At 52.6% G+C, this 57,671-nt stretch carries 58 protein-coding genes and 7 tRNA genes (2 of these 65 cut by a window edge); 36 read left to right on the top strand and 29 right to left on the bottom strand.

Translation table 11 applies throughout. The features are described 5' to 3' along the window. The 7 genes in view from J6J34_RS04745 to hemA are tightly spaced (at most 45 nt apart) and all read right to left on the bottom strand, a layout consistent with a single transcriptional unit that may run on beyond the window. A protein-coding gene (locus tag J6J34_RS04745; RefSeq protein WP_301719971.1) for a DUF819 family protein crosses the window boundary here: on the bottom strand, positions 1–1,078 show its 5' portion. The gene continues 173 nt to the left of window position 1, outside the view; 1,078 of the gene's 1,251 nt are visible here — the first part of the coding sequence; the start codon lies at positions 1,076–1,078; the stop codon falls past the left edge of the window. A 45-nt stretch (positions 1,079–1,123) separates the two neighbouring features. Then, positions 1,124–1,942 carry a tetratricopeptide repeat protein gene (locus J6J34_RS04740; RefSeq protein ID WP_301719970.1) on the bottom strand — a complete coding sequence of 273 codons (819 nt, stop codon included), beginning with the start codon at positions 1,940–1,942 and terminating at the stop codon, positions 1,124–1,126. Positions 1,943–1,955: 13 nt separating this feature from the next. Further along, positions 1,956–2,333, bottom strand: coding sequence for a SirB2 family protein (locus J6J34_RS04735; RefSeq protein WP_301719969.1), 378 nt, complete (start codon positions 2,331–2,333; stop codon positions 1,956–1,958). Next, positions 2,330–2,935: a response regulator gene (locus J6J34_RS04730; RefSeq protein WP_418055161.1), complete on the bottom strand. Its 606-nt coding sequence runs from the start codon at positions 2,933–2,935 to the stop codon at positions 2,330–2,332. Before J6J34_RS04730 ends, J6J34_RS04735 begins: the two co-directional genes overlap by 4 nt. Beyond that, positions 2,935–3,828 (bottom strand): peptide chain release factor N(5)-glutamine methyltransferase, encoded by an 894-nt coding sequence (prmC, locus tag J6J34_RS04725; RefSeq protein ID WP_301836563.1) that lies wholly within the window; start codon positions 3,826–3,828, stop codon positions 2,935–2,937. Before prmC ends, J6J34_RS04730 begins: the two co-directional genes overlap by 1 nt. Further along, positions 3,828–4,919 (bottom strand): peptide chain release factor 1, encoded by a 1,092-nt coding sequence (gene prfA, locus J6J34_RS04720; protein WP_301720792.1) that lies wholly within the window; start codon positions 4,917–4,919, stop codon positions 3,828–3,830. The genes prmC and prfA overlap by 1 nt, the downstream gene beginning before the upstream one ends. Positions 4,920–4,934: 15 nt before the next feature. Next, a complete protein-coding gene (gene hemA / locus J6J34_RS04715) occupies positions 4,935–6,200 on the bottom strand; it encodes a glutamyl-tRNA reductase (RefSeq protein ID WP_301773741.1) in 1,266 nt (421 codons plus the stop codon). 95 nt (positions 6,201–6,295) lie between these two features. Here hemA and lolB point away from each other — a divergent pair, with 95 nt between their 5' ends. The 6 genes from lolB (at position 6,296) to ychF (ending at position 11,248) form a co-directional block, all read left to right on the top strand. After that, a complete protein-coding gene (gene lolB / locus J6J34_RS04710) occupies positions 6,296–6,925 on the top strand; it encodes a lipoprotein insertase outer membrane protein LolB (RefSeq protein WP_301898564.1) in 630 nt (209 codons plus the stop codon). Beyond that, complete coding sequence (gene ispE, locus J6J34_RS04705; protein ID WP_301773738.1) at positions 6,913–7,794, top strand: 4-(cytidine 5'-diphospho)-2-C-methyl-D-erythritol kinase; 882 nt, start codon at positions 6,913–6,915, stop codon at positions 7,792–7,794. Before lolB ends, ispE begins: the two co-directional genes overlap by 13 nt. Before the next feature lie 8 nt (positions 7,795–7,802). Then, entirely contained in the window at positions 7,803–8,750 is a 948-nt protein-coding gene (locus J6J34_RS04700) for a ribose-phosphate pyrophosphokinase (RefSeq protein ID WP_301719964.1), read from the top strand. A 126-nt stretch (positions 8,751–8,876) separates the two neighbouring features. Further along, entirely contained in the window at positions 8,877–9,554 is a 678-nt protein-coding gene (locus J6J34_RS04695; protein WP_301719963.1) for a 50S ribosomal protein L25/general stress protein Ctc, read from the top strand. 7 nt (positions 9,555–9,561) lie between these two features. Beyond that, a complete protein-coding gene (pth, locus tag J6J34_RS04690) occupies positions 9,562–10,155 on the top strand; it encodes an aminoacyl-tRNA hydrolase (protein WP_301719962.1) in 594 nt (197 codons plus the stop codon). Between the two features lies 1 nt (position 10,156). Continuing rightward, entirely contained in the window at positions 10,157–11,248 is a 1,092-nt protein-coding gene (ychF, locus tag J6J34_RS04685) for a redox-regulated ATPase YchF (RefSeq protein ID WP_301898563.1), read from the top strand. A gap of 82 nt (positions 11,249–11,330) precedes the next feature. Here ychF and J6J34_RS04680 read toward each other — a convergent pair whose 3' ends face one another. From J6J34_RS04680 to J6J34_RS04665, 4 genes are read right to left on the bottom strand one after another with little or no spacing between them, the layout of a single operon-like run. After that, on the bottom strand, positions 11,331–11,756 hold the full coding sequence (locus J6J34_RS04680; protein WP_301719960.1) for a group I truncated hemoglobin: 426 nt from the start codon (positions 11,754–11,756) through the stop codon (positions 11,331–11,333). A gap of 9 nt (positions 11,757–11,765) precedes the next feature. Beyond that, the gene (locus J6J34_RS04675; protein WP_301719959.1) at positions 11,766–12,635 is read right to left on the bottom strand and encodes a DUF3034 family protein; all 870 of its coding nucleotides are present in this window, start codon (positions 12,633–12,635) and stop codon (positions 11,766–11,768) included. Next, complete coding sequence (locus J6J34_RS04670; RefSeq protein WP_301898562.1) at positions 12,601–14,895, bottom strand: putative bifunctional diguanylate cyclase/phosphodiesterase; 2,295 nt, start codon at positions 14,893–14,895, stop codon at positions 12,601–12,603. The genes J6J34_RS04675 and J6J34_RS04670 overlap by 35 nt, the downstream gene beginning before the upstream one ends. Beyond that, positions 14,885–15,547 (bottom strand): methylamine utilization protein, encoded by a 663-nt coding sequence (locus J6J34_RS04665; protein ID WP_301898561.1) that lies wholly within the window; start codon positions 15,545–15,547, stop codon positions 14,885–14,887. Before J6J34_RS04665 ends, J6J34_RS04670 begins: the two co-directional genes overlap by 11 nt. 89 nt (positions 15,548–15,636) lie before the next feature. Between J6J34_RS04665 and J6J34_RS04660 the strand changes: the two genes are divergently transcribed. The 7 genes from J6J34_RS04660 to J6J34_RS04630 all read left to right on the top strand — a co-directional run bounded on the left by J6J34_RS04660 (position 15,637) and on the right by J6J34_RS04630 (position 18,360). Further along, positions 15,637–17,031, top strand: coding sequence for a class II fumarate hydratase (locus J6J34_RS04660; protein WP_301898560.1), 1,395 nt, complete (start codon positions 15,637–15,639; stop codon positions 17,029–17,031). 11 nt (positions 17,032–17,042) lie between these two features. Continuing rightward, positions 17,043–17,711, top strand: a complete 669-nt coding sequence (locus J6J34_RS04655) for an SDR family oxidoreductase (protein WP_301773729.1) — start codon at positions 17,043–17,045, stop codon at positions 17,709–17,711. Between the two features lie 154 nt (positions 17,712–17,865). Further along, positions 17,866–17,942: transfer RNA gene (locus J6J34_RS04650), tRNA-Met, on the top strand. Positions 17,943–17,961: 19 nt separating this feature from the next. Beyond that, a tRNA-Leu gene (locus tag J6J34_RS04645) sits at positions 17,962–18,046 on the top strand. Positions 18,047–18,084: 38 nt separating this feature from the next. Next, positions 18,085–18,159, top strand: a tRNA-Gln gene (locus tag J6J34_RS04640). 23 nt (positions 18,160–18,182) lie between these two features. Further along, positions 18,183–18,257 (top strand) — tRNA-Gln (locus tag J6J34_RS04635). Positions 18,258–18,273: 16 nt separating this feature from the next. After that, positions 18,274–18,360: transfer RNA gene (locus J6J34_RS04630), tRNA-Leu, on the top strand. Positions 18,361–18,425: 65 nt separating this feature from the next. Here the strand turns inward: J6J34_RS04630 and J6J34_RS04625 are convergent. Next, positions 18,426–19,574: an FAD-dependent monooxygenase gene (locus J6J34_RS04625; RefSeq protein ID WP_301773728.1), complete on the bottom strand. Its 1,149-nt coding sequence runs from the start codon at positions 19,572–19,574 to the stop codon at positions 18,426–18,428. Positions 19,575–19,710: 136 nt separating this feature from the next. Between J6J34_RS04625 and J6J34_RS04620 the strand changes: the two genes are divergently transcribed. From J6J34_RS04620 to J6J34_RS04510, 23 genes are all read left to right on the top strand, one after another. Then, the gene (locus tag J6J34_RS04620) at positions 19,711–20,595 is read left to right on the top strand and encodes a DMT family transporter (protein WP_301719953.1); all 885 of its coding nucleotides are present in this window, start codon (positions 19,711–19,713) and stop codon (positions 20,593–20,595) included. Positions 20,596–20,659: 64 nt separating this feature from the next. Next, a complete protein-coding gene (gene miaB, locus J6J34_RS04615) occupies positions 20,660–22,102 on the top strand; it encodes a tRNA (N6-isopentenyl adenosine(37)-C2)-methylthiotransferase MiaB (RefSeq protein WP_301773725.1) in 1,443 nt (480 codons plus the stop codon). A gap of 14 nt (positions 22,103–22,116) precedes the next feature. Continuing rightward, entirely contained in the window at positions 22,117–23,103 is a 987-nt protein-coding gene (locus J6J34_RS04610; RefSeq protein WP_301719951.1) for a PhoH family protein, read from the top strand. After that, complete coding sequence (gene ybeY, locus J6J34_RS04605) at positions 23,100–23,573, top strand: rRNA maturation RNase YbeY (RefSeq protein ID WP_301719950.1); 474 nt, start codon at positions 23,100–23,102, stop codon at positions 23,571–23,573. The genes J6J34_RS04610 and ybeY overlap by 4 nt, the downstream gene beginning before the upstream one ends. Before the next feature lie 18 nt (positions 23,574–23,591). Continuing rightward, positions 23,592–24,473, top strand: a complete 882-nt coding sequence (corC, locus tag J6J34_RS04600) for a CNNM family magnesium/cobalt transport protein CorC (RefSeq protein ID WP_301719949.1) — start codon at positions 23,592–23,594, stop codon at positions 24,471–24,473. Between the two features lies 1 nt (position 24,474). Further along, complete coding sequence (gene lnt / locus J6J34_RS04595; protein WP_301719948.1) at positions 24,475–26,013, top strand: apolipoprotein N-acyltransferase; 1,539 nt, start codon at positions 24,475–24,477, stop codon at positions 26,011–26,013. A 46-nt stretch (positions 26,014–26,059) separates the two neighbouring features. Beyond that, positions 26,060–26,254 (top strand): hypothetical protein, encoded by a 195-nt coding sequence (locus tag J6J34_RS04590; protein ID WP_301719947.1) that lies wholly within the window; start codon positions 26,060–26,062, stop codon positions 26,252–26,254. Positions 26,255–26,296: 42 nt separating this feature from the next. Continuing rightward, a complete protein-coding gene (gene leuS / locus J6J34_RS04585; RefSeq protein WP_418055280.1) occupies positions 26,297–28,897 on the top strand; it encodes a leucine--tRNA ligase in 2,601 nt (866 codons plus the stop codon). A gap of 28 nt (positions 28,898–28,925) precedes the next feature. Next, positions 28,926–29,399: an LPS-assembly lipoprotein LptE gene (locus J6J34_RS04580; RefSeq protein ID WP_301898559.1), complete on the top strand. Its 474-nt coding sequence runs from the start codon at positions 28,926–28,928 to the stop codon at positions 29,397–29,399. A 4-nt stretch (positions 29,400–29,403) separates the two neighbouring features. After that, positions 29,404–30,429 carry a DNA polymerase III subunit delta gene (gene holA, locus J6J34_RS04575; protein WP_301836586.1) on the top strand — a complete coding sequence of 342 codons (1,026 nt, stop codon included), beginning with the start codon at positions 29,404–29,406 and terminating at the stop codon, positions 30,427–30,429. Continuing rightward, positions 30,417–31,052, top strand: coding sequence for a nicotinate-nucleotide adenylyltransferase (nadD, locus tag J6J34_RS04570; RefSeq protein WP_301719944.1), 636 nt, complete (start codon positions 30,417–30,419; stop codon positions 31,050–31,052). Before holA ends, nadD begins: the two co-directional genes overlap by 13 nt. Positions 31,053–31,125: 73 nt before the next feature. After that, positions 31,126–31,449 (top strand): ribosome silencing factor, encoded by a 324-nt coding sequence (gene rsfS, locus J6J34_RS04565; RefSeq protein ID WP_301719943.1) that lies wholly within the window; start codon positions 31,126–31,128, stop codon positions 31,447–31,449. Then, entirely contained in the window at positions 31,449–31,919 is a 471-nt protein-coding gene (gene rlmH, locus J6J34_RS04560; RefSeq protein ID WP_301773718.1) for a 23S rRNA (pseudouridine(1915)-N(3))-methyltransferase RlmH, read from the top strand. The genes rsfS and rlmH overlap by 1 nt, the downstream gene beginning before the upstream one ends. 2 nt (positions 31,920–31,921) lie before the next feature. After that, positions 31,922–33,802 carry a penicillin-binding protein 2 gene (mrdA, locus tag J6J34_RS04555; RefSeq protein ID WP_301719941.1) on the top strand — a complete coding sequence of 627 codons (1,881 nt, stop codon included), beginning with the start codon at positions 31,922–31,924 and terminating at the stop codon, positions 33,800–33,802. Further along, entirely contained in the window at positions 33,792–34,898 is a 1,107-nt protein-coding gene (gene rodA / locus J6J34_RS04550) for a rod shape-determining protein RodA (protein ID WP_301719940.1), read from the top strand. Before mrdA ends, rodA begins: the two co-directional genes overlap by 11 nt. Positions 34,899–34,949: 51 nt before the next feature. Then, entirely contained in the window at positions 34,950–35,951 is a 1,002-nt protein-coding gene (mltB, locus tag J6J34_RS04545; RefSeq protein WP_301719939.1) for a lytic murein transglycosylase B, read from the top strand. Between the two features lie 8 nt (positions 35,952–35,959). Continuing rightward, positions 35,960–36,757, top strand: a complete 798-nt coding sequence (locus J6J34_RS04540) for a septal ring lytic transglycosylase RlpA family protein (RefSeq protein WP_301719938.1) — start codon at positions 35,960–35,962, stop codon at positions 36,755–36,757. Positions 36,758–36,845: 88 nt separating this feature from the next. Continuing rightward, positions 36,846–38,009, top strand: a complete 1,164-nt coding sequence (locus J6J34_RS04535; RefSeq protein ID WP_301719937.1) for a D-alanyl-D-alanine carboxypeptidase family protein — start codon at positions 36,846–36,848, stop codon at positions 38,007–38,009. Between the two features lie 8 nt (positions 38,010–38,017). Then, positions 38,018–38,863, top strand: coding sequence for a D-amino acid aminotransferase (locus J6J34_RS04530; protein ID WP_301898558.1), 846 nt, complete (start codon positions 38,018–38,020; stop codon positions 38,861–38,863). A 9-nt stretch (positions 38,864–38,872) separates the two neighbouring features. After that, positions 38,873–39,139: a DUF493 family protein YbeD gene (gene ybeD / locus J6J34_RS04525; protein WP_301719935.1), complete on the top strand. Its 267-nt coding sequence runs from the start codon at positions 38,873–38,875 to the stop codon at positions 39,137–39,139. After that, a complete protein-coding gene (gene lipB, locus J6J34_RS04520) occupies positions 39,129–39,794 on the top strand; it encodes a lipoyl(octanoyl) transferase LipB (RefSeq protein WP_301719934.1) in 666 nt (221 codons plus the stop codon). Before ybeD ends, lipB begins: the two co-directional genes overlap by 11 nt. Next, a complete protein-coding gene (gene lipA / locus J6J34_RS04515; RefSeq protein ID WP_301898557.1) occupies positions 39,778–40,743 on the top strand; it encodes a lipoyl synthase in 966 nt (321 codons plus the stop codon). The genes lipB and lipA overlap by 17 nt, the downstream gene beginning before the upstream one ends. A 25-nt stretch (positions 40,744–40,768) precedes the next feature. Further along, entirely contained in the window at positions 40,769–41,167 is a 399-nt protein-coding gene (locus J6J34_RS04510; protein ID WP_301719932.1) for an MAPEG family protein, read from the top strand. On the opposite strand, the gene J6J34_RS04505 is transcribed toward J6J34_RS04510, so the two are convergent. From J6J34_RS04505 to rlmE, 17 genes are all read right to left on the bottom strand, one after another. After that, positions 41,153–42,076 carry a hypothetical protein gene (locus J6J34_RS04505; protein WP_301836617.1) on the bottom strand — a complete coding sequence of 308 codons (924 nt, stop codon included), beginning with the start codon at positions 42,074–42,076 and terminating at the stop codon, positions 41,153–41,155. The two genes, J6J34_RS04510 and J6J34_RS04505, sit on opposite strands and share 15 nt — an antisense overlap. Continuing rightward, positions 42,018–42,923, bottom strand: coding sequence for a lipoprotein NlpI (gene nlpI / locus J6J34_RS04500; protein ID WP_301719930.1), 906 nt, complete (start codon positions 42,921–42,923; stop codon positions 42,018–42,020). The genes J6J34_RS04505 and nlpI overlap by 59 nt, the downstream gene beginning before the upstream one ends. Positions 42,924–43,025: 102 nt before the next feature. Continuing rightward, positions 43,026–45,173 carry a polyribonucleotide nucleotidyltransferase gene (pnp, locus tag J6J34_RS04495; protein ID WP_301836620.1) on the bottom strand — a complete coding sequence of 716 codons (2,148 nt, stop codon included), beginning with the start codon at positions 45,171–45,173 and terminating at the stop codon, positions 43,026–43,028. A 195-nt stretch (positions 45,174–45,368) separates the two neighbouring features. Continuing rightward, positions 45,369–45,638, bottom strand: coding sequence for a 30S ribosomal protein S15 (rpsO, locus tag J6J34_RS04490; protein WP_301719928.1), 270 nt, complete (start codon positions 45,636–45,638; stop codon positions 45,369–45,371). 83 nt (positions 45,639–45,721) lie between these two features. After that, positions 45,722–46,663 carry a tRNA pseudouridine(55) synthase TruB gene (truB, locus tag J6J34_RS04485; RefSeq protein WP_301898556.1) on the bottom strand — a complete coding sequence of 314 codons (942 nt, stop codon included), beginning with the start codon at positions 46,661–46,663 and terminating at the stop codon, positions 45,722–45,724. Beyond that, positions 46,663–47,058 (bottom strand): 30S ribosome-binding factor RbfA, encoded by a 396-nt coding sequence (rbfA, locus tag J6J34_RS04480; RefSeq protein WP_301719926.1) that lies wholly within the window; start codon positions 47,056–47,058, stop codon positions 46,663–46,665. The genes truB and rbfA overlap by 1 nt, the downstream gene beginning before the upstream one ends. A 5-nt stretch (positions 47,059–47,063) precedes the next feature. After that, complete coding sequence (infB, locus tag J6J34_RS04475; protein WP_301719925.1) at positions 47,064–49,730, bottom strand: translation initiation factor IF-2; 2,667 nt, start codon at positions 49,728–49,730, stop codon at positions 47,064–47,066. A gap of 23 nt (positions 49,731–49,753) precedes the next feature. Further along, on the bottom strand, positions 49,754–51,253 hold the full coding sequence (gene nusA / locus J6J34_RS04470) for a transcription termination factor NusA (RefSeq protein WP_301719924.1): 1,500 nt from the start codon (positions 51,251–51,253) through the stop codon (positions 49,754–49,756). Between the two features lie 24 nt (positions 51,254–51,277). Beyond that, positions 51,278–51,736, bottom strand: a complete 459-nt coding sequence (rimP, locus tag J6J34_RS04465) for a ribosome maturation factor RimP (protein WP_301719923.1) — start codon at positions 51,734–51,736, stop codon at positions 51,278–51,280. Between the two features lie 158 nt (positions 51,737–51,894). Continuing rightward, positions 51,895–51,971: transfer RNA gene (locus tag J6J34_RS04460), tRNA-Met, on the bottom strand. A 64-nt stretch (positions 51,972–52,035) separates the two neighbouring features. Next, a tRNA-Leu gene (locus J6J34_RS04455) sits at positions 52,036–52,120 on the bottom strand. Positions 52,121–52,132: 12 nt separating this feature from the next. Then, positions 52,133–52,459: a preprotein translocase subunit SecG gene (secG, locus tag J6J34_RS04450; protein WP_301719922.1), complete on the bottom strand. Its 327-nt coding sequence runs from the start codon at positions 52,457–52,459 to the stop codon at positions 52,133–52,135. 2 nt (positions 52,460–52,461) lie between these two features. Next, entirely contained in the window at positions 52,462–53,238 is a 777-nt protein-coding gene (gene tpiA / locus J6J34_RS04445; RefSeq protein WP_301719921.1) for a triose-phosphate isomerase, read from the bottom strand. A gap of 110 nt (positions 53,239–53,348) precedes the next feature. Then, positions 53,349–54,689: a phosphoglucosamine mutase gene (gene glmM / locus J6J34_RS04440; RefSeq protein ID WP_301719920.1), complete on the bottom strand. Its 1,341-nt coding sequence runs from the start codon at positions 54,687–54,689 to the stop codon at positions 53,349–53,351. Further along, positions 54,686–55,501 (bottom strand): dihydropteroate synthase, encoded by an 816-nt coding sequence (gene folP / locus J6J34_RS04435; RefSeq protein WP_301719919.1) that lies wholly within the window; start codon positions 55,499–55,501, stop codon positions 54,686–54,688. The genes glmM and folP overlap by 4 nt, the downstream gene beginning before the upstream one ends. Positions 55,502–55,547: 46 nt before the next feature. Then, positions 55,548–57,470, bottom strand: a complete 1,923-nt coding sequence (gene ftsH, locus J6J34_RS04430; RefSeq protein ID WP_301719918.1) for an ATP-dependent zinc metalloprotease FtsH — start codon at positions 57,468–57,470, stop codon at positions 55,548–55,550. A gap of 50 nt (positions 57,471–57,520) precedes the next feature. Continuing rightward, a protein-coding gene (gene rlmE / locus J6J34_RS04425; protein WP_301719917.1) for a 23S rRNA (uridine(2552)-2'-O)-methyltransferase RlmE crosses the window boundary here: on the bottom strand, positions 57,521–57,671 show its end. It continues 476 nt past the right edge of the window; 151 of the gene's 627 nt are visible here — the last part of the coding sequence; the start codon falls outside the window, past its right edge; its stop codon occupies positions 57,521–57,523.

Here is a 57,671-nt window from a genome sequence, read left to right as displayed (position 1 = left end):
CCATGTAAAACACCGGGGCTTTCAATAAGCGTGCCACCAACAACATCAGGCCAGCATGAATCAGCATCCAGATCGCACCAATCAGGAAGTACTTAGGAACTTCAACAATGGCGCTGACATCCATGTGCAAGCCTATAGTAGCGACCAGGATATAAACAAAGAGCGAACCAATTTTCGACGCGCCTACCCCTTCAAGTTTGCGTGCTGGAGTGAAGGACAAAGCTACGCCAAGGGTGGTCGCAATCACGATCAGCCAGAAGAATTTTTTATCCAGACTGAAATCAACCAGTGCCGGTACGTTATCAGCAATATAAGGTGCGATGATATCAGCACCTAAGTGACCAATGCCGGCGACACCGAAACCTACGGCCAGAATAAACACGTAATCAGGTAGTTTTGCTTCGCGACGGTGCTCAGCTTCGAAGGTTTCCACGCGCTCTTTGATGGCTTCGATGGCACTGGTATCAGCGCCGATGCGGGTGTCAATGGTTTTACTGTTGGCAGCCATGTAGAGTAAAACCGCCATCCACAGGTTGGCAACGATAATATCAACGGTCACCATCGCCGAGAAAATCTCACCGCCGACTTCGTAAACTTCTTTCATTGCGGCTTGGTTGGCACCACCGCCAATCCAGCTGCCGGCAATGGTCGTCATGCCGCGCCAGACCGCATCAGGACCTGCTCCGCCCAGCATTTCAGGGAATAGGATGGAAACCAGCAGTAAGGCAATCGGGCCACCGATCACGATACCAACGGTACCGGTGAGGAATAATATAATCAGCTTTGGTCCAAGCCGGGCAATGGCTTTCAGGTCCAGGCTTAGGGTTAACAGCACCAAAGTGGCGGGCAGCAGATAGCTCATGACCAGCGGATAGATGCCGGTTTCACTACCATTAACGACACCAAAGGTATTCAGTAGCGAGGGCACGAAATAGCACAATAACAGTGCCGGAACCCATTTATAAAATTTCTGCCAGAACGAGTGACCGCTCTGCTGGGTATAGAAAATTGCCCCCAGGATAACGGCCAGTAGGCCGAAAATCACACCATCATTGGTAATTAAAGGAGTTGCTTCCACGACTACCTCTTATTCTTATTTTAGTGGATGTTAAGACGCACGGGATTAGTGCAAAACCGTTTGCGGCGTGGTCCAGTTTTCTAGTTGTAAGCGCAATAATTGAGCACTGGGATCATCAGGGCATTGTTCGACAAAGTATTGGTAGTCGTCAACCGCCACGTGGTTACAGTCGAGTTCTTCAAGAATGTAGCCGCGATCCCGGATTTCGTAAGGGTCATCGGGTAACACCGCAAGCAGCATATGCACCGTTGTCAGGGCATCAGCAAAACGGCGGTCAGTGATGAACGCATGCTTAAGCTCCGATAAATAGCGAACCACAATGACTTTCTGCTCGGCAGTTTCCAGCATTTCCCAACTGAAGTCCTCTTCATCGTCCTCTTCTTCAACAGCATCTTCAAATCGTTGCTGCACCTGCTGGTCCAGCAACATTTCGCCATTGACAGGGTCAACAAAGTAGCTGCACTGGTCATGATCAAAACGCAGCAGCGGATACCCCGGAAAATCGATGAGCTCGAGCACCAGACCATGATAAGACGCGGCCTCCTGCAGCAGCAGCGCCAGCGTCAAAGGCTCACCAGTACGTAATCTGATAGCCCGATCGAGCAACACACGTTTGCTGCTCAACAGCGGTTCTGGCGCCTTACTAAAGCCCAGTTGTAAATAAAATTGCTTACACAGTTCCCGTAACCGTTCACTGCCCTCTTTATCCGCCAGCTCAGGACTCTCCTTTAAGGCGCTGAGTTGCTGATAAAAAGAACTGACATAGTGATCACTGTCAGTATGGAAGACACGACTCACTTCCCACAGAATTTCTATGGTGGGGAGTAACTCATGGTCGACATGTTCAAGGTACGAAAACTGCATAGAATCCTATTTTTTAACCTATAAGAGCTTGTTTTGAAAAGGCCACGTGAAACAGGAAGCCAATCCAACCCAAAGCGATGATAAAACCACCGTAACGGAAAGTTGGGGTGGTCGCCTTCATGGCCACTAAGCCAAATACGATATAGCCGAACAAGCCTAATGTTTTGTTCGCTAACCAGGCGGTTTGCCATGGCCATTGCTGCCAATGCAGCAACATACCAATGATGGTCAGCAGCAACAGAGTATCGATAACGTGCGGGACAATCTTGACCCACTTCTGCTGCGCGACCCTGGCATCAATACACCGCCAGAAAAAACGCAGCACGAATAATAACACACTTAGCACTACAAAAGTGACGTGCAGATGCTTCAAAGCTTCAAATGGAATCACGGGTTGTCCTCTTCTTGCTGTTGTTGTTGGACCGCTTGCCAAGCTTGCGGATAATTGTGTTTGAGTAGGTCATTCATCTTATCTAAGCGTCGCTGGAGTCGTTGCCGTTGGCGCTCGACCTGCATAATGTCACGATACGAACGCAATGCCGACATGACGCTGGTAAATAATTTTTGTGAGGTCAGTTCAGTCTTGGCTTTGTAGTCATTGATATCATAATTCATGACCACTGCGCGCTCTGGTGCCTGACCGGGCTGGCCAGTGCGCAAAATAATTCGTGTGCTACGGTTATTGCAGTCGTGGCGGATGTAGTTAGCAACCTGTAAACCGGCGTCATCAGTCTCCATGACCACATCCAGCAGAGCGATGGCCAGATCTGGGTGCTGCGCGATTTGTTGCTTGGCCTCGGCCAGTGAGTGAGCACTGATGAACTCCAACCCTGCATCTTCGAAGACCACATCCATAAGCGCCAGCCGTGTCACTGCATGCACTTCTTTTTCATCATCAACGATGAGCAGTTTCCATTTTGTCCTGGAGCTTGGCTTATCTTCTTTCGCAGGTTCCAGCGGTTCGTTGGCGAAAATAAAATCACTCGACATCATCAACTGCCTCCCTTTTCACTTGTGACCTTGCTGGCGTCACACCACTGTCCGAAACTCATCCGTTCCAGATTAGCATAGTCCGTGCCGCTGGCGACAGCTTCATAGCCGGCCGCCTGCAGCAGTTCGCGGCATCCCGCCGCTTGTTGCCAGCCGTGCTCAAGCACCAGCCAGCCGCCAGCTTTTAAATAGCGCCGCGCGGTGGTGATAATATGCTGCAAATCGGCAAAGCCGTTGTCACTGGCGACCAAAGCAGTGACAGGCTCAAACCGCACATCGCCCTGCTGCAAATGCGGATCATCCGCTGCGATGTAAGGCGGATTGGCGACAATACAGTCAAAATCCGCAGCTGGAGTGGCGGCCAAGGCACTGAACCAGTCACTCTGCAGAATTTCACACTCGAGCTGCAAGCGTTCGGCGTTGGTTTTAGCAAGCTCTACCGCAGCTGCTGACTGATCCACAGCCGTCAGCTGCCAATCCGGATGTTCGGATTTCAGCGCCAGGGCAATAGCGCCGGTCCCCGTGCCAAGGTCCAGCACCCGGGCACCTTCTGGTAACCCCAGTTGCAGTATTTTTTCCACCAGCACTTCAGTATCAGGTCGGGGGATCAGAGTACTGTCGTTCACCAGCAACTCAAGGGACCAGAATTCACGACTGCCCAGCAAATGGGCAATCGGAGTACCCGCCGCGCGCGCGCGCGTGAGTTCGAGAAAATGAGCGTGCTCAGCACTGCTCAGCGTGCGCTCAGGCCAGGTGTGCAGATAGGTTCGCGATTGTTGCATGACGTGCGCAAGCAACACTTCTGCATCTAAAGCTGGTGACGCGCTGGCATCCAGCTGCGCGCGCGCCCAAACTAACGCCGCCCGCACTGACTGCACCGGATGCTCTGTCGTCATTAGCCCTGCGACTCAGCCAGCGCTGCCAGCTGGTCAGCCTGATGTTCCTGCACAATAGCGTCAAGAATCAGATCCAAGCTACCGTTTAAGACCTCTTCCAGGCGGTATAAGGTCAAATTGATACGGTGGTCGCTGACCCGGCCCTGCGGATAGTTATAAGTGCGAATGCGCTCAGAGCGATCGCCACTACCGACCAGACTCCGGCGGGTGGACTGTTCTTCCTGCCGACGCTTGTCATCGGCGTACTGTTGCAACCGGGCCTGCAGCACTGACATCGCTTTGGCGCGGTTTTTATGTTGTGAACGTTCATCCTGACATTCAACCACAAAGCCTGATGGTAAGTGGGTAATACGGATCGCAGAATCGGTACGGTTAACGTGCTGACCACCGGCACCTGAGGCGCGGAAAGTATCAACGCGTAAATCCGCCGGGTTGATCTCGATGGCTTCGGCTTCCGGCACTTCCGGTAACACCGCAACCGTACAGGCGGAGGTATGCACACGTCCCTGGGATTCGGTTTCCGGAACCCGCTGCACGCGATGACCGCCAGATTCAAATTTCATACGACCGTAGGCCCCATCACCGGAAATGTGAGCAATCACCTCTTTGTAGCCGCCGTGTTCACCTTCATTAGCGTTAACAATGCTGACTTTCCAGCCATGCTGTTCAGCGTAACGGCTGTACATGCGAAACAAATCACCCGCGAAAATCGCTGCTTCATCACCGCCGGCACCGGCACGAATTTCCAGATAACACGGGCGGTCATCGTTGGGATCGCGGGGCAGCAACAGGATCTGTAGCTCCTGCTCCAGTTGCTCTTGCCGGGCTTTGGCCGTTTCAAGTTCGGCCTGCCCCATCTCGCGCATCTCTGCATCATCTTCGGCCAGCATCTCTTCCGCGGCCTGCCCGTCTTCCTGGGCTTGTTGATAATCGCGAAAACATTTTACCAATTCTTCTAACTGTGAGTATTCCCGCGATAAGCCGCGAAACCGATCTTGATCGGCAATTACGCCCGCATCACTCAGTAAGTGCTGAACTTCTTCATAGCGTTCCAGCAAAGCTTCAAGTTTGCGGGTAATGGAAGGATTCATCATTGCGCAGAAACCTTAGTCGTTATCGTCATTATAGATTTGTTGAAATAAGGCCAAAGTCTGGTAGTCACCTTTTGCCCCGGCCTCACGCATCATCCGCGTGGGTGCGTGTAAAAACTGATTGGTCAGACGCTGGGTCAACTCTGCTAACACCTCGTCCGCTGGCTTCCCGGCGGCCAACTGATTCGACGCCCGCTGCATTTGCTCTTGCGCCAGACGCTCGGTCTGTTGACGAAAGTCGCGCAATACATCGACATGATCCAGCGTCCGCAACCAGCTCATAAAATTTTGTGTCTGCTCGGCGATCATTGTCTGCGCCTGGCTTGCCGCTTCTTCCCGGTTGCGCAGATTTTCCTGAATAATGCCCTGTAAATCGTCAACACTGTACAGATACGCATCATTCAGATCATTCACTTGTGCTTCAATATCACGCGGCACAGCTAAATCAATCAACAGCATCGGGCGGCGCCGCCGTTGTTTGAGGGCACTTTCGATTAAGCCTTTACCGATAATCGGCAAGGTGCTGGCCGTGGAACTGATGACGATATCCGCCTGCGGCAACAGCTCCGGCAGTTCACCCAGGGTATGGGCGTGACCACCAAATTTAGTGGCAACGGTTTCGGCACGCATCAGTGTTCGGTTCGCGACAGAGAGGCGTTTCACTCCTATCTCAGTCAGATGTTGCGCCACCAGCTCGGCGGTGTCACCGGCACCGACCAGCAGCACCGAGGCCTGCTGCAGCTCGGCAAAAATATGCCGCGCCAGGTTGACCGCAGCAAAAGCTACGGAAACGGCATTTTCACCCACGGCCGTCTCACTGCGTACCCGCTTGGCAATATGAAAAGTCTGTTGAAACAAACGCTCCAGAATCCCGCCCACACTGGCTTGGTTCTTGGCGAACTGGTACGCCTGTTTGACCTGACCGAGGATCTGCGGCTCGCCTAAGATCAACGAGTCCAGTCCACTGGCCACCCGCATTAAGTGATCAATAGCTGCCGCGTCGGTATGACAATAACTGTGTTCCTGCAACTGGGTTGCGGACACCCCGTGATAACCTGCTAACCAGCCCAGCAGTAAATCCACCGAAGGACCATCTACACTGTCGGCATGACAGTAGATCTCGGTGCGATTACAGGTCGAAACAATGACGGCTTCGCGCACGCCAGTCTGCGCACGCAAAGCGGGTAGCGCCTGATGCAGCTGCTCGGGAGAGAAGGCCACTTGCTCGCGCAAATCGACCGAAGCGGTTTTATGGTTAACACCGAGTGCAAAAATAGTCATAATGAAAAGTAAGCGAGCCTCTGGCACTGCAAAACGCCGCTAATTGTACGTTAAAGGCCCGATGATGAAAAGCACACCAACAGTGGGAAACCTTCATGAAAGTACGTCTACTGCTAATCGTTGCCCTACTGCTGAGTGGCTGCGCGGCAGCACCTCCGGAAATTCCGCAGAGTGCAATCGATCGAAATGCCGCTGAACGCCATCAGCAGGCTATCGCCAGCCTGACAGACTGGAGCATCAGCGGACAGCTCGCGCTGTTTAATCGTGTTGAAGATGACCGTGACGCGGTTTACCTTGAGTGGCAGCACGCCCCTGGCGAAATGCGTCTGCGCTTTTATCATCCATTGAAAGGCACCCTGGCGCGCCTTGAGGAAGATCTCACCGGTGCCACCTTTTTCGATGAAGAAGGGCAGCCCTATTACGGTGTTACTGCCGAGCAACTGATTGCCCGCATCTTCAATTTTCAGCTGCCCCTGCAGCTGCTCAGCGAAGTCATCACCGGCCGGCGCCCTGATGGCGCAGTGCAGCTGAGCTATCAACTGCATGACCTGGACGGTAAGCCCTACGCCACACTGAATCGGTATCTGGTGACAACGACCAGCGAGAAGTGGCAGGTTGAGCTAAGCAGCTACCAGGCTGAGCAATCCTATCTTATGCCTCATCAACTGGAACTTATCAGCCCTGAGTGGCGCATTAAATTAAAGGTCAGTCAGTGGAAACTTTAGTCTTACCCGCACCGGCAAAACTCAATCTGTTTTTGCATATCACCGGCCGTCGCAGCGATGGCTACCATGAGTTACAGACGGTATTCCAGTTCCTGGACCGGCACGACAGTTTGAGCTTTACCCGCTTAGCGACCGCCAAGCTGGACTTTCAATGCTCTGACCCGCAGCTCGAGAATGATGACAACCTGGTGGTGCGGGCAGCCCGCGCCTTGCAGGACTGGGCCCTAGCCAATAACCAGCCCGCACAAGGCGCCCGCATTATTCTTGATAAGCGGCTTCCCTACGGCGGCGGACTCGGCGGCGGTTCATCAGATGCGGCCACCACATTGCTGGCCTTACGCCAACTCTGGCAACTGTCGCTGAGCACTGAGCAACTGGCTCAGCTGGGGCTGCAACTCGGGGCCGATGTCCCGGTGTTTATCCACGGCCATGCGGCGTTCGCTGAAGGCGTAGGTGAACGCCTGACGCCGGTGGCTCCAGCCAGCCCCTGGTATTTGGTGGTGGACCCTAAAGTACATATTCGCACCGCTACTATTTTTCAGCATCCCGAGCTGCGCCGCGACTGCGCTCCGGTCAATAGCTGGGATTGGAGTACCCAACACACCGAAAATGTATTCGAGCCTTTGGTACGTCGTTTGCACCCCGAAGTTGCCAACGCCCTCGACTGGTTGGTAGAATACGCGCCAACTCGGCTTACGGGTACCGGAGCATGCCTTTTCGGATCATTTGAAAGCCAAGAGATGGCCCGCGCTGCCCTGGCAAGGATGCCTGCACAATGGACAGGATTTGTCGCGCGAGGCCTGAATGAATCCCCGGTCTGCCAGCAACTGCGGCAGGCTTCAACTGACAACCTGACCAACCATGATTGAGGTTTAGTGTGCCTGACATGAAGCTATTCGCTGGCAACGCCACGCCAGAACTCGCCCAGAAAATTGCTGACCGACTCTTTATCAAACTCGGTGATGCCGAAGTTGGCCGTTTTAGTGACGGTGAGATCAGCGTAATGATCAACGAAAATGTCCGCGGTTCTGACGTTTTTATCCTCCAGTCCACCTGTGCTCCAACCAACGACAACCTGATGGAACTGATTGTCATGGTCGACGCCTTGCGTCGTGCATCGGCAGGTCGTATCACCGCGGTGATGCCTTACTTTGGCTACGCCCGTCAGGATCGTCGCGTACGTTCGGCCCGGGTACCTATCACCTCCAAAGTTATCGCCGACTTTCTATCCAGCGTGGGTGTGGACCGGGTGTTAACCGTTGACCTTCATGCAGAGCAAATCCAGGGCTTCTTTGATGTTCCTGTTGATAACGTCTTTGCCAGTCCGGTATTACTCGAACACCTGCGTCAGCAAGATTTTGATAATCCTGTTGTGGTTTCCCCTGATATCGGTGGTGTAGTAAGAGCACGAGCCATTGCCAAACTGCTGAACGACATCGATCTCGCAATCATCGATAAACGTCGGCCCCGTGCCAACGAGTCCCAAGTCATGCACATTATCGGTGACGTGCAAGGCCGCGACTGCATTATCGTAGACGACATGATCGATACTGGCGGTACCTTGTGTAAAGCTGCAGATGCGCTCAAAGAACATGGCGCACGCCGCGTCTTTGCTTATGCCACGCATCCGGTATTCTCAGGCAATGCGGTAGGTAATATCCGCGACTCGAATATTGATCAGGTGGTCGTGACTGACAGTATTCCTCTGAGTGCCGAAATGAAAGCACTGGACAAAGTTCATCAACTGACCCTCAGCGGCATGCTTTCCGAAGCCCTGCGCCGTGTCAGCAATGAAGAGTCTATCTCGGCAATGTTCGAGTATTGATTGAATTCCGGGGGCGCGGGTGGTACTATTCCGCGCCCTCGAAATTGGCCTAAAGAATTTCAGGAAAGTGTCGGATATTTGGTCGCGAATAACCGACTTATTTTTATTTAACGGAGACACTCCATTATGTCGACTATAGATTTTACTATTCAAGCAGAGCTGCGTAAGGATACAGGGAAAGGTGCGAGCCGCCGCCTGCGTCGCGCAGACAAAGTGCCTGCAATCTTGTACGGTGCGAACAAAGAAGCCGTTTCGTTAACGCTGGATCACAACAAAGTGAACAACATGGCGGACTACGAAGCCTTCTATTCGCACATTTTGACGCTGGTCATCGACGGCAAGAAACACCAGGCCATCTTGAAAGACGTACAACGTCACCCTTACAAGCCAAAACTTACTCACCTTGACTTCCAACGCGTAGAGAAAGGTCAGAAGCTACATACTCACGTTCCATTGCATTTCTTGAACGAAGAAACTGCTAAAGGCGTGAAAGATGAAGGTGGCGTTGTTGTTCACCATGTGAATGACGTTGAGATCAACTGCTTGCCAAAAGACTTACCAGAATATCTGGAAGTTGACGTGGCCGGTCTTGAAATGGGTCAAACCTTGCACTTAACCGACCTGCAACTGCCAAACGGCGTTGAACTGGTTGAGTTAACCAAAGGTGAAGATCACGACCAGGCGGTTGTATCTATCATTGCTCCACGCATTGAGAAAGAACCAGAACCAGAAGCTGAAGAAATTTCTGCGGAAGTTCCAACGGCTAAAGAAAGCGAAGAAGAAGACAAGAAAGACGAAGAATAAGCTCGTCATGTCTGCAATTCGTTTAATCGTGGGCCTGGGTAATCCAGGCCCCGAATATTTGCAAACCCGCCATAACGCTGGCTTTTGGTTGGTCGATGAGTTCGCTCGCCGACACGGACAAAGCTTGCAACCTGAAACGAAGTTTTTCGGCCACACCGCACGCATTCAAAAAGGTAGTTGGGACGTACGTTTACTCCAACCCATGACCTTTATGAACAAAAGCGGCAAAGCAGTGGCGGCATTAGCAAACTTTTTTAAGATCCAGCCTGATGAAATACTCGTCGCGTACGACGAGCTCGACTTACCTCCCGGTGTAGCAAAGTTCAAAACCGGCGGCGGTAGTGGTGGTCATAATGGTATTAAAGACATCACTGCAGCATTGGGTAGCCCTGATTTTCATCGCTTACGTATTGGTATCGGTCATCCCGGTCATAAAAGTAAAGTCACCGGGTATGTGTTAGGCAAAGCGCCAGCAACTGACCAGCATCTGATGGACGATACCATTACGCAAGCCTGCGCCAGCATCGAGTTAGTGATCGCTGGTGATATGCGCGCTGCTCAGCAGCAATTACATAGTTTCAAAGCACAGAGCGAGAATTAAGATGGGATTCAAATGCGGTATTGTCGGCTTACCTAATGTGGGTAAATCGACCTTGTTCAACGCCTTAACTAAAGCCGGAATCGAGGCAGCCAACTTCCCTTTCTGTACTATCGAGCCAAACACCGGTGTGGTTGCAGTTCCCGACCCACGGCTGGATCAACTCGCTGCTATCGTCAATCCACAGCGGGTACTGCCAACAACGATGGAGTTCGTTGATATCGCAGGCCTGGTCAAAGGCGCCTCCAAAGGCGAAGGTCTGGGTAACCAGTTCCTCGCCAACATTCGTGAAACCGATGCTATCGGGCATGTGGTGCGTTGCTTTGAGAACGATAATATTGTTCACGTCTCCGGCAAAGTGGATCCGCAATCGGATATAGAAGTGATCAACACCGAACTTGCCCTGGCCGATCTGGATAGCGTTGAAAAGGCTATTCATCGCCAGTCGAAGAAAGCTAAAGGCGGCGATAAGCAAGCCGCTGCTGAAATTCAGGTGTTGGAGAAACTGCTGCCAGCTCTGGAAAACGGCGAAATGGCTCGCTCGGTAAGCCTGACCAAAGACGAGCGCGCTACCATTCGCTCTTACAACCTGCTGACTCTGAAGCCGACCATGTACATCGCCAACGTCAACGATGACGGTTTCGAGAATAACCCATATCTGGATAAGGTTCGTGAGATCGCTTCCAAAGAAGACGCTATCGTGGTGCCGGTATGTGCTGAAATCGAATCAGAGATCGCTGAACTTGACGATGAAGAAAAAGTTGAGTTTATGAACGACCTGGGGATTGAAGAGCCAGGCCTGAATCGCGTCATTCGTGGTGGCTATGAACTGCTCAATTTACAGACCTATTTTACCGCGGGTCCGAAAGAAGTTCGTGCCTGGACCATCCCTATCGGTGCAACGGCGCCACAGGCGGCCGGTAAGATTCACACTGACTTTGAGAAAGGTTTTATCCGCGCGGTGGTCGTCGGTTTTGACGATTACGTCACTCACAAAGGTGAGCAAGGCGCGAAAGAAGCTGGTAAACGTCGTGAAGAAGGCAAAGAGTACATTGTTAAAGATGGCGATGTGATTCTGTTCCGCTTTAACGTATAAACCTGTAGTGAACACAAATACATAGGCAAAGGCCGCTCAGATGAGCGGCCTTTTTTATAGGTCTTAACACAACGATAAGCAGCTAGCGTGCAACAATCTCACCATGCAACTCAGCTAGCCGTGCCAGCAATTTATTCTGAGTTGCTGTTGGCACACCTTCCGCTTCCATGGCAGCAATCAAGTCTTCAACGACAGCATTAAACTCAGCGCGAGTAATTGCCATGCCGCGGTGGACTTCCACCATATCGGCACCGGTATAGGTGCAGGGACCGCCCGTCAGTTCGCAAAGATGTAAACTCAACATGCGATGAAAGCGGTCAATGTCGACATTCTCGAAATGATGAATCACGCGTTCATCCTCTGCGATCTCGAGTACAAAGGTCGTCATCAAATCGCTAATTCCCTGCTGGGCGCCAAGTTCCTGATACAAAGTGTCAGATTTGGCCTGTGCCAGCGAAGGCGCAATACTCACAGCGCAGAGAACTAGCAGCGCAACTAAATGTTTCATGACGGTACCTTAAAAACTAATCTGTAAAGAAGCGTAAGCGCCGGTTTGATCGGGAAGCCCTGCGATCGATTTCAGATCAACATAAGCGACCACCAAGGCCACGGATTTGTTCGGAAACCAGCCGACAAAGATATCGCGCCAGTCGTACTCCTTGGCAAAGCCGAGATTGTCGGGCTTTTGTCGATACTCAGCCCCGATTAACCAATGACGATTTACAAACATGCCCAGACTGGCTTCCGCCATGGCTTCGTAGTCGTCATTTTTATCGCCGCCAAAACCTAACAAGCCGAGTTGATTGGCTTTTGTGGCGCGAAGCGTAAGATTGGCCACCCAGGTCCGTTCAAAAGGTCCGGCTAACCATGCTTTTGCAGCACTTAGATAAATATCGGTGCCGCTATCGTCGGCGGCTCCAACCGCCTGGGGCAATGCAAAAGTGGTGTTACGTTTGTGCTGCAGGCCCAAGCTGATTTGCGGCAAATCACCGTACACCAGGTCTCCGCTTAATCGCACCTTGAGGCCATAGATTTGCTGCTGAAGATCACCACCGATGGTATTGAGACCCAGGCGTTGCTGAGCATAACTCATTTCAATGCGGTTACCATAAGTGACGTTGAGACTCTGCACGCCGAGCTGAAAGTCGTCAACGTCGGCGAAATTGCCGTTTACTGTAAAGCCCCACTCGCCTTTTTCAGCGTAGCTGGCCGTCGTCGCCCATGGCACGATACCGCCGCCACCGGCTCCTTCAATAGAAGTGACTGCTCCCGTAGCTAAGAGTTTGCCGTCGCCGGCATAGGCCTGCGAGCCAGTCAGTAAAGCCGCCATGAACAACCAGCTGCGCCAGGTTCTAGGATAAAGTTTGATCATGTTGTGCTTGGTCATTTTGCCCTTGCTGTATGAATTGCCCTGACTCATTCATTAACCATTGTTCAAATTCAGCCGCCGCCAGAGGACGGCTAAAATAATACCCCTGTAACGTGTCGCAGCCCATATCCTGCAGCACCCGCCAGGCAGATTCTTCTTCGACCCCTTCGGCGACGGTCGACAATTGTAACTGATGCGCCAGACGCAGCGTTGAGTGAACGATGATGCGATCTTTGTTGTCTGCTTGCAGAACGCGGATGAAACTCTGATCCAGTTTTAGTTCATCTACCGGCAGGTGCTTCAACTGTGCCAGCGATGCATAGCCCGTACCGTAGTCATCCAAAGCAATTTTTATACCCAGATCCCGTAATTCAGTCAGCCGCTTCTGAGCTTGCTCCAGATCCGCCATAACGGCGCTTTCTGTGACCTCCAGCGTGAGGTTCTGCGCTGGCAGTCGGCGTTGCGCTAGCTGCTGTTGAATAAAATCTACTAAGCTCGCATCCTGTAAGTCAATCGCCGACAAATTCACGGCCACTTGTAGTTGATGTCCCTGCTCGAGCCAATACTGTTGTTGATTGAGTGCGGTTTCGCAGACCCAGCGAGTGACACGCAGAATGTCACCGGATTGTTCAGCCAGCGGGATAAATTCATCGGGGCGAATCACACCCAGCTGCGGGTGGTGCCAACGGACCAGGGCTTCAGCACCTAACACTTCGCCACTGTTACAGCTCAGCTTCGGCTGATAATGCAACTCCAGTTTACCCCCGGCAATGGCCTCCGGCAGTGCCTGCAGCACTTGCAACCGACGCATGTAATTCTCGTCACTGCCTTGCTGATATTCAGCCAGTAACTGCTTATCCTGCTGGGCCAGGCGCGCCGCGAGTTGGGCCCGTCTTAACAAGGCGTCGACTTCATTTCCTTGCTCGGGATAACGCACCAGCCCGGCACGAAATTCCAGCCGATAAGAGGTATCCGCCACCTGCCATTTTTGCTGCACCAGCTTTAACAGTCGCTGTCTCAACTCGTCCGGCTGCAGCTGTTCATTACAAGCCAGGACAAATTCGTCGCCGGCCAGACGCGCCAAAAAACAGTCTTTGGCAAATTCCTGCTGCAGACGACGTGCAACCAACTTTAAAATCTCATCGCCAAAACGCTGTCCAAGGCGATCGTTTAACTCCCGAAAGCGCTGGATATTCAGGGTGAGTGCGTAACCACTATGCCCCTGTGCAAGTAACTGCTGCAGATACCGATGCAGTGACTTACGATTAGGTAAGCCAGTAAGCAGATCATGCTCAAGCTGATAAACAATCTTTTGTTCACGCTCGGCGATGGCGCCACGCATGGTATTGAAGGTTTCGCCAAGCTTGCCAAATTCATCGTTACGGTCCAGCTCGACAGGCTCACCGTAGTCCCCCTGGCGCAGCGCTTCAGCGGCTGCCGTCAGGCGCTGAAGCGGCTTATTAAACTGCCGCGCTGTGGCCATGGCCAGCAACAGCGCCACCAGTAACGACGCCAGACCAAAGCCAAAGTACTGGGTGCGCAATGCGCGGTATTCCTGGGTAGCTTCCATGCGCGAGGTACTGACCAGCAAATTTACCGAGTTGACCGTAGATAGATGCCCGGCCATTTCTGTTTGCGCCAGCCATTCTTTTACGGCGTCGGGTTGGACATCTGCGAGCAGCGCCTGTTGCTGCGAAAGTGGTAAACTGGAGGCAAAAATCTGCTGCCGTTCGCCGTCAAAAAAGGTGATATCGGCATTGGTCAATTGCTTCAGAGACTGGGCCAGCGCATCGTCGACCAGAAATCCTAAGGTTGCGTAGGCTATAATATCAGGCGCCCGCACGGGCACAGTGACCAGCTGAAACAATTCATCATCGACCTGCCGGATACCGCGGAGATCGGCACCTGAGCGCACCTGAGCCAGGTCATGGGTCGCAGCTAACTCGGTACCGTCCGGGCGATAAAGAGCCATCAACTGGGTCCCGATACGCTCACCATGGTTGACCATAGCGGAAATTAGCGTGGCCTCATCACCACTGGCCACCGCTTCACGAAAACCAAAATCGTCGGCCAGCACCTGCGCAGCCTGTAAAAGCTGCTCGCCGCGAATACTGAGAAGCTCGCCCAGCACGCGTTCGCTTACGGCCAGTTCACGCTCAACCGTACGCTCAGCCTGGTTTTGCGTTGCAACGGTGACAGCGATCAGCGTGGCGATTAGCACGCCGCCAGCGATACCAACGAAAAGTAGTAACAGGCGCGTACGAAAACTAGTTAACATTGTCTTTCAATCGGTTAAAACGTTGCTGTAAAGACGATACTGGCGGTGGTGTTTGCTGCTGTTTCAGCACCGGTAATTGCACCACCAGCTGCTGCTGTTCAGCAGCGACCGTCACTTCCTGCGCAGCGGTGGGTTCAGCGCCGAGCCCAGGGTACCAGAGCACAATATCACTGGCGCCCGCTGCAACTTCGAGAACTGCTCTACCGTCCTCATCGGTGGTGACGGACTGTGGATAGGGACTGACATAAATGTAAGCCCGCATATGGTCATGAATGTTGCAGCCAAGTACCACCACTCCCGCCGCTGGGAAGGTCATCTGCGGCGCTTCCCTGTTACTGTACAAAGGCAGCTCAAAAGGCTTGGCGGGCGAGAACGAATAGACCTGATGACGAATGTTGTCGCTGTTGGGAAACTTGACTGTAGCACCGGGCTGAATGGTCAGAATAAAAGGTGCAAACAAACGCTCGACCTGATCCATGACCGCAATCGCAGGTGAGGATTGCGGCACAGAGTGCTGGCTCGAGACGACCACTTTAGGTAAAGGGGCACCGTCACTGTCTGTCACCCGCACCTGAAGTTCACGTGCCTCACCGGTGATAGAAATCATGCCTGCAAGAACAAAAATCAGCCCCAGCATTTGAAAGTTACGCATCTTCACCCCATGCTTATAGGTAGTATCGGTCATTAAGTCTGTGAATCACTGGGATTATCCCGTCACACCAGATCAATGAGGAAGCAACTATGTCGAGTCAATTTCGTACTGAAAAAGATAGCATGGGAGAGATAGACGTACCAGCAGATGCTTTATGGCGAGCGCAAACCGAACGCGCCAGACAAAACTTTGGTCTGAGTACGCTGCGCTTCCCGCTGCGGTTTATTCATAGTCTGGCACAAATCAAAGCGGCGGCAGCGCGAGCTAACGGTGCACTTGATTTACTTGAGCCGGACCAGGTTACCGCTATTGTGGCGGCCGCCGACCGGGTTCTGGCAGAAACCAACACCGACCATTTCCCGCTGGATATTTTCCAGACCGGCTCAGGCACCAGCACCAATATGAATATGAACGAAGTCCTGGCAGAATCCGTGCAGCGCGCCAATGGCCCTAACGTTCATCCTAACGACCACGTCAACTGTAGCCAAAGTAGTAATGACGTGATTCCCACCTGTATTCAGGTCAGCTGCGTGCTGGCATTAACCGAGCATTGGCTGCCGGCCATCGTCCAGTTACAGCGTACCATTGAAAGCAAAGCCCAGGAGCTGGAAGAGGTGGTCAAGACTGGCCGCACCCATTTGATGGACGCGATGCCCATTACCATGGCCCAGGAGCTGCGGGCCTGGGGAACTCAGCTACATCATTGTCAGGCCAACGTTAATGAAGTGATTGAACGCTTACGTGCCCTGCCTCAGGGGGGCACAGCTGTAGGCTCCGGCATTAATGCTCCACAGGAATTTCGCCGACTGTTCTGTGAACAGCTCAGTAAGCGTACCGACCACAAGTTCCGGCCCGCCGATAACCCCTTTGCCGGAATAGCCGGACAGGAGCTCAGCTTGCAGCTGGCCGGTGCACTGAATAGCTGCGGCGCCGTACTCATGAAGATCAGTAATGACTTGCGTTGGATGAATAGCGGTCCGCTGGCAGGGCTGGGCGAAATCGAGCTGCGCGCATTGCAACCCGGCAGTAGTATCATGCCCGGTAAAGTCAATCCGGTGATTCCGGAAGCCGTCGCCATGGTAGCGGCCCATATTGCCGGTAGCTACCAGACCGTGGCGGTTGCGGCGCAGCAAGGTAATTTCCAGCTAAACGTGATGCTGCCGGTCATTGCCTATCACTTACTGGAATCGATTGAAATCAGCGGCAATGCCATGAGCGCGCTGGCCGAGCAAGCCATAAAGGATTTCACTGTCAAGCACGAGCGGCTCGAACAAGCCCTGGCGCGTAACCCTATTCTGGTTACGGCTCTGAACTCAGTGATTGGCTACAATCAGGCAGCTGCCATCGCCAAACAGGCTTATAAAGAGCAGCGTCCGATCATTGATGTGGCGGATGAAATGACAGATTTATCACGGGACGAGCTGGAGCAACTGCTCGATCCTAAACAACTTACCCACGGGGGAATCCCCGGAACTTCCGAGTAAAAGGAGCAATTATGAGTGCCAAGCATGTGGTCATTACTGGCGCCAATCGCGGTATTGGTCTTGCCCTCGCCCGCCAATTTCATGAACGTGGTGACGAGGTTACCGCAGTCTGTCGGCAGCCTTCGCCAGAGCTAGAGCGGCTCGGTGTGGCTATCATCGACGGCATTGATGTCACCGATACCGACGCCCGGAACTTGTTGGCCGAACGCCTGGAAAATGAAACCATCGATATGCTGGTGAACAACGCCGGTATTTTAGAGGGCGATGATTTCGATAGCTTTGCCGAAGACAGTATTCTGCGCCAGGTGGAAGTGAACGCGGTCGCACCATTAGCGCTCACGCGGGCGTTACGTTCGCAGTTAAAGCAAGGCAGCAAAGTGATCATGATCACCTCGCGAATGGGCTCCATGGCAGATAATGGCTCAGGTGGCCAATACGGTTACCGCATGAGTAAAGCGGCGTTAAATGCGGCCGGTGTGTCGCTGGCCAATGATTTTAAAGATGCAGGTATCGCCGTTGCTATGTTGCATCCAGGCTATGTGCAGACGGATATGGTCGGTAACCGTGGCGATATTTCCGCTACCGAAGCTGCAACCCGTCTGGTGCAACGAATGGACGAGGTCGAGCTCAGCAACACGGGATCATTTCGCCACAGTAATGGCGAAACTTTGCCCTGGTAAGCCCCTAACGACGATTAAATAACCAAACTATCGGTTTTTTAATCAATCGCACCGTTAAACGCGTATTTTTGCGAAAAAGAGGTTGACGCTAGAGCCCCTGATTTGCATAATACGCGCCGCACTCACCGAGCGCAGTTTTAAAAATATTTGGTATGGCTACGTAGCTCAGCTGGTTAGAGCACAGCACTCATAATGCTGGGGTCGCAAGTTCGAATCTCGCCGTAGCCACCAACCAAATAAAATTGCATGGGCGGACGTGGTGGAATTGGTAGACACGCTGGATTTAGGTTCCAGTGCCTCACGGCGTGAGAGTTCAAGTCTCTCCGTCCGCACCAACCCTCTTCGGTCGAGCGCAAAGTTTTTAAGCCTAAGTTGGGGTATAGCCAAGCGGTAAGGCAGCGGGTTTTGATCCCGCCATTCCCAGGTTCAAATCCTGGTACCCCAGCCACTTAAAAGCTGTTTTCTGAGAGTTGGGGTATAGCCAAGCGGTAAGGCAGCGGGTTTTGATCCCGCCATTCCCAGGTTCAAATCCTGGTACCCCAGCCACTCTCACCTGCTTGTTGCGGTGGTGGCGGAATTGGTAGACGCGCTAGCTTCAGGTGCTAGTGTCCGAAAGGACGTGGGGGTTCAAGTCCCCCCCTCCGCACCATCTTTAAGCAGATGGTGTTCGCAACAAAGCTAAGAAACCGCCAGCTGGCGGTTTTTTTATGCCCGTTATTTCTTCCAGCCCATGTTCCAGCCCATAGCTGCTTTTATAATCTGCTGTTTCAGCGGCTTGATTTGTGCCACGGCGCCAAGCCCTACAGCGATGGCAGCACGTGGCAACAGATGCTCACTACGAAAGCCCCAATGAATAGCGTCCATGGCGCGCATCATCTGTTGATTCACACGCATCTGCTGCCGTTCATAGGCACGCAGTGCCTGACTCAGCGGCTGCTCAGCAAGCTTTGTCAGGAGCACCTGCACGTCGACAAAGCCCAGATTCACGCCCTGCCCTGCTAATGGATGAATGCTGTGTGCTGCGTCGCCGATCAGTGCCACGCCACGTTCATCATGGTAGCGTAATGCCCGTTGGCGACGGAGTGGGAAGCTGGCTTGCTTATGCAGCTTAAATGCACCTATGTGGGGGATAAAGGTTTCTCGTAAGGCCTGTTCAACCTGTTCCGTTGTTACCGCACGCCAGCTTGCCTCGGCCCGATAATCAATTAAACACGCCAGTTGCTCACCTAAAGGTAGTAACGCGTAAGGCCCCTGCTCACGGAACACTTCCCAGGTCGCTGGGGCAAGCGCCTTTTCGGTTTCGACAATGGCCAGTAAACAGCGCATATCGTAGTCCCAGCCGCGCATCCCAATAGCGGCCGCACGCGCCACCGCAGAGTTGCCTCCGTCAGCGCCAAGCAGCAGGTCGTAGGGAAGCGTGTCACCGTCTTGCAACACCAGCTTGCGCGCGGCTAAATCAAACGACTGGACCTGTGTATCGGCGCGTAAATCCACCTGACTCTGTTCACTGAGCCACGACCACATCGCCCGTAACAGGGCATTATTTTCGACCATCACGCCCAGCTGCGGCTGATTCACTTCGGCAGCATGAAAGTCCACGCACTGGCCGTCGCGACTGGTAACACTCAGCCCCTCATAAGCCAAATATTTGGTCTCATCGACCCGGGCCCAGATCCCCAGTTGCTTAAGCCATTCAACATTATTCTGGTGCACCGATGAAATGCGCAGGTCCCAGCCAGGCTCTGCGTCTCCTGCAAGTGGTGAGCGCCCACGTTCAAGTAAGGTGACCGGATAACCTGCTTGCCGTGCGGCCACGGCCGCAGCAGCCCCCACCAGTCCACCTCCAACAATCATCACCTGCATGCTCTTTACCTCAATCGGTTCACTTACCGGCTATCATAAAAAATACTGGCCGTAGAATACAGTAGAGAATACCCCGGAGAGTGCCGCAAAGCATGTTAAACTATCGCCCCTAAAGTCATTTCCCTTTAAGGCTGTGATGGACACTCCACAACGTACCGTCGTAATAGCTTCCCTGCTGGTGCTTGGCGCAGAGCTATGCTTTGCCGGTGTCAGCGCGTTGGTTAAATACCTGAGCACTGCCGTGCCATCAGAGCAACTGGTGTTCTTTCGTAGCCTGATGGCATTGGTCGTACTGCTGCCCTGGATCTGGCGTAAAGGCCCGGCAGCGTTTAAGACCCAAGCCTGGGGTCTGCACCTGAGTCGTGGCGTCGCGGGTCTTGCAGCGATGTATCTGTTTTTTTACGCCATCGCCAATATCCCGCTGGCGCAAGCAACCCTGGTGCTCTTGCTGTCGCCTTTTCTGATCCCGGTGATTGGTCGCGTGTGGCTGGCAGAACAGGTGTTACCGCAAACCTGGCTGGCTATTGCCATCGGCTTTGTCGGCGTTTTCATTTTCCTTAATCCGGTCGCTGCTGAGCTCTCGCCGATCGTGGGTATCGCCTTTATTGCCGCCTGTCTGGCTGCCTTTACCAAAACCCTGATCCGGCAGATGTCGGCCACTGAATCCTCGAGCAAGATTGTGTTCTACTTTTCCGCCCTGTCAACCCTGCTTTCCGGTATTCCGCTGCTGTGGCTGGGCGCGCCGATCGCGATGGAACACTGGCTCGGCATTATCGCCATGGGCGCCCTGGCGGTTGCTGGTCAACTGGGCATGACCAAAGCCTTCTCGTTAGCACCTGCCGCAAAAGTGGGCGTGTTTACCTATAGTTCCGTTATTTTTGCCGCGCTCATGGGCTATTGGTTCTGGCAGGAACCTATCACCTGGCACATGTTAACCGGCGCTGTGATTATCACTGTGGCAGGCTATCTGGCAATTCGCACCCGCCGGAAAGCAGAAACCGGCGGCAAAGTTGGCAGTTAACCTCAGAACAGGCTAAAATAACGTCCCTTTTAAGTTCCACCAACGCAAGTGAGCAAAACGAGTTATGAGCAAGAAGTTATACATCAAAACTTGGGGCTGCCAAATGAACGAGTACGATTCAGCGAAAATGGCTGATCTGCTGAAGGCAACCCATGGCTATGAAGTCGCAGAAGAGCCAGAAGATGCTGATTTGATCCTGCTCAATACCTGCTCGATTCGTGAAAAGGCTCAGGAAAAAGTCTTTCACCAACTTGGCCGTTGGAAAAACCTCAAAGATAAAAATCCAGACCTGGTGATTGGCGTCGGTGGTTGCGTGGCCTCGCAAGAGGGCGATCATATTCGCGCCCGTGCGCCTTATGTCGATATTGTGTTCGGTCCACAGACCCTGCACCGCTTGCCAGCAATGGTGAAGCAGGTGCAAACGGAACACACCCCGATGGTGGATATTTCGTTCCCGGAAATCGAAAAGTTCGACAGTTTGCCAGAGCCTAAGGCTGAAGGTCCGACTGCCTTCGTTTCCATCATGGAAGGCTGCAGCAAATACTGTACTTTCTGCGTGGTGCCGTACACCCGTGGTGAAGAAGTCAGTCGCCCGGTTGATGACGTGCTTTATGAAATTGCCCAACTGGCTGATCAGGGCGTGCGCGAAGTGAACTTGCTGGGACAGAATGTTAATGCCTATCGCGGTGAAAGCTTTGATGGTTCCGTCTGTCGCTTCTCTGAGCTATTGCATATGGTCGCGGCGATTGATGGTATCGACCGGATCCGTTACACCACTTCGCATCCGGTCGAGTTCACCGATGATATTATCGAAGCCTATGCGACCATTCCGGAGCTGGTCAACCATCTGCATTTGCCGGTGCAAAGTGGCTCTGACCGTGTCCTGACCTTAATGAAGCGTGGCCACACCGCGATTGAGTACAAATCCCAAATCCGCAAGTTGAAAAAGATTCGGCCTGCGATTGCCATGTCGTCAGACTTTATTATCGGCTTTCCCGGTGAAACCGATGCCGACTTTGAAGCGACCATGGACCTGATTCGGGCCATCGACTTTGATTTAAGTTTTAGCTTCATTTATAGCGCCCGGCCCGGTACTCCGGCGGCAGATTTGCCTGACGATGTGAGTGAACAGACCAAAAAGCAACGTCTGCAACTGCTGCAGCAACGCCTGAACCAACAAGCGCACGAGCATGCCCGGCGCATGGTAGGCACTGAACAGCGCATCCTGGTCACGGGTCCATCGAAAAAGGATCCAATGGAGTTAAGCGGGCGTACCGAAAACAATCGCGTCGTCAACTTTGTCGGCAATCCGAACATGGTGGGCAGGTTCGTTGACGTTAAGGTCACCGATGCCTTTGCCAACTCGTTGCGCGGTGACGTTATTCGTGTGGAAGAAGAAATGGGATTACGTGTGGACACGGCACCGCAGACTATTCTTGCAAAGCAAGCGCGTACCCAACCCGATGCGTTGGGCGTGGCTAGCTTTACTCCGCCCCAACAGTCCTAACAGAAGAGGTCCTTTTGAGTTCAAAAGTTACCACCCTGGATATCGAGCTAGAGCCGGCCGACAGCCGGCGTTTAGCAGAACTTTGTGGCCCGTTCGACGAGAACCTGAAGCATGTCGAACGTCGCCTGGGCATAGAAATTACCTATCGCAATCAGGAATTTCGCCTGATTGGCCCGCAACATACGGTCCACGCAGCGGCGAAACTCTTACGTGATCTCTACCTTGAGACCGCGACCGTGAAGGGTAAAGCCGGCGAAATCGAACCGCAGCAAGTCCACCTCGCCATCCAGCAAGCCAATGTGCTGGAACAAGGCGAAGGCGATCCCGCCGCTGAGAAGATGACCCATATCAAGACCAAACGCGGCATGATCAAGCCCCGCAATCATAATCAAGCGGAGTATGTGCGGGCTATTTTAAGCCATGATGTGAATTTCGGTATCGGCCCTGCCGGCACCGGTAAAACCTACCTGGCTGTAGCCTGTGCCGTCGATGCCCTGGAACGTCAGGAAGTGCGTCGCATACTGCTGACCCGTCCTGCGGTCGAAGCAGGTGAGAAACTAGGCTTTTTACCCGGTGACCTGGCGCAGAAGGTCGATCCGTATTTACGTCCCCTCTACGATGCCTTATTTGAAATGCTTGGCTTTGAAAAAGTCGAGAAGCTGATCGAGCGCAATGTTATCGAAGTTGCACCACTGGCTTACATGCGTGGCCGTACTCTGAATGATGCCTTTATCATCCTTGATGAGAGCCAGAATACGACCTGCGAACAGATGAAGATGTTTCTTACCCGGATTGGTTTTAACTCACGGGCAGTGATCACCGGAGATATTACTCAGGTCGATTTACCGCGTGGTCAGAAGTCAGGTCTAAGGCACGTGATCGAAGTATTACGTAACGTTGAAGACCTTAGCTTTACGTTCTTTCAGGCTGGTGATGTAGTGCGTCACCCCGTGGTACAGCGTATTGTGCAGGCCTATGAAAACTTTGACGAGCGCCAATGACCCTAACCGTTGATTTACAAGTCGCCAGCAACGCCGCCGACCTGCCCACCGCTGAGCAAATCGAGCGATGGGTGGCAGCGGCGCTCGCCGGGCACCAGTGGCAAGACGGTGATGCCGAGCTTACGGTGCGGGTGGTCGATGAAACAGAGGGACGAGAGCTCAATCGTGACTATCGCGAACGCGATTATGCTACCAATGTGCTATCGTTTCCTTTTACGGCCCCGATTCCCATGCCAGTGACTTTGCTGGGCGACCTGGTGGTCTGCGCCCCTGTGGTCGCGCGCGAAGCTGCCGAGCAGGACAAGACCTTGGTCGCACACTGGGCGCATATGATTGTACACGGAACCTTGCATTTGCTAGGTTATGACCATATTGAAGATGCCGAGGCGGAACACATGGAGCGCCTTGAAACAACGATTCTAATCGGCTTAGGGTTTGTCGACCCTTATGAGGCTGATGCAGGTAACTAAACGGAGCACTGCCCGCTAATGAGCGATGACCATCCCCACTCTACCAACGGTTCTGCGAGTAAATCGTGGGCAACCAAACTGTTGCAACTTTTTACCGGAGAGCCGAACAGCCGCGAAGAGTTAGTCGATATGATTCAGGACGCCGAAGAACGCGACCTGATTGATAACGACACCAAGGAAATGATTGAAGGCGTACTTGATGTTGCTGAACTGAAAGTTCGCGACATTATGGTGCCTCGCTCGCAAATGGTAACCATCGACATCAATCAGACCGTCGATGCGTTCTTACCTATCGTTATTGATTCACAACACAGCCGCTACCCGGTGGTGAGTGAAAACAAAGACCACGTGGAAGGTATCCTGCTCGCCAAAGACCTGCTGGCCTATGGTTTTGGCATGACTGACGACGAGTTCTCACTGGCGAAAGTCATTCGTCCGGCAGTCATTGTCCCGGAAGGCAAACGCGTCGATGTTCTGCTGAAAGAGTTTCGTTCACAACGCTATCATATGGCAATTGTGGTCGATGAGTATGGCGGTGTTTCAGGGCTGGTCACCATCGAAGATATTCTTGAGGAAATCGTTGGCGAAATCGAGGACGAAACCGATTACAACGAAGACTCGAAAGCCGATATCCGCCGCATTAATAAATCACGGTTCTCGGTAAAAGCTTTAACCACCATCGAAGATTTCAATGATTACTTCAGCACTCAGTTTGGTGATGAAGAATACGATACCATCGGTGGTATGGTCGCGCATGGCTTTGGCCATCTGCCCAAGCCCGGTGAAGAAATCACCATAGGCGGTATCGCCTTTAAAGTTACCGGTGCCGATAAGCGCCGCATCTCACAGCTGCAGATCAGCTTCCCGGAGCACGTCACCGAAACCGACCCGGATAGCTAAAATGGCATTTGCACAGTCCCGCTGGTATCCCGCCCTGACGCGACTCGGCTGTATCCTGCTAGGTCTGCTGCTGGTCTTCAGCTACGCACCTTTTGCTCAAGCCTGGCTCACCTTGCCGGTGCTTATTCTGTTGGTCCTGTTGTTGCGTGATAAGACGCCTCGCGAGGCCTGGCAGCTTGGCTATTTCTTTGGTTTGGGCTGGTTTACCGCTGGCCTGAGCTGGATTTACGTCAGTATCGATACCTTTGGCGGCCTACACCCGCTGGCCACTGTCGCCATTCTGTTACTTCTGTACCTGTATCTTAGTTTGTTTCCTGCGCTGGCTTTTTGGGCCTGGCGCTGGCTGAGTACGCGCTTTCATGCCCAGGCGTACTGGACCTTACCGCTTACCTGGCTTGCCGCCGAGACCTTGCGCGGCTGGCTGTTCACTGGCTTTCCCTGGTTAGAGCTTGGCTATACGCAAACCGATACCTGGCTAGCCAATTACGCACCATGGTTTGGTGGCAGCGCCATCACTGTAGTGCTTTTTACGGTGGCACTGCTCAGCGTCCATTGGCTGCGCCAGCGTACCTGGCATGCGCCGGCGTTGATTGCTGCGTTGCTGCTGATACCACTGGTATTACCGCAACTGACCGCGGTATCTCGTACCTCCGACAACGTCAGTATCGCACTGGTGCAAGGCAACATTAATCAATCGATTAAATGGGATCCCGATCAGCACTGGCCTAATCTGAGCCGCTATCTGGATCTAAGTCGTCCACTTTATGCCGACCACGATGTCATTATCTGGCCAGAATCGGCCGTCACCATGCCGGAGCCTTATACCGATGATATTCTGGAGGTCATTCACGATGAAATGGCCACCACGCAAACGGCCTTTATTACTGGCATCATCGATATTCGCAAGGACAACTATTACAACTCAGTGATTGCGCTGGGTCAGGACGGCGCCCAGGGCGTGGCTGAAAGTTATCAGCATGGTCACAGCAACCGCTACCAGAAACACCAGTTACTGCCCATTGGTGAATTTGTCCCCTTTGGTGATTTGTTGCGGCCGCTGGCCCCGTTATTCAATCTCCCCATGTCTTCTTTTAGCCGGGGTGACGCTGTACAAGAGCCATTGCGCGCACACGGCTGGGAATTCAGCACAGCCATTTGTTACGAAATCGCTTTTCCCGGCCATGTTCGCGCCAACATGACCGGCAGTACCGACTTTCTGCTAACCGTCAGCAATGACACCTGGTTTGGTCGCTCCCACGGACCCGCGCAACACATGGAAATTGCGCGCATGCGTGCCATCGAACTGGGTCGTCCGCTGATCCGGGCCACCAATAGTGGCATTACCGCAATGGTCGATGAGCACGGCGACTGGCTGGCCCGCGCACCACAATTCGAAAGCACAACCTTGTCGGCGGAAGTGCCACTGGTCAGCGGAATAACTCCCTACTATCTATGGGGAGCTTACGGCACCTGGTTGCTGGCAGTATTGATCGCTATTCTTGGGGTATTGCCCGTAGTCAATCGACGACAAAAAAAGTAAACTATCTACAGTTTTAGTGTCCATTAACCACAAATTGGAACAAACCATGGAAAACATCATCGCAGCAATCTTATTTGCGGTTCTTACCGCAGCCGGAACTCTCGGCGTTTCCAGCATCGGCATGTTCATTTTTCATCGCAACGCAGATGACCGTGATGCTGAACAGCGCGCTCGTTTTGAATATGGCTTTTTTGGCCTGGCCGGACTCGTGGTCATGCTTTTAATGTGGTACGCACTGTAAGCAACGTTTCATTTTCACGCCGTCGAATAAATGGATTCTCAGATGTCAAAAGTTATTCAGGATAACTACGATCCAGCGCAAATCGAAGCCGCCGTCCAGCAACGCTGGGAACGCGATAAAGTTTTCGAAGTCAGCGAACAGCAAGATAAAGAAAAATTTTACTGTTTGTCGATGTTCCCGTACCCCAGTGGCAAGCTGCATATGGGCCACGTGCGCAATTATACCCTTGGCGATGTCGTCGCTCGCCACCAGCGCATGCAAGGCAAAAATGTCCTGCAACCGATGGGCTGGGATGCGTTTGGTCTGCCCGCTGAGAATGCCGCGATTCAAAATGAAACGGCCCCGGCGAAGTGGACCTATCAAAATATTGACTACATGCGTAATCAGCTTAAATCATTAGGTTTTGGTTACGATTGGTCGCGTGAAGTAGCCACCTGTCAGCCTGAGTATTATCGTTGGGAACAATGGTTTTTCACCAAACTTTATGAAAAGGGTCTGGTGTATAAGAAAAACGCCACGGTGAACTGGGACCCTGTCGATCAGACCGTACTTGCCAACGAGCAGGTCATTGATGGTCGCGGCTGGCGCTCAGGTGCGAAGGTCGAGCAAAAAGAGATCCCGCAGTGGTTTATCAAGATCACTGCCTATGCCGATGAGTTATTGCAGGACCTCGACCAGCTTGAAGGCTGGCCCGAGCAGGTTAAAACCATGCAACGCAACTGGATCGGACGCTCAGAAGGTGTCGAAATCGATTTTAGCGTGCAGGATCACGACCAGCCCCTGACGGTCTATACCACCCGCCCGGACACCCTGTATGGCGTGACCTACATGGCTGTAGCGGCACAACATCCGCTAGCTCAGGAAGCAGCGGCCAATCATCCGGAGCTGGCGGCGTTCATTGATTCCATCAAAAACGCCAAAATGGCCGAAGCAGAGCTGGCCACCATTGATAAAAAAGGCATGCCCACCGGGTTCTATGCCAAGCACCCGTTAACCGGTGAAGCTATTCCGATCTGGGTGGCCAATTTTGTCCTGATGGATTATGGCTCTGGTGCGGTGATGGCCGTCCCTGCACATGATCAGCGTGACTGGGAGTTTGCCACGGCTTACAGTTTGCCGATTAAACCGGTCATTGATCCGGCCGCAGGTGAACACGACATTAATACCGCAGCCATCACCGAGAAAGGTACCGTGATTGACTCAGGTCCCTACAGCGGAATGAGCAGCGAAGCGGCTTTCGACGCTATCGCCGCAGCGCTTGCTGAGCAAGGCATTGGCCGTCGTCAGGTCAATTACCGTTTGCGCGACTGGGGTGTTTCCCGGCAGCGTTACTGGGGTGCACCGATCCCAATGCTGAAGCTTGCCGACGGCAGTTCCGCACCCGTTCCTGCCGACCAGCTGCCGGTGATTCTGCCTGAAGACGTGGTCATGAACGGCACTCAATCGCCGATTAAAGCTGACCCTGAGTGGCGCAAGACCACCTATAATGGCGCTCCGGCCGAGCACGAGACCGATACCTTTGATACCTTTATGGAGTCGTCCTGGTACTACGCTCGTTATTGCAGCGCCAATTTTCATGACGGCATGCTCGACCCTGAACAAGCCAATTACTGGCTGCCTGTCGATCAGTATATCGGTGGTATTGAGCACGCCATTTTGCATTTGCTGTATGCGCGCTTTTTCCACAAACTTTTGCGTGATACGGGTCTGGTCAACTCCGATGAACCCTTTAAACGTCTGCTAACTCAGGGAATGGTGCTCGCCGACAGCTATTTCCGCGAAGATGCCAGCGGTAAGATCACCTGGTTCTCTCCGGTTGATGTCGATATCGTTGAACGTGACAGCAAAGGTCGTATTGTCAAAGCTGTGCTGCGCACTGACGGTGAGGAAGTCACCTACGGTGGCATGACTAAAATGTCGAAATCGAAAAACAACGGCATTGACCCGCAAATGATGATCGACAAATACGGTGCTGACACCGTGCGCTTGTTCATGATGTTCGCGGCGCCCCCGGAAGCCACGCTGGAATGGTCAGACTCCGGCGTTGAGGGTGCTCAGCGCTTTTTACGCCGTGTCTGGCGTCTGGTTGGCGACTATGTTGCAGTGGCAGACCAGGAGCATAGCTCTGATTTCAGTGAGCTTAGCAATGCTCAGGAAGACCTGCGCCGTGAAGTTCACCGTACCATCGAGAAAGTTTCTGATGATATGGGCCGTCGGCAAAACTTTAATACCGCTATTGCCGCGATCATGGAACTGTTAAACCGGCTCCAAAAAGCTGAGCTGAATTCTGCTGTAGACCGCGGCATTATGCGTGAGGCACTGGATGCAGTAGTACTTATGCTGGCACCTGTTACTCCACACCTCAGCGAAGTGCTGTGGCAACAATTAGGGCATCAGGACGATATTACCTTCGCTGCCTGGCCGGCAGTCGATAGCTCAGCTCTGGTTGCCTCGAGCATCCTGGTGGTAGTGCAAGTGAACGGTAAAGTTCGCAGTAAAATCAACGTGGACGCCGAGACCGACAAGGACAGCGTGATTGCCGCGGCTGTGGCCGATGAGAATGTACAGCGCTTCCTTGCCGACAAAACCATTCGCAAGCAAATCTATGTACCCGGGAAACTGGTCAACATTGTTGCCAACTAACGCGAACTTATAATGATTAGGACATAACATGCGTACACTGCTGCTCGGATTGTTGATGTTTTTACTTGTGGGCTGTGGTTTTCAGTTACAGGGAAGCTACAAGCTACCGGATGATCTGCAGCAGTTACGTATCGCAGCGCCGCAGTTTAGTGAGTTCGCAGACGAAGCGCGCCAGCGTTTTCAGCTCGCTGGCGCAGAGCTGGTCGATGATACCGCAGCGGTTACAGTACAGATCCTCGATGACAGTCTTACCCGCCGTACCCTGAGCTTGTCTGCCAGTGGCCAGGTCGCCGAATACGAATTGATTTACACGGTCAACTACCTGCTTAGCCGCCCTGAACAAGCAGACAAAGCACTGCAAATTGAGGTGTTCCGGGATTATCAGGACGATCCGAACTTTGCTTTAGCGAAAACCCGCGAACGCGAGGTGCTGGTGGCCGAAATGCGCGAGCAAGCGGCACAGCAAATGGTGCGTCAGGTCATCGCGCAAGTGAGCGAGTAAACCCATGCAACTGGCGCAACTGCAAGGTCACCTGCAACAGCACGGGCTACCGCCGCTGTTATGCGTGTTTGGCGATACCCCGCTACTGCTGGATGACGCACTGCAACTCATCCGCCAGCAAGCCCGCCAACAAGGCATTGATGAGCGCCAGCGCTTTATTCAGGACAGTCAGTTTGACTGGCAACAATTGCAAACTGACAGCGTCAATCTGGGCCTGTTTTCCAGTCAGCGTCTGCTTGAGCTCGACATGCCGGAGGCCAAGCCCGGCCGCGAAGGTGCTGAAGCCCTCAAGCGCTACTGCGCGGAATTACCCGATGACCAGATCCTGGTGATTACCGGTCCCAAACTCAAGCAAGACCAGCTCAAAGCTAAATGGTTTAAGTTACTGCAAGCCGCCGGCCCCGTAGTCCAGGCCAACAGTCCTGAGCGCCGTGAACTACCGCAGTTTATTCAGCAGCGCGCGCAACGCCACCAGCTCAGTCTCAATGGTGACGCCACACAGCTGTTGGCGGACTGGTTTGAGGGGAACTTACTGGCGCTTGATCAGGAACTGCAAAAACTAGCGTTAATGGATGCTCCGCAACCCTTAACCACCACCTTCATCATGGAAGCCGCGCAGGATCAAAGTCGGTTTACGGTATTTGCCCTACAGGACGCAATTTTACAGGGCGATTTAACGAACGCCTTGCGCCGCTTGCAACGCTTGCTGGAAGAAGAAACTGAAGTCGCGATCCTGAATTGGATGCTGCAACGTGAAGTACATAAAGTGCAGCAATTACAACAACGCCAGCTCAGTACCAACGAACTCATGTCGCTTGGTATCTGGCGTAATCAGGAAGGTGCCTACCGTGCCTTCGCGCAACGTATCGAACCGTCCCATCTGGCCCGCCTGCAACAACTTCTGGTCCGGCTGGAATTCGCTTTTAAACGCGACTCAGGAGAAGATCTGGCGACCTTGTACTGCCATATCCTGATGCTGCTGTGCCAACCCCAACGCACCCCTGAGTTTTTGACCTCATGCTACGAGTAATTTTTGGCGGCACTTTCGATCCGATCCACAACGGTCATGTGCAGACCTCGTTAGCCGCGTTTCGTCTGCTCAAGGCGGATCTTATGCAGGTCATGCCTAGCGCACAGCCGCCACATCGTGACTACCCCGGCGCGACTCCCGAGCAACGCCTGGCCATGGTAAGGCTAGCTTACGCAGCACATGCTGATATCGTCGCAGAGAACTGGGAACTGGAACGCGAACGGCCCTCCTATAGCCTGCTCACCTTGCAGGAAATGCGCGCAACCTGGCCACAGGATCAGCTCATTTTTCTGCTTGGCAATGACGCCTTCGCCAAGCTGGACAGCTGGCATGGCTGGCAACAGCTGCTGGACGTCGCTCACCTTGCTGTCATGCAACGGCCGCATGAAACCTCAAGCTGGTCAGAGGGGGTCCGGCAGCTTGCTGCCAGCCACCAGGTCGATAACGTGCAGGAGCTGCATGACCGCCCCGCCGGCTGCATGATTTGCTTACCCACCCCGGAGATCGAAGTCTCGGCAACCTTATTGCGCGACCGAATTGCCACCAGTGGTGCCTGGGAGCAATTTGTGCCTGAAGCTGTGGCGGCCTACATCAAACAACAACAGCTGTATCAAACCGATTAAGGCAACTGCTTTTCCGAATCAGTCGTGGTAAACTATGCGCCGTTAAAACCGTCTGTTTAGGAGAGTTTCACTTTTGCAAGCTGAACAATTACGTGACTTCGTTATCGATAAACTCGAAGATCTGAAAGGCCGTGACATCAAAGTCCTTGATGTCCATGAACAAACTGATATTGCCGATTATATGGTGGTTTGTTCCGGGAATTCAAAAACCCACGTGAAAAGCCTGGCCAACCATGTTGCCACAGAAAGTAAGCATCATGGTGTCCCGCCAATTGGCGTAGAAGGCGCAGAAAGCTCCGAATGGGTGCTGGTCGACCTTGGCGATATCGTGGTTCACATCATGCAGGAATCGATTCGCGATTTTTATGAGCTTGAGAAGCTCTGGGGTCCGCGTTAATGCGTATCCAGCTGATTGCAGTTGGCCAGAAAATGCCAAGTTGGGTCAGCACCGGGTTCGAAACCTACGCCAAACGTCTACCGGCCGATTGCCAGTTACAGCTCATTGAGATCCCTGCCGGTAAACGCGGCAAGAATGCCGATGTCGCACGCCTGACCAAGCAGGAAGGCGACGCTATGCTGGCCGCCATTGGCAAAGGTAACCGGGTCGTCACACTCGAAGTCGAAGGGCGAGTCTGGGATACTCCTAAGCTTGCCTCTCGCCTTGCCGACTGGCAAATGGATGGCCGCGATGTCAGTTTATTGATTGGCGGCCCCGAAGGCCTCGCCCCCGCCTGTAGCGCGGTTGCTGATGAGCGCTGGAGTTTGTCAGCGTTAACCTTGCCACATCCGCTGGTGCGGGTTATTGTAGCCGAGGCTCTTTACCGAGCCTGGAGTATCAACGCCAACCACCCGTACCACCGTGACTAAGCATGAGAAGACGCCGTTCCACAATTCGTGATCATCACGCCGAGTCCGCTCTGTTCGGACGACGTGTTGTCGTCGCTCTGGTGATAGTGGTTGCAGTCTTTGGCGTCCTGCTTGGCAATATGTACCAGTTACAGGTCACGGAATTCCAAAGTTTCCAAACCCGTTCAAATGATAATCGTATTAAAGTTGTACCCTTAGCGCCGAACCGCGGCATCATCTACGATGCGAAAGGTCGCATATTGGCGGAGAATCGCCCGGTATTAAGCCTCGAAGTCATTCCTGAACGTGTCCAGGACCTCGAAGCAACGGTCGCCCGACTTGCCGCTCTGCTCGACATCAGTGTCGACGAGCTGGAGCGTTTTGAGCGCAATCGCAAACGTGAACGTCGCTTCGAACAGGTGATTTTACTCGATCAGTTAAATGAGCATCAGGCCGCGATCTTCGCTGCCCGTCAGCACGAGTTTCCTGGCGTTAGCATAGAGGCCCGCCTGGTACGTCATTATCCCTACGGCGAGAGCCTGACCCATGCGTTAGGCTATGTTGCGAAAATTAATCAACGTGATGCTCAGCGGCTCAAGGAACAAGGGCTGGCAGCAAACTACGCGGCCACCCGCACCATTGGCAAACTGGGTATCGAAGGCTATTACGAGGAGCAGTTGCACGGTGCGGTCGGCTATCAGCAGGTCGAGGTCGACATCCATGGCCGCTCAATCCGCACGCTGGCGATCGAGCCTCCTATTCCAGGTCAGGATCTGGTACTCGAAATAGATATCGCTTTACAGCAAAAAGCGCAACAGATCCTCGGCACTACCCGCGGTTCAATTGTGGTGATGGACCCCAGGGATGGCGCCGTGCGCGCCATGGTCAGTCAACCCAGCTATGACCCCAACTGGTTTGCGCAAGGCATTTCGGTGGCGCAGTACCGCGGCCTTTTGGATTCGATCCATTCACCCTTACTGAATCGCGCCACCCAGGGCGGCTACCCCCCTGCTTCGACCATCAAGCCACAGTTGGCTATCGTTGGACTGGAAGAGCAAACGATTACCACTGATACCCAGATCTGGGACCCGGGCTGGTTCCAGATCAAAGGTGTGAATCATCGTTATCGCGACTGGTTGTCCTGGGGCCACGGCTGGGTCAATGTCGACACCGCCATCGTCGAAAGCTGCGATACCTTTTTCTACGATCTGGCACTAAAACTTGGCATCGATACCATTTCCGAGCACATGGTTGGTTACGGCTTTGGTGAACGTACCGGCATTGATATTGGCGAAGAGTCCGCCGCGGTGATGCCGAGTCGGGGGTGGAAACGAGCTCGTTTTAATCAGCCCTGGTACGCCGGTGAAACTGTCTCCATTGGTATCGGTCAAAGCTATTGGACGGTAACCCCTATGCAGCTGGCCGTGGCCACCGCAGTTGTAGTGAACAAGGGAACACGGCCAGTGCCGCGCCTGCTGCGCAGTATTCGGGATGCTGGTATCGAATTACCCGCAGTGCATGAACAACGCGAGCCGGTGCAACTTAACAATCCGGCACACTGGAACGTCGCTCTGTCGGCCATGGAAGATGTCGTCAGTGGCACCAAAGGCACAGCCAGAACCGCATTCCGCGGGGCACCTTATAGCTCTGGCGGGAAAACCGGTACCGCTCAGGTACGGAGCATTGCTCAGGATGAAGAATACGATGCCGAAGCCATCGCTGAGAAATACCGCGATAACGCAATGTATGTCGGCTACGCCCCTGCTGACGAGCCAGAAATGGTGATTGTCATTACCGCAGAGAACGTGATGGGTGGTGGGGGTTCCGTAGCTGCGCCCATGGCGCGTGAGCTGATGGATTTCTATTTTAAAGACGATACGGCGGTAGTTGATAATGCACCCTGACCAACAGCGTACCTCGATACTGCAAAGGCTGCACATGGATGCGCCACTGCTGATCGCGTTATTAATTACCGCGGTGGTGAGTATTGTGACCGTCTACTCGGCCAGTGGTGAAGATCTGGGAATGACACAGCGCCAGGCGATTCGTGTCGGTGCGGCATTCTTCGCCATGTTTGTCATCGCGCAAATCCCTCTCGATTCGGTGCAACGCTGGTCGCTGCCCTTATTTTCCGTTGGCATTGTACTTTTGCTGGCGGTGTTGCTGGTCGGAGAATCGAGTAAAGGTGCGCAACGCTGGCTTGATCTTGGCGTGATCACAATTCAGCCATCGGAGCTAATGAAACTTGCAGTGCCCATGGCCGTGGCCTGGTTTATCTCCGAGCAAGGCCTGCCGCCGACACTGCGTCGTCTCGCCGCGGCCTTTATTTTACTTTTGATACCCGTGCTGATGATAGCTAAGCAACCGGACTTGGGTACCTCACTACTGATTGCCTGTTCCGGGATCTTTGTGCTGTTTCTGGCCGGTATGTCGTGGAAGCTCATTACATTTTTTGCCGTTGCTATCGGTTCCTTTACGCCGATTTTGTGGATTTTCCTGATGCGCGACTACCAACGTCAGCGCGTGCTGACCTTTCTCGACCCTGAGCGCGACCCGCTTGGGGCGGGCTACCAAATCATCCAGTCGAAAATTGCTATTGGCTCCGGCGGCATTGAGGGCAAAGGCTGGCTGCAGGGCACGCAATCGCAATTGGAGTTTTTGCCTGAGCGCCATACGGATTTTATTTTTTCTGTATTCAGTGAAGAGTTTGGTTTAGTCGGTGTGATTGGCCTGTTTTTGTTGTATGGCTTTATCATTTTCCGCGGCATGATCATCGCCATGCGAGCACAGCGGGTCTACCAAAAACTTCTTGCCGGGAGTCTTACTCTGACCTTTTTTATCTATGTCATGGTCAATGTGGGTATGGTCTCTGGCTTATTGCCGGTGGTCGGGGTACCGCTGCCACTCATCTCGTATGGGGGCACATCAATGGTGACATTACTCGCCGGCTTTGGTTTACTGATGGCTATTGCTACTAATCGTCGCCTGATTCATGCCTGAATCGCGCTAAGCTCACAGGCGAGCGGCTGATCATTCATAAAGGAGATTCTGATGCGTAAGTTGCTGACCCAGGGCATTACCCTGCTTGCCTTGCTTGGTGGTGTTTCAACCTATGCCGCAACGCCAGACCCTGCGACAGACCTTAATGCCGCGCAACAAGCCTTTATCAATGAGTTGGTGAGCGAACATAATTTTGACCGCGACGAAGTTGCTGGGTTGTTAGCGCAGGCCGAACTGAATCAGGCCGTACTCGATGCCATTCAACGGCCCTGGGAAGCCAAGCCCTGGCACCAGTACTACCCAATCTTTCTCACGGAAAAACGCCTGGCCGCCGGACTTAAGTTCTGGCAGAAACATGCCGACAGTCTGGGCAAAGCCGAACAGCAGTTCGGCGTACCGGCGGAGGTCATTGTCGCCATCATCGGCGTGGAGACCTTTTACGGCGGGTACTTAGGCAACTATAAAGTACTTGATGCTTTGTATACCCTGGGCTTTCACTATCCGCCCCGCCAGAGCTTCTTCCGTTCTGAGTTAAAAGAATTTTTACTTCTCGCTCGTGACGAACAGTTAGCAGCGACCGAACTCAAAGGTTCCTATGCCGGAGCCATGGGCTACGGTCAGTTTATCTCGTCCTCTTATCGCCATTACGCGGTGGATTTTGATGGTGACGGTGTCCGGGATCTACTCAATAACCCCGTCGATGCCATTGGCAGTGTCGCCAACTACTTTGTCCGCAACGGCTGGCGACCGAACGCACCAGTGGCGATCGAACTCCCTGCCACGCCAGCCAACGCCGAGCTTGCCAGTGACGGATTAAAATTAACCGCTACGGTCGGCCAACTGACAGCAGCGGGACTCGAGTTACCGCCGGAACATGCAGAGCTTGCCGCTGACCTTGACGCCAAGGTGTTTCGTTTTGAGCAGCCTGATGGCGCCGACTACTGGCTCGGTTTGCATAACTTTTACGTGATCACCCGTTACAATCGCAGCCCTCTGTATGCGATGGTAGTGCACCAGTTCAGCCAGCAGCTTGCTGCGGCACGTAAGGAGTAGTTTCAGACATGCAACGCGTCTTTGCCATCGTTGTAACCTTGTTGGTACTGACAGGTTGTAGCTCTTCAGCTCCACCCAGTCGCTACAGTCAAACCCATGACAGCATTCCCTCGCGTTTGCCCACTGCTGACGAACTCATTGAACCGGTCCCTCGCACCGAACCCCCAAGCCGTCAGGGCAACCGTACTTACTCGCTGTTCGGCCGCACCTACGATATTTTACCGAATGCGCAGGGCTACAGTGAAGAAGGCATGGCGTCCTGGTATGGTGAAAAGTTTCATGGGCACCTGACCTCCAACGGCGAGACCTATGATATGTATGCCATGAGCGCTGCCCATAAGACGCTGCCGCTGCCTACCTATGTGCGGGTCACCAATCTTGCTAACGACCGCTCCGTCGTGGTGCGGGTCAATGACCGCGGTCCTTTCCATGGCGAGCGGGTGATCGATCTTTCTTATGTTGCCGCCTATAAGCTCGGGATGCTCGCCACCGGCACCGCACGCGTGCGTATCGACGCGCTGCATCCGCAAGCGGGAAATCAGCAGTTAGCGGTAACCACGCCCCTGGAGAGCGCTGTCGGTGCCCAGTATTATGTTCAGGTCGTGGCAGGTACGAATCAGCAACGTCTGCAGCAAGAAGCTGAAAAGTTGGGACAAATCTATCAGGTACCTGCAACTACTCAGGCCAAAAATGGTCTACACGCTGTAATGCTGGGCCCTTTCGCAGCCATGCAAACCGATCGTCTGCTCAACCGGCTTCGGGAGGATGGCTACCGGGACGTTTTCCGCGTTCCCGTGAGTCCCTGATACGACCGTTTTTTCGAAAACAGTTGCTCAACTGTGCTAGTATTTGCGCGCTAAACTCTTAATGATGACAACGTAGAGACAACCAACCATGAATTCTGTATTTAAACAGTTGATTCGCACTGTTGCACTGCTCGCAGGTGCAACTGCCTTCGCCGCTCAGGCAGCTATTATTCCGCCGCCCCCGCAAGTGAATGCCAAAGGTTACATCCTGATGGACTACACCACCGGCTATGTGATTGCAGAGGGCAATGCCGACGACCAGCTGGCTCCGGCGAGCCTGACCAAAATGATGACCAGCTACATCATTGGTCGCGAGATTCAGGACGGCCGCATTCATCCCACTGACCTGGTGACAGTGAGCGAGAATGCCTGGGCAAAGAACTTCCCGGAATCTTCGAAAATGTTTATTGAAGTCGGCAAACAGATCAGTGTTGCTGATTTAAATCGCGGTATTATTATTTCCTCAGGCAACGATGCCTGCGTGGCCATGGCTGAGCACATCGCTGGCAGTGAGTCAGCCTTTGCCGACTTAATGAACAACTATGCCTATGAACTAGGGATGACCAATACCCACTTTGCCAACAGTCATGGTTTACCTGATCCGGAGCAGTACACCTCACCACGGGATATGGCGCTCTTAGGTGCAGCATTGATCCGCGATGTGCCGCAAGAGTATGCCATTTATTCAGAAAAAGAATTTACCTTCAATTCCATTAAACAATACAACCGCAACTCACTGCTGTGGGATGCAAGTATGAATGTTGATGGTATTAAAACCGGTCATACCCAGGAAGCAGGTTACAGCCTGGTCACATCAGCTGTGGAAGACAACACCCGCTTAGTGGCAGTGGTCATGGGAACCAGCAGCGAACAGGCGCGTAAAATTGAAAGCAAAAAGTTGCTTAACTACGGCTTCCGTTACTACGAAACTGTGCAGGCCTACACTGCTGGCGACCGCTTTGTCGACCAACGCGTCTGGGGTGGTGAACAAGACACCGTGCAATTGGGTATCGCCAATGATGCGGTCATTACCTTACCGCGTGGCCAACGGGAAAACCTGAAAGCCAGCATCGAGCTTAACGCTGAACTCGAAGCACCTGTTGCTAAAGGTGTGGAAGTGGGTACGGTGAGCATTCAGCTGGCCGATGAAACCATTGCCAGCTATCCCCTGGTTACCCTTAACGATGTCGCAGAAGGCGGTCTCTTTAAGCAACTAACCGATTGGGTTGTACGTAAATTTAACGAAGAGTAACACCTTGTATGAGCGGTTTAGTCTATCTTAATGGCGAATGGCTTGCTCCTGAAGAAGCAAAAGTCTCGGTCTTTGACCGGGGCTTTTTGTTTGCGGACGGCATATATGAAGTGATCCCTGTCTACCAGGGCCGACCCTTTCTAGTTGAGCATCACCTGGCGCGTTTGCACCGCTCACTCGCAGCCATCAATATTCCTGATCAGCCAGAGGGTTTCTGGCAGGATCTCACCAATCAGCTGATTACCCGCAATCAGGTGACCGATGGCCTCATTTATTTCCAGGTCACCCGTGGTGCCGAGACGAAGCGCTCGCACCTGCCACAAACCGTGCTGACACCGACAGTATTCGCCAATGTGTCGCCCTTGCAACTGCACTGGGATACACCGGCGCCTGCCAATGTCGTTCTGTGTGAAGATATCCGTTGGTTAAGGTGCGACGTTAAGAGTATCAGCCTGCTTGGCAATATCATGCTGAAACAGTTCGCCGAACAACGCGGTGCCATCGAACCTTTACTCCATCGAGACGGCAGTATTACCGAAGGAGCATCGAGTAATTATTTCGCCGTCAAAGACGGTGTGCTTTACACTGCCCCTGCGGATCACTTGATTTTGCCCGGCATCACCCGCATGTGGGTATTGCAATTGGCCGCTCAGCTGAACCTGCCCGTGCGCGAAGAAGCCTTTACTGTTCGTGAGCTGGCGCAACTCGATGAGCTGTTCCTGACCAGCTCAAGCCGTGAGATACAGCCGATTGCAAAAATTGATGATATAATTATCGGCAATGGCCGCTGTGGTCCCCTCACACAAAAACTTGTTGAGGCATTTCACGAAAGTAAGCGCGCGCATTTAGCTTAGGAGTAACCCATGCAAAAAACCCGTTTCGATGAGCTGGTCGAGTTTCCATGTCACTTTACCTTTAAAGTCATGGGCCTGGCAAAACCGGAGCTTCCTGATGCGGTCGTCGCCGTCGCACAAGAGCATGCACCAGGTGATTACAATCCAGCAGTAAAGCCCAGCAGCAAAGGCAATTATCATTCCGTATCCATTCAAATACGGGTCGAAAGCCAGAGTCATGTTGAAACCCTTTACCAGGCCTTAGCGGCGCTGGAAGATGTTCGCTATGTCCTCTGATTTGATTGTTCGGCAATTAGGTCGGCAAGACTACGAGCCCATCTGGCATGCGATGCAGAGCTTTACGGACGCTCGCGACGCCGACACTACTGATGAGCTATGGGTGTTGGAGCACGAGCCTGTGTTTACCCAGGGACAAGCCGGCAAGGCCGAGCATATTCTCGCCCCTGGCGATATTCCTGTGGTGAAGGTAGACCGCGGAGGGCAAGTGACTTACCATGGCCCCGGGCAACTGGTCGTATACTTTTTGCTCGACTTGCGACGGTTGAAAATTGGCGTCCGACAATTGGTGACCCATATTGAAGCTACCATCGTAAAACTGATGGCCGAAGCTGATATTGAAGCTGCAGCTCGTCCTGATGCGCCCGGTGTCTATGTCGGTGACGCTAAATTATGCTCATTAGGTCTAAGAATTCGTAAGGGCTGTTCATTTCATGGACTGGCTCTAAATGTTAATATGGATCTCAGTCCATTTTTACGCATTAATCCTTGCGGTTATGCGGGAATGCAAATGGTGCAGAGCAAAGAATTAGGTGGCCCGGCAACCGTTGCCGCAGCAGCTGCACGGGTAAGTGCCATCTTCGCCGAACAGCTCGGCTACCAAAACATTCATGAACACACAGGATTAGACAACGCTTATGTCCAAGCCAGTTAGAGTTGAACCCGGGGTAAAATTACGCGACGCCGAAAAGATGGCGCTTATTCCGGTTAAAGTTGTCCCAACTGAGCGGGATCAAATGCTCCGTAAGCCAGAGTGGCTGAAAGTTAAGCTACCTGCGTCAACTCAGCGCATTGATGAAATTAAGCAGGCCATGCGTAAGCACGGCTTGCACTCAGTCTGTGAAGAAGCTTCCTGCCCGAACCTGCCGGAGTGCTTCAATCATGGTACTGCGACCTTTATGATCCTGGGTGCCATCTGTACCCGCCGTTGTCCTTTCTGTGACGTTGCCCATGGCCGCCCGTTGCCACCGGATCCGGAAGAAGCTGTTAAGCTCGGCGAGACCATTCGTGATATGAAGGTGAAGTACGTGGTGGTGACCTCCGTCGACCGTGACGACTTGCGTGATGGCGGTGCCCAGCATTTTGCTGACTGTATCCGTGAGATCCGCGCGCACAGCCCCGGTATTCAGGTCGAAGTTCTGGTACCAGATTTCCGCGGACGCATGGACGTTGCTCTCGAGATTTTAAGTGGCGAAGCACCTGACGTGTTCAACCATAATCTGGAAACTGTGCCACGTATGTACAAAGCTGCCCGTCCAGGCGCCAACTATCAGTGGTCGCTGGATTTGCTGCAACGCTACAAAGAATCACGTGCTGATATCCGCACCAAGTCGGGTCTTATGGTCGGTCTTGGCGAAACTAACGACGAAATTCTCGAGGTCATGCGTGATTTACGTGCCCATGACGTGGATATGCTGACCATTGGTCAGTATTTGCAGCCTAGCCGCCATCACCTTCCGGTGACGCGCTACGTGACTCCTGACGAGTTCGAAATGTTCCGTGAGGAAGGCGTTAAAATGGGCTTCACCCACATCGCCAGTGGTCCTCTGGTACGTTCGTCGTATCACGCTGATTTACAGGCGGCAGGTAAAGAAGTCAAATAGCACGCTATTAACAGGGGATCTGACGATGAGTACGCTGATTTGGTGTTTATTAATTGCCGGTTTACTTCCCATCGCTGCCAAAGCACCGGTGGTTTACTTTCAAAACCGTGACAATGGCTACGATAACCGCCATCCGCGTGCTCAGCAGCAGCGCTTAACCGGCCCCGGCGCTCGTGCCGTAGCCGGGCATTATAACGCCTATGAAGCCTTTCCCTTGTTCGCTGCCGCAGTCTTGCTGGTCATCGCTACCGGTCATGTCGGCGTCGTCAATCAATGGCTTGCGGTCGCTTTCGTTGGCTTGCGGATTATTTACCACGTTCTCTATCTTGCCAACTGGGACAAGTCGCGAAGTTTAATCTGGTTTCTGGCGTTACTCTGTCCGGTGATCATGATTGCCCAGACGGCCATCTCATTGTCCATTTGAGCGACGTAGCAGCTCAAGGTAGACCTCGGGCCAAACATTGACGTCATGGTATTCCATCGCGGTCATGTGAGCCACAGGCTTCCAGCTGTAAACCTTTTCCACAGCATTGCAGGTCGCGCTCGGGAATAGCCCCACCGCAACCGACGCAGCGGACCCCAACTGCCATTTACCATCGCTCCCGGGCTGCGCCAGGTCGCGCCAGTCCGCAACAGCGTCGCGCCAGGGCAAGCGCTGCCATAACTTCTGCAGTTCGTGACTCGATAGTTGCTGCGTCACTGTGGTGACCACATTGACTGACGGATGCAGATAACGTCCCTGGCAATAATTTTCCGCCAACGCGGCCGACATCGGATACTCGTCAGCAAACCCCAACCAGTGCCCTACTTCGTGCGCCAGGACATCGACAGATGCGTCTACCGGCAACACCATCTGCCAGTGACTAGCGCTACCAATTGCCGGTGTGCCGCTGGCGATAAACACCAGCTGGCGTTGATTCCACTCGCGTGGCAACAAGGCTAAATCACACTGTTGATGGCCGCGTTGGCCACCACTACGGCAATCCAGTTGGTCATAATCCTGATACCAACGGATGTGAAAGCATTGCACAAATTCAGCGAGAGGATGTGCCGGCCATTGCGACAGAGTCTTTATGGGCTCCTGCGAGCGCCCTAGCGGCAACCACACCTGAATCGCTTCGGGCTGTTCAGGAGAGCGGCAAGTTGCTGGAGCTGCGGGGCTAAGGTCGGTGGTGACACCCAGCAGCTGTTCTGGCAAAGGCTGCCAGGAGTCGGCAGTTGCCGCATGGCAAAGCAGTAACAGACTGGCCGCGCTGCAGCTGGCAAGAACGGATTTAATTGGCGCGGGCAGCATTCGCTTGTTGCTGACTCCAGTCCATTTCAATCGCTGCATAGCGGTGTTCCAGAAACATATAAACATTGGTGGTCAGCGCCAGTCGGAAATAAACGGCCGCAGTATCCCACTCACCTTCTAATTGCTTGAGCTTGCCCAGATAGAAGTAGGACTCGCACATACGCTCAGCAAGGGTTTCATCCGCAGCTAAACCCTGAGTTGCGTAGGAAGAAAGAAACTCATCTTCGCTCATAACGCCAATGTACAAATCGACCAGTCCCCAGGCCCAGGCATCGGTGCTGTGTTCCAGACGCGCTTTTGCAAGTTGCTGCTGAGCCCGCTGTGGATCACCTTCCTCCACGGCAGCCAGAAACCGCCAGATGGCGCGATAAGGGTCGCTTGGGTCTGCCTCAAAGTAATGCTGTAAATCGTCATTGGCAAGGTCAAAACGATGATCGTAGTAGCCAGCCACACCGCGATTCAGGTAGGCATAAGGATGCTCGGGTTCAAGTTCAAGCACGGCTTCAAAGGCCTCGTAAGCGTACTCAAACTGGCCCAGTTGGGTGTAATGAATACCAAGATAGTTGTAGGCGTCAGCCAGGCGCGGTTGGTAATCCAGCGCCCGATTGAAGTCGATCCGCGCCAGAGTGATTAAGCCCAGCGCATCATACAGGCTACCGCGGCGGTAGAGGAGCTGGCCCATACTCTCCGCATCCAGCTGCTCCGCCTCCTTAGCCATAATATCAGTCAGCTTCGCCAACTCCAGCTGAAAGCGGCCATCAGGCGCCTGCGGCGCAACTACGACGAGGTTTCCGAGACTTTTATCTTGCGCTGTTGGAGTGCTGGTGCAACCGGCGATGCCTAAGCAACAGATCACCATCAGCCAGCCGATGCGATGAAAATTCATGATAACTCCTGACTACCCTGCTTGCGATCCATCATACCGCACCTTCGCAGAAAAAAGAAAAGGGGCCGAAGCCCCTTTTTGTAAACAAATGAGAAGTTGATTTTACTCAGCTTCGTCCTGGCCTTTGTCCTGGCTTACTTCAGCTGCCGGTTGCGCTGCTTCTGCAGGCTTCTCAGCGGCTTCTTTCATGCTCAGACGGACACGACCCTGGCGGTCGATTTCCAGAACTTTAACCGGCACAACGTCACCAACATTCAGGTATTCGTTGACATCATTCACACGCTCTTCAGCGATTTGTGAGATGTGTACCAAACCATCTTTGCCTGGCAGAATCGTTACGAATGCACCGAAATCAACGATACGTGCGACTTTACCCTGGTAGATACGGCCAACTTCAACATCTTCAGTCAGTTCTTTAATACGGTCGATTGCGGCTTGCGCTGACTCTTGGTCAGTAGCGGCAATACGGACAGTACCGTCATCGTTAATTTCGATGTTGGTATTGGTGCTTTCCGTCAACTCACGAATCACCGCACCACCTTTACCGATCACGTCGCGGATCTTGTCCGGGTTGATCTTCATGGTGTGGTAACGCGGAGCATAGTCAGACAGCTCCTGGCGCGCGCCAGAAATCGCATCGTCCATCACATTCAGAATGTGCAGGCGAGCAGCTTTCGCTTGCTCAAGTGCTTTTTCCATGATTTCACGAGTGATACCGTCGATCTTGATATCCATCTGCAATGCGGTCACGCCGTCTTTGCTACCCGCAACTTTAAAGTCCATGTCACCCAGATGATCTTCGTCACCGAGGATGTCAGAAAGGACAACGAACTTGTCGCCTTCTTTGACCAGACCCATAGCGATACCAGCAACCGAAGCTTTAATCGGAACACCAGCGTCCATCAGTGCCAATGACGTACCACAAACGGATGCCATTGAGCTTGAACCGTTTGATTCAGTGATTTCAGAAACCACACGAATGGTGTACGGGAATTCTTCCTGGCTTGGCATGACGGCTTGCACACCGCGCTTCGCCAAACGACCATGGCCGATTTCACGACGCTTAGGTGAACCCACGAAACCGGTTTCGCCAACACAGTATGGAGGGAAGTTGTAATGCAACATGAAGCGGTTGTTGCTTGAGCCGATCAGGTCATCAATCATCTGCGCATCACGTTCTGTGCCCAAGGTCGCTGCAACCAGTGCCTGCGTCTCACCACGTGTGAATACTGCAGAACCGTGGACGCGTGGGAGCATCCCCGTAGCGATATCAAGGGCACGTACCATGTCCGGTTCACGACCATCGATACGCTTCTCGCCAGCAATGATACGGTGACGTACAACGTCACTTTCAAGACCGTGAAATAGGTTACCGATTTGCTTCGCGTCTAAGCTCTCGTCTTCGGCAGTCAGCTTTTCAATCACTTCGTCACGCAGCTTTTTAACTTGCTCATAACGCTCAGTTTTCTCAGTGATACGGTAGGCTTCACCAATACCGTCTTCTGCCAGCGCTTTGATTTTATTAAGCAGTTCTTCGTTGGTCGCCGGAGCTTCCCATTCCCACTTCGGCTTACCAGCTTCAGCAGTGAACTCGTTAATATTTTCGATCACAGTCTGCATTTGCTCGTGACCATAAACAACAGCGCCTAACATGGCATCTTCTGACAGTAATTGTGCTTCAGACTCAACCATTAATACGGCATTGTCGGTACCTGCAACGACCAGATCAAGTTTAGACTCGGTCAATTCGTCCAGGGTAGGATTCAATACGTATTCATCGTTGATAACACCAACGCGTGCCGCGCCGATTGGGCCTGCAAAAGGTACACCAGCAATGCAAAGTGCTGCCGACGCACCAATCAGAGCCACGATATCAGGGCTCACTTGAGGGTTTACAGAAACAACGGTAGCAATGATTTGCACTTCGTTTTTGAAACCTTCAGGGAATAGTGGACGAATTGGACGGTCAATCAAACGCGAGGTGAGGGTTTCACCTTCTGACGGACGACCTTCACGCTTGAAGAAACCACCTGGGATTTTACCTGCAGCGTAAGTACGTTCTTGATAATTAACTGTTAGCGGGAAGAAATCTTGCCCTTCGTTGGCTTCTTTTTTGGCAACAACAGTAACCAGTACTGAGGTGTCATCCATGCTGGCAAGTACTGCGCCAGTCGCTTGGCGCGCCATGGCGCCGGTTTCTAATGTTACGGTATGACGACCGTATTTAAATTGTTTTGTAATCGGATTCACGTTTTTTTCCTTTACCTTCTTCTCTTAAATTCACATGCGTTGTTCGAAATATCGCCTTCTCATTCCGAGTAACAGTCTTTGTGTCAACTTTAGCTTAGCTGACAAATGGCGAGGGACAACTCACCAACAACGCTTTCCTCAAATTCTTTTCAGTAAGTAAAAAGGGGCCTGACGGCCCCTTTTTTTGAACAGTGCTTAGCGACGTAAACCGAGTCGCTCAATCAGAGATGCATAACGCTGATTGTTTTTACGCTTAAGGTAGTCCAACAACTTACGACGTTGGCTAACCATACGTAACAGACCACGACGTGAGTGGTGATCCTTCGCGTGTTCTTTAAAGTGGCCTTGCAGTTCGTTAATGTTAGCAGTCAGCAAAGCGACTTGAACTTCTGGTGAACCAGTGTCGTTTTCGCCCTGACCAAATTCTTTAACGATTTCAGCTTTTTTTGCCGCAGTTAGTGACATATCTTACTCCTAGTTTAAAAAAAATATCAGCGCCAATCACTAATTCAGCACTGATGGAATCGCCAAGCATTATACGGACTCACCTAAGCTTTAGCAATGCTTAGCACCCGCTTTGGCATAATTTTATCTTCTTTCCAGAAGCCAAGTCCTAACAAGACTTCATCGCCTTCGCGTCGGACGCGCACAACATCGTCGTGCATCTGACTTTGGCCAGGCATCGGTGCGGCCGGATTACCGGCGACAAAGCGCACCGCATCCGAACTTTTGATGATCACCTCAGGCATTTGTTGGATGACTGAGTCACAAGGCAACAATAAAGTATCTAAAGCCTTATAATCGTCCTCTTCCGGCACACATTGTGCCGCACGTTCTTCCAGCTCTGCCAGCGTCACCATCGGCCCGTCTACGCCTTCTATCCAGGTGCGACGTAAAGCACTGACATGCGCCCCACAGCCAAAATATTGCCCCATATCGTCAATTAAAGTGCGTATATAGGTGCCTTTACTACAGGTAACTTCCAGACTTAGCTGGTCACCTTCGAAGGAAATTAAACGAATACTGCGAATGGTTATTTCGCGCGACTTGCGCGGCACTTCAATTCCCTGGCGCGCGTAATAGTAAAGTGGACGCCCTTCGTATTTGAGCGCCGAGAACATCGACGGGGATTGTTGCTGCGGACCGACAAAATCAATCACAGCCTGTTGCACGGTTGCCTCGTCCAGTTCCACCGGTCGTTGCTCAACCACTTCACCCTCAGCATCACTGGTGGTTGTGCGCACGCCGAGTTGCGCCGTTACCTCGTAGGTCTTATCTGCTTCTAGCGCGAAGTGTGAGAGTTTAGTGGCCTCACCGAAGCATAGCGGTAACACGCCAGTGGCTAAGGGATCCAGAGCCCCTGTATGGCCGCCTTTGCGGGCATTAAAAAAACGCCGCACCTGTTGCAGTGCGGCGTTTGAGGTAAGTTCCAGAGGCTTATCTAAGACTATCACGCCACTAATGTCGCGGCCTGACTTACGTCGTCCCATTAATCGTCTCCGTTCTCATCCTTCGGAGTATGGCGTTGTTCATCGCGACGAACCGCCTCATCCACCAATTTCGACATCCGGATACCTTCGTTCAATGACGGGTCATGCACAAACCGTAGTTCAGGCATGATCCGGGCTTTCACCCGTTTGCCCAACAAAGACCGGACGAAACCAGCGGCGTTATTGAGTACCTTCAAAGCTTGCTTTACCTGTTCCTCGTCATCCTGCATAAAGGTAACGAATACTTTGGCGTAGGCAAGATCACGCGATACTTCTACGTCCGATACAGTCACCATCGACACTCGAGGATCTTTAATTTCGCGTTGCAGTATCAGCGCAATTTCACGCTGATACTGCTGCCCCACCCGCTCTGTACGACTATAATCTTTCGCCATAAGAGTTAAAGGCTCCGCTCGATCTGGACAGTTTCGAAGACCTCAATCTGGTCGCCAACTTTTACGTCGTTGTAGTTCTTCACGCCGATACCACATTCCATACCGCTGCGAACTTCCTGCACGTCGTCTTTAAAGCGACGTAAGGATTCCAGTTCACCTTCGTAAATCACCACGTTGTCACGCAGCACACGAATTGGGGCAGAACGTTTAACGATACCTTCAGTAACCATACAACCGGCAATCGCGCCAATTTTCGGTGACTTGAACACGTCACGAACTTCAGCAAGACCAATGATTTGCTGCTTGAACTCTGGCGCTAACATACCGCCCATCGCTAACTTGATTTCATCAATCAGGTCATAAATGACGCTGTAGTAACGCAGATCCACTGCTTCTTGCTCAATCACTCGCTTGGCAGAAGCGTCTGCACGCACGTTGAAACCAACGATGATGGCATTCGATGCGCCGGCCAGCGAGGCATCGGTCTCGGTAATACCGCCAACACCACTACCGATAATGTTCACTTTAACTTCATCGGTTGACAGTTTCTGTAACGAATCCGCAATAGCTTCAAGTGAACCTTGTACATCAGACTTGAGTACGATGTTCAGTTCTTTCACGTCGCCTTCCTGCATGTTTGCAAACATGTTTTCCAGCTTCGCTTTCTGTTGTTTCGCTAATTTGATTTCGCGGTACTTACCTTGACGATAGTTCGCAACTTCACGTGCTTTACGCTCGTCTTTAACAACGGTCGCTTCGTCACCGGCTTGTGGTACGCCAGAGAGACCTAAAATCTCTACCGGAATAGATGGGCCGGCTTCTTTGACATCACGACCAAGCTCGTCACGCATCGCTCGGATACGGCCATACTCAAGACCACAGAGAACGATATCGCCTTGGCGTAAGGTGCCTTCCTGAACCAGGATAGAGGCTACCGGTCCACGACCTTTATCCAGTCGTGACTCAATCACGATGCCGTGCGCCATACCGTCAGTAACGGCTTGCAAATCAAGTACCTCTGATTGCAACAAGATGGCTTCAAGCAGTGCATCAACGCCTTCACCTGAGTGTGCTGACACCGGCACAAACTGTACGTCACCGCCCCAGTCTTCAGGGATAACGTCACGTTGTGCTAATTCGTTCTTCACCCGATCCGGATCGGCTTCTGGTTTATCCATTTTATTAATGGCAACCACCAGTGGTACCCCTGCGGCTTTGGCATGCTGAATCGCTTCTACGGTCTGTGGCATAACACCATCGTCCGCGGCTACGACCAGGATAACGATATCCGTTGCACCGGCACCACGTGCCCGCATCGAAGTAAAGGCTGCGTGACCAGGAGTATCAAGGAAAGTGATCATGCCGTGATCGGTTTCTACGTGATACGCACCGATATGCTGGGTGATACCACCCGCTTCGCCGGCAGCAACCTTCGCTTTACGGATATGGTCAAGTAATGAGGTTTTACCATGGTCAACATGGCCCATTACGGTCACCACAGGCGCGCGTGGTGACTTCTGCTGATCGTCTTCATTACGATCGGCAAGAACTTCCTGCTCAAGCGCATTATCACTAACCAACACCACTTTATGGCCCATTTCTTCAACCACAAGTGACGCAGTTTCCTGATCAAGCACCTGATTAATGGTGACCATTTCGCCCATCTTCATCATCGCTTTGATGACTTCGCTGGCTTTAATTGCCATACGGCTGGCCAGTTCACCAACGGTAATGGTTTCACCGAGCTTCACTTCACGCTCTACCGGTGAGGCCGGCTTAGTGAATGCCTGGTGCAAGCTGGAACGTTTGGAACCCTTACGACGTTTTTCGCGACGCGGGGTTTCATCGCGCTCATCGTCACCACGACGACGCTTCTGCTTCTTACGGTTACGACGCTCTTCATCAACGTCCTGCTCGTCTTCCGCTTCTTTGGCGTACTCGGAGGTGGTGAAGTGAACATCTTCCTGTTCAGCCTGCTTACGCTTAGCTTCTTCTTCCTGCCAGCGTGCAGAGTTTTCTTCTGCTAATTTGCGCGCTTCTTCGGCCTGACGTGCAGCTTCAGCTTCGGCTTTCTTACGAGCCTCTTCTTCTTGCGTTTTACGCAAGCGTTCCGCTTCTGCCTTAGCTTCATCGGCTTTTTTACGCTCTTCAGGCGTCATCGCAGCACGCTTTTCTGCTTCTGCTTTCGCCTTGGCTTTTTCTTTCTCTTTACGAGCTGCTTCTTGCTTAGCCTTGTCCTCGGCCGCTTTCTTTTCCGCTTTTGCTTTTGCTTCAGCAGCTGCTTTTGCTTCTTCTTCCTGACGTTTGGCTTCCGCTGCAGCGCGTTCTTGCTCAGCTTTTTCCTGCTCAGCTTTCTGCTCATCTTCCAGCGTCGAACGTTTCACGTAGGTACGCTTCTTGCGCACTTCCACCTGCACTGACTTGCTCTTACCCGGGCCACCGCCAATGCTAAGCGTGCTTTTTTCTTTACGCTTCAACGTCATTTTACTTGGCTCTTGCGGACCTTTACCGCCATGAGCTTTATTCAAATGCGCCAACAGCGCTTGCTTTTCGTCTTCTGTGACTGAGTCGCCCGGCTTCTTCTTCATGCCCGCTTCAGCAAACTGTGTCACTAAACGATCAACTGTCGTACCTACATCTTTAGCTAGTTTATCCAGCGTTACTTCATCCATAGTCTGTCGTACCCCCGTTGATCTTATTCTTCGTCACCGAACCAGCAAATATTACGCGCCTGCATAATTAGCTCACCAGCCCGTTGTTCGGTTAACTCTTCAATTTCCGCGAGATCGTCAATGCCCTGCTCAGCCAGGTTTTCAAGAGTAACAATACCCTTACTAGCAAGCACATAGGCCAAGTGACGGTCCAAACCTTCAAGATTTAGCAAGGTTTCATCCGGCTCAACGCTCTCAAGCGACTCTTCATCTGCCAATGCTTTCGTAGTTAAAACTCCACGCGCACGGCTACGTAATTCTTCGACGATATCTTCGTCCATACCTTCAATGGTCAGCAGCTCGTCCATCGGCACATAAGCGACTTCTTCCAGCGATGAGAAACCTTCATCGACTAACACCGCCGCAAAATCTTCGTCAATAGCGAGGTGTTTAGTAAACAAGTCAAGCAAGCGCTGTGCTTCAGCTTCGTTTTTCTCGGTAAACTCATCCACTGACATCACATTCAATTGCCAGCCGGTCAACTGACTGGCAAGGCGCACGTTCTGTCCGGCTTTACCGATGGCCTGAGCAAGATTACCTTCCTCTACCGCGATATCCATGGTGTGCGCATCTTCGTCAACAACGATAGATGCCACTTCAGCTGGCGCCATAGCGTTAATCACGAACTGTGCCGGGTTATCATCCCACAACACGATATCTACGCGCTCACCACCAAGTTCACCCGATACGGCTTGCACCCGGGCGCCACGCATACCTACGCAAGCTCCAACAGGGTCAATGCGGCGGTCATTGCTTTTAACCGCAATTTTCGCCCGTGAACCCGGATCGCGTGCTGCACCGCGGATTTCAATCATTTCTTCGCCGATTTCCGGCACTTCGATACGGAACAGCTCAATCAGAAAGTCTGGGTTGGTGCGACTGACAAATAACTGCGCACCGCGCGCTTCCGGGCGAACTTCATAAAGCAAACCGCGGACGCGGTCACCAACACGCACAGATTCGCGTGGTAGCATTTCTTCACGATAAATCATTGCTTCAGCGTTATTGCCCAAATCCAGCAGGACGTGCTCACGATTGGCGCGTTTCACAATACCGCTGACCAGCTCACCGACCTGGTCCTGATATTCATCCACCACTTTTGCACGCTCAGCTTCACGCACTTTCTGCACGATAACTTGCTTGGCGGTTTGCGTGGTGATGCGATCAAATTCAATCGAGTCAATTTGTTCTTCAACAAAATCGCCGGCTTGCACAGACTCATCTTCGTATTGTGCAGCAGCCAGACTGATCTCGCGGTACGGGTGCTCAAGCGGCTGCTCTGCATCATCGACCACTAACCAGCGGCGGTAGGTGTCAAAATCACCTGTGGTGCGGTCAATACTGACCCGTACATCGATGTCACCGTCGTATTTCTTTTTCGTTGCATGCGCTAACGCAGACTCCAGAGCCTCAAAGATTTTGTCTTTCGAAACGTCTTTTTCGTTCGAAACAGCTTCTGCAACTAATAAAATTTCTTTTGCCATTATCTTGCCTCGCCTGCGCAATCCTTAGTTTAACTGAGGAACTAAATGAGCTTTTTTCACTGCTGAGTAATTCACCGTCATTGGTTCACCCTCAACTTCGAATTCAACTGAGTTGCCATCAACTGCTTTGATGACACCTTTAAATTTACGTCTGTTTTGCTGCGCCATGGTCAATTCCACTGCCGCAGTTTCGCCTAGATAGTTCTGCATTTGCGCAGCACTGAAGAACGGACGTTCCATTCCCGGCGAGGACACTTCCAGGTAGTACTCGCTATTAATCGGGTCTTCCACATCCAGTAACGCACTCACCTGATGACTTACATCGGCGCAGTCGTCAACACCAATACCATCTTCATGGTCAATGTACACCCGCAAGGTCGAATGTTTGCCTGCGCGAACAAATTCTACGCCCCACAATTCAAAACCTAATGCCGCTACTGCTGGCTCAATCATGGTGACTAAGCGTTCTTCAATACGTGCCAAATTCTTGAACTCCTGAAACAAAAAAAGGGCGTAAACGCCCAGTGTTATGACTGCTAATTCGCCCGACATCTGATGTCGTACCGCATTGCAGCAGAGGTCACATAGTAAAAAGCCCCGGACAGAAGCGGGGCTTTTCGAACACTGGACCCTTTGTTAAATGGTTGCGGGGGCAGGATTTGAACCTACGACCTTCGGGTTATGAGCCCGACGAGCTACCAGACTGCTCCACCCCGCGTCCGAAAACGTGTCCATATTATAAAGATTCCCGAAGGAAACGCAACCAAAACAGGTTGCCAATTTGGTGCGGATGGCGGGACTTGAACCCGCACGCCCGAAAGCACTACCCCCTCAAGATAGCGTGTCTACCAATTCCACCACATCCGCATAAATCGTTAGTTATTCTGACTCTGGTACGTCGTTACCAGAAGTTGGGACTTCCTGGTTCACAGGAGCTGGCGCTTCGATGTTCTCGAATTCGCTCTCAACATCACCTGAACCTGACGACAAGTTGCCTAAAATCAGACTTAAAACAAAAAACACAATTGCAATCACAGCAGTCGTACGGGTCAGGAAGTTACCTGAACCACCGGAGCCAAACACTGTGTTTGATGAGCCGGCACCGAACGACGCGCCCATATCTGCACCTTTACCTTGCTGAATCATGATAATTCCGACCAGCACAATGGCAACGATAAGATACGCAATCATTAAAAATTCGTACATAGTTAGCTTCTCCGGGCTTGAGCCGCACGACAAATTGCAAGGAACGCTTCAGGTTCTAAACTTGCGCCGCCGATCAAGCCGCCATCAATGTCTGTTTCTGCGAATAATGCGGGAGCGCTATCCGCTTTGACACTGCCACCGTACAGCAATGGCACTGTTGCTGCAGCCGCATCATAACGCTGCTGCAACCAATTTCGTATAAATGCGTGTACTTCTTGTGCTTGCTGTGGACTTGCCGTTTTACCGGTGCCTATTGCCCAAACGGGTTCATAAGCTATCACCACATGCGCGAGTTGTGCCGCGCTGACATTAGCTAACGCCTTAGCTAACTGTCCTTCAATTCTTGCAAAGGTCTCGCCATTATCACGCTCATGTTCGTGTTCGCCGAGGCATAACACGACCTTAAGCTTTTGCTCTTGAAACGCTAACACTGCGTCTACTTTGGCTTGCACCCGATCGTCTGAGTCGCCGTACAACTGACGGCGTTCAGAGTGCCCGATCAGTACATATTCAGCGCCAGTTTCGGTAAGCAACTGCAGGCTGTGTTCACCCGTATGGGCACCGGCGTGATGCTCATTTACATCTTGCGCGCCTAAATGCACATCGTCGTAGAACACTTCGCTTTGCCAGGCCGGTAACAACACTGCCGGTGGACACACCACCACTGAGACATCGTTCAAAAGCGCACCTGACTCACGCAGAGCCTCTGCCAGCTGGCTGGTAAGGTGGCGATTGCCATTCATTTTCCAGTTCGCGATGACCAAGGGTTGCCGTTGCATAAATGCCTCTATTAAGTGCGTTTTAATTGCTACCTTAAGAGCGGCGAGATATTACATAACCTGCCGCCAACTTACAAGTACTGAATACTACAAAACAGCGAGACTGCTCATTAATTCGCCGCCGCCTCAACTTCACCTGCGATTTGCTGGGCCAGGGTTTTTACGGACTGCGCATCGCGGCCTTCAACCATGACCCGAATCAGCGGTTCGGTGCCGGATTTACGCAGCAGAACGCGGCCTTCATTGCCAAGCCGTTTTTCAACGTCTGCAACGGCAGACTGCACCGCCGAATCTGCTAACGGATCCGAGCCGGCCTGGAAGCGCACATTAATCAGAGCCTGCGGATATTTTTCAAAACCTTTTAGCAGATCACTTAAGCTGCATTGTTCCCGCTGCATTGCTGTCAGCACCTGTAGCCCCGCGATAATCCCATCGCCGGTACTGTGGAACTGACGATTGATAAGGTGGCCTGAGTTCTCGCCACCGATCTTCCAGTCCCGTTTAACCAGCTCTTCCATGACATAGCGATCGCCAACTTTAGCTCGCACAAAGGGGATTTTGCGATCGGCGAAGAATTTCTCCAGCGCAAAATTCGACATCAGCGTACCCACGATTCCGCCCTGCAACAGACCATCTTGCTGGGCTGCGCGGGCGAGGATATAAATCACATCGTCACCGTCGACAACCCGTCCTTCGCTGGTCACCATCATCAAGCGGTCACCGTCGCCGTCCAGTGCAAAGCCAAGGTCAGCCTTATGTTCACGAACACTCGCCTGCAGGCTTTTCAACTCAGTCGCACCACAGTCAGCATTAATATTGATCCCGTTTGGTGCCGTACCAATTTCGTGTACCGTAGCGCCCAGCTCGCGTAAAACGTCTGGCGCGATATGGTAGGTCGCACCATGGGCGCAATCCACGACAATGGTCAGTCCGCTTAAGGACAACTCAGAGGGGAATACACTCTTACAAAACTCAATGTAACGCCCCGGTGCATCGTCGATGCGGCTGGCCCGCCCCATTTGCTCTGACGGAACACATACCAGCGGCTCATCCAGTAGTCGCTCGATTTCGCTCTCAACGGCATCAGGCAGCTTGCTTCCCGAATCCGAGAAAAACTTAATACCGTTATCGTAATAGGGATTGTGCGAGGCACTGATTACTATCCCTGCCGCGGCACGAAAGTTACGCGTTAAATAAGCCACAGCAGGCGTCGGCATCGGCCCCAAAAACTCGACGCTAACGCCGGCGGAGAGTAAGCCGGCTTCTAAAGCTGACTCCAGCATATAGCCGGACAAGCGGGTATCTTTGCCGACCAGCACTCTTTGGTTGCCCGACTTCGCAAAAACCGTACCGGCTGCCCAGCCTAGCTTTACCGCAAAATCTGGGGTTATTGGAAAATCGCCGACCCGACCACGGACACCATCGGTGCCAAAATACTTACGTTCACTCAACTGAAATCTCCAGCCAAGGTTGCTGCAACGACTTTCATTGCATCAACCGTTTCCCTGACATCATGCACGCGAATAATTCGCGCCCCTTTCATTGCTGCAATCGTCGCAGCGGCAAGACTCGCTGGTAAGCGATCTTCCACCTCTCGTCCGGTCACATGTCCCAGCATCGACTTGCGGGAGACACCTACCAACAGTGGTAGCTGCAGCTCGTGCAAGGCCTGCATGCGTTGCAGCAATTGATAATTATGCCTTACGCTCTTGCCAAAACCAAAGCCCGGATCAAGATAAATCCGTTCACGCGCGATTCCCGCTTCGTCGCAGGCGCGAATACGTTGCTGTAAAAACGCTTTCACCTCAATCACAACGTCTTCATAACGCGGTTGATGCTGCATGGTCCGCGGCTCGCCTTGCATGTGCATCAAACACACGTCGACATCATGCTGGGCTAACAAGGCCAGTGCGCCTTCATCCCGCAGCGCTCGAATATCATTCACCAGCGCAATGCCCTGATTCAGCCCTTCGGCCATCACTGCTGTTTTACAGGTGTCCAGCGACAGTGCCACGTCAAACTCCTGACGCAGGCGGGCAATCACAGGCATCACCCGATCGATTTCTTCCTGAACACTGACAGCGTCGGCCCCCGGACGCGTCGACTCACCGCCAATGTCCAGATAGTCCGCGCCATCGGCAATCATTTGTTCGGCCTGTTGCAAGGCACGATCAACACTGTTGAAACGGCCACCGTCAGAAAAAGAATCAGGGGTGACGTTGAGAATTCCCATCACTTTGGGAAGAGCTGTTGCAGCTGCCATACTTCGATCCTCAAAAAAAAGCCCCGTCTCCGGGGCTTTTCATACTTTAATTTGCGGGGGCGTCGCCCGGTTTATCCGTCAACGGCTGCTCATCTGAGCTCGCTGCCGCTCCTCCGCTTGAGTCATCGTTACGATCCGGCTTGTTCCAGTCACGTGGCTGACGCACGTCCCGACGATTCATCAAATCATCAATCTGGTCCGCGTCGATGGTTTCATACTGCATCAACGCATCTTTCATTGAATGCAGAATATCGACATTCTCTTCGAGAATACGTTTCGCCCGATCATAGTTACGATCAATAAAGAGTTTTACTTCCTGATCAATCGCCCGCGCGGTTTCATCAGACATGTGCTTATGCTGGGTCACCGAGCGTCCGAGGAATACTTCATTCTCGTCGTCAGCGTACAGCAAAGGCCCCATTTTTTCTGATAAGCCCCATTGCGTGACCATTTTCTTCGCAATTTGCGTCGCCCGTTCAATGTCATTCGAGGCACCGGTGGTCACTTTCTCATCGCCATAGATGATTTGTTCTGCCAGACGGCCACCGAATAAACTCGAAATCATGCTTTCCAGGTGCTGCTTGGAATGGCTGACGCGATCTTGTTCAGGCAGGTACATAGTTACACCCAGCGCCCGCCCACGTGGAATAATCGAGACCTTGTAAACTGGGTCATGCTCTGGCACCAGCCGGCCAACGATAGCGTGTCCCGCTTCGTGGTACGCAGTCTGCGCTTTTTCATCATCGGTCATGACCATTGAGCGACGCTCCGCGCCCATCATGATCTTGTCCTTGGCTTTATCAAACTCTTCCATCGCGACGACGCGTTTGTCAGAGCGGGCGGCAAATAACGCTGCCTCGTTGACCAGGTTCGCCAAATCAGCACCTGAGAATCCAGGAGTACCGCGCGCGATTAGAGATGCATCAACATCATCACCTAAAGGCACTTTGCGCATGTGTACTTTCAGAATTTGTTCACGGCCACGGACGTCAGGTAAACCGACCATCACCTGGCGGTCAAAGCGACCTGGACGCAGTAGCGCAGGGTCAAGTACGTCAGGACGGTTGGTTGCAGCGATGACAATAATACCTTCGTTGCCTTCGAAACCATCCATCTCAACCAACATTTGGTTCAGAGTCTGCTCACGCTCATCGTGTCCACCACCGAGGCCTGCGCCACGCTGACGACCCACAGCATCAATCTCGTCAATAAAGATAATGCAAGGCGCTGACTTTTTCGCTTGCTCGAACATGTCACGCACTCGAGAGGCACCGACACCGACGAACATTTCAACGAAATCAGAACCTGAAATAGAGAAAAACGGGACTTTTGCTTCGCCGGAAATCGCTTTAGCAAGCAATGTCTTACCCGTACCAGGAGGTCCTACCATAAGTACGCCCGTAGGGATTTTACCACCTAAGCGCTGGAACTTGGTTGGATCGCGCAAGTACTCAACCAGTTCAGAAACCTCTTCTTTGGCTTCGTCACAGCCAGCAACATCACTGAACGTCGTTTTAATCTGCTCTTCACTCATCAGCCGCGCTTTACTCTTACCAAAGCTCATGGCACCACGGCCACCGCCGCCGCCCTGCATCTGACGCATGAAGAATATCCACACACCAATCAACAGCAGCATCGGGAACCACGAGATGAAGATCGAAGTCAGAATACTTGGCTCTTCGGGAGGCTTACCGACAACTTCAACGTTGTTCTTAAGCAGATCGTTCATCAGCTCAGGGTCGTTGAGTGGAATTACTGTGGTAAAGGTTTCACCTGTCCGCGATTGCGCCGTGATCACGCGACCGTCGATATCAGCTTTGCGGATACCGCCGTTGTTTACCTGCGAAACAAACTGGCTGTAGGGAACCTGGGCACTTGTGCCGTTACCGGGACTAAAACTATTGAACACCGTCATTAATACGACGGCGATCACCAGCCAAAGAATTAGATTTTTTGCCATATCGCTCAAAGCTGACTACCTCATTTATTTGCGTTGCTTAGCTCGCTGCCAACAGCGTACTACAATTTGTATCCCGTAGCTACCAGATACACCTCTCGGGAACGAGCCCGAGACGAGTCTGGCTTACGTGTGCGAACCGTTGTGAACGCGCCGCGCACGGCTTTCAGAAACTCTTCAAAACCTTGTCCATGAAATACTTTGACGACAAAA

Origin of the sequence: Pseudidiomarina terrestris, assembly GCF_030466405.1 — a bacterium.
GTDB classification, from domain to species: domain Bacteria; phylum Pseudomonadota; class Gammaproteobacteria; order Enterobacterales; family Alteromonadaceae; genus Pseudidiomarina; species Pseudidiomarina terrestris.
Note: the sequence above shows the minus strand (reverse complement) of the source record. Positions and strands in the feature narration are given on the sequence as shown.

Bases quoted from the DNA above. Each gene is read 5' to 3' on its own strand.
- J6J34_RS04740 (WP_301719970.1), bottom strand. From the start codon at position 1,942: ATGCAGTTTTCGTACCTTGAACATGTCGACCATGAGTTACTCCCCACC.
- J6J34_RS04730 (WP_418055161.1), bottom strand. From the start codon at position 2,935: ATGATGTCGAGTGATTTTATTTTCGCCAACGAACCGCTGGAACCTGCG.
- prmC (WP_301836563.1), bottom strand. From the start codon at position 3,828: ATGACGACAGAGCATCCGGTGCAGTCAGTGCGGGCGGCGTTAGTTTGG.
- prfA (WP_301720792.1), bottom strand. From the start codon at position 4,919: ATGAATCCTTCCATTACCCGCAAACTTGAAGCTTTGCTGGAACGCTAT.
- hemA (WP_301773741.1), bottom strand. From the start codon at position 6,200: ATGACTATTTTTGCACTCGGTGTTAACCATAAAACCGCTTCGGTCGAT.
- lolB (WP_301898564.1), top strand. From the start codon at position 6,296: ATGAAAGTACGTCTACTGCTAATCGTTGCCCTACTGCTGAGTGGCTGC.
- J6J34_RS04695 (WP_301719963.1), top strand. From the start codon at position 8,877: ATGTCGACTATAGATTTTACTATTCAAGCAGAGCTGCGTAAGGATACA.
- pth (WP_301719962.1), top strand. From the start codon at position 9,562: ATGTCTGCAATTCGTTTAATCGTGGGCCTGGGTAATCCAGGCCCCGAA.
- ychF (WP_301898563.1), top strand. From the start codon at position 10,157: ATGGGATTCAAATGCGGTATTGTCGGCTTACCTAATGTGGGTAAATCG.
- J6J34_RS04680 (WP_301719960.1), bottom strand. From the start codon at position 11,756: ATGAAACATTTAGTTGCGCTGCTAGTTCTCTGCGCTGTGAGTATTGCG.
- J6J34_RS04675 (WP_301719959.1), bottom strand. From the start codon at position 12,635: ATGACCAAGCACAACATGATCAAACTTTATCCTAGAACCTGGCGCAGC.
- J6J34_RS04670 (WP_301898562.1), bottom strand. From the start codon at position 14,895: ATGTTAACTAGTTTTCGTACGCGCCTGTTACTACTTTTCGTTGGTATC.
- J6J34_RS04665 (WP_301898561.1), bottom strand. From the start codon at position 15,547: ATGCGTAACTTTCAAATGCTGGGGCTGATTTTTGTTCTTGCAGGCATG.
- J6J34_RS04660 (WP_301898560.1), top strand. From the start codon at position 15,637: ATGTCGAGTCAATTTCGTACTGAAAAAGATAGCATGGGAGAGATAGAC.
- J6J34_RS04655 (WP_301773729.1), top strand. From the start codon at position 17,043: ATGAGTGCCAAGCATGTGGTCATTACTGGCGCCAATCGCGGTATTGGT.
- J6J34_RS04625 (WP_301773728.1), bottom strand. From the start codon at position 19,574: ATGCAGGTGATGATTGTTGGAGGTGGACTGGTGGGGGCTGCTGCGGCC.
- J6J34_RS04620 (WP_301719953.1), top strand. From the start codon at position 19,711: ATGGACACTCCACAACGTACCGTCGTAATAGCTTCCCTGCTGGTGCTT.
- miaB (WP_301773725.1), top strand. From the start codon at position 20,660: ATGAGCAAGAAGTTATACATCAAAACTTGGGGCTGCCAAATGAACGAG.
- ybeY (WP_301719950.1), top strand. From the start codon at position 23,100: ATGACCCTAACCGTTGATTTACAAGTCGCCAGCAACGCCGCCGACCTG.
- corC (WP_301719949.1), top strand. From the start codon at position 23,592: ATGAGCGATGACCATCCCCACTCTACCAACGGTTCTGCGAGTAAATCG.
- lnt (WP_301719948.1), top strand. From the start codon at position 24,475: ATGGCATTTGCACAGTCCCGCTGGTATCCCGCCCTGACGCGACTCGGC.
- J6J34_RS04590 (WP_301719947.1), top strand. From the start codon at position 26,060: ATGGAAAACATCATCGCAGCAATCTTATTTGCGGTTCTTACCGCAGCC.
- leuS (WP_418055280.1), top strand. From the start codon at position 26,297: ATGTCAAAAGTTATTCAGGATAACTACGATCCAGCGCAAATCGAAGCC.
- J6J34_RS04580 (WP_301898559.1), top strand. From the start codon at position 28,926: ATGCGTACACTGCTGCTCGGATTGTTGATGTTTTTACTTGTGGGCTGT.
- holA (WP_301836586.1), top strand. From the start codon at position 29,404: ATGCAACTGGCGCAACTGCAAGGTCACCTGCAACAGCACGGGCTACCG.
- nadD (WP_301719944.1), top strand. From the start codon at position 30,417: ATGCTACGAGTAATTTTTGGCGGCACTTTCGATCCGATCCACAACGGT.
- rlmH (WP_301773718.1), top strand. From the start codon at position 31,449: ATGCGTATCCAGCTGATTGCAGTTGGCCAGAAAATGCCAAGTTGGGTC.
- mrdA (WP_301719941.1), top strand. From the start codon at position 31,922: ATGAGAAGACGCCGTTCCACAATTCGTGATCATCACGCCGAGTCCGCT.
- rodA (WP_301719940.1), top strand. From the start codon at position 33,792: ATGCACCCTGACCAACAGCGTACCTCGATACTGCAAAGGCTGCACATG.
- mltB (WP_301719939.1), top strand. From the start codon at position 34,950: ATGCGTAAGTTGCTGACCCAGGGCATTACCCTGCTTGCCTTGCTTGGT.
- J6J34_RS04540 (WP_301719938.1), top strand. From the start codon at position 35,960: ATGCAACGCGTCTTTGCCATCGTTGTAACCTTGTTGGTACTGACAGGT.
- J6J34_RS04535 (WP_301719937.1), top strand. From the start codon at position 36,846: ATGAATTCTGTATTTAAACAGTTGATTCGCACTGTTGCACTGCTCGCA.
- J6J34_RS04530 (WP_301898558.1), top strand. From the start codon at position 38,018: ATGAGCGGTTTAGTCTATCTTAATGGCGAATGGCTTGCTCCTGAAGAA.
- ybeD (WP_301719935.1), top strand. From the start codon at position 38,873: ATGCAAAAAACCCGTTTCGATGAGCTGGTCGAGTTTCCATGTCACTTT.
- lipB (WP_301719934.1), top strand. From the start codon at position 39,129: ATGTCCTCTGATTTGATTGTTCGGCAATTAGGTCGGCAAGACTACGAG.
- lipA (WP_301898557.1), top strand. From the start codon at position 39,778: ATGTCCAAGCCAGTTAGAGTTGAACCCGGGGTAAAATTACGCGACGCC.
- J6J34_RS04510 (WP_301719932.1), top strand. From the start codon at position 40,769: ATGAGTACGCTGATTTGGTGTTTATTAATTGCCGGTTTACTTCCCATC.
- J6J34_RS04505 (WP_301836617.1), bottom strand. From the start codon at position 42,076: ATGCAGCGATTGAAATGGACTGGAGTCAGCAACAAGCGAATGCTGCCC.
- nlpI (WP_301719930.1), bottom strand. From the start codon at position 42,923: ATGAATTTTCATCGCATCGGCTGGCTGATGGTGATCTGTTGCTTAGGC.
- rpsO (WP_301719928.1), bottom strand. From the start codon at position 45,638: ATGTCACTAACTGCGGCAAAAAAAGCTGAAATCGTTAAAGAATTTGGT.
- truB (WP_301898556.1), bottom strand. From the start codon at position 46,663: ATGGGACGACGTAAGTCAGGCCGCGACATTAGTGGCGTGATAGTCTTA.
- rbfA (WP_301719926.1), bottom strand. From the start codon at position 47,058: ATGGCGAAAGATTATAGTCGTACAGAGCGGGTGGGGCAGCAGTATCAG.
- infB (WP_301719925.1), bottom strand. From the start codon at position 49,730: ATGGATGAAGTAACGCTGGATAAACTAGCTAAAGATGTAGGTACGACA.
- nusA (WP_301719924.1), bottom strand. From the start codon at position 51,253: ATGGCAAAAGAAATTTTATTAGTTGCAGAAGCTGTTTCGAACGAAAAA.
- secG (WP_301719922.1), bottom strand. From the start codon at position 52,459: ATGTACGAATTTTTAATGATTGCGTATCTTATCGTTGCCATTGTGCTG.
- tpiA (WP_301719921.1), bottom strand. From the start codon at position 53,238: ATGCAACGGCAACCCTTGGTCATCGCGAACTGGAAAATGAATGGCAAT.
- folP (WP_301719919.1), bottom strand. From the start codon at position 55,501: ATGGCAGCTGCAACAGCTCTTCCCAAAGTGATGGGAATTCTCAACGTC.